We start from the raw sequence: 57,671 nt of genomic DNA, 5'->3' as shown, positions 1-57,671 counted from the left end.
TCCTCTACGCTGAGCACCGTCTGAAGCTGGTTTTCACCACTCAGCATCAGGCTGACTTTGCCCTCTTCGCCGAGCGTGGTGATCACGCCGACGCCGCGCGGACCAAAATCCACGATTAACGGCAGCCGCCACGGATCGAGCAGGTCAGGATGAAAATCATCAAAAATGACTAACAGACCGAGCTGACGGGCCATATTTTCGATCAGTTGTTCCTGAGTGACCTGGTGCAACTGCCATTCAGCTTCGCCTTTAACCCGCTCCGGGGAACCGTCCAGACGATAATGTTTTGCCACCAGCAACAGCGCTTCAAGCTAGGGCGTAAAGGATTTCTTAGTTTCCCCGGCGGAGGAAGCTTCATCCTTGCGATCGGTATTTACCATAATAGTCTTCTCTTATTCTTAATAAGGCGTATTACGAGGTGATACGCAAACCCTGGACAAGCTGGTCATTAAAATTAAATGCCTCACGGGCCATTCCTGCCAGCACAACATAATTCACTGACGAAGCCCATAAATCGCAGCGCGCATTAATCAAATCCTGTTCGGCGCGGCTGATCTCCTGCTCGGCATTGAGTAAGTCGAGTACATTACGCGTACCCAGCGATAAATATTGCTCACGATACAACGAGCGCGTTTCCATAATGGTTTTCATTCTGCGCGTCAGCAGTGAAATATTGCGCTGCAAACCACTTACGCTCTGAAAATAATTACGCTGCTGATCGGTAATTTCGAGTTTTTTACTGGCAATCGCCGATCTTGCGGCCTCCAGCGCCCGGGCGCTGGCACTTTCCTGTGCCACTAATGCACCGCCCTGATAGAGCGTACTGTTTACAGAGATATAGACGTTCTGATACTGGCTATGACGCTGACTGTTCGCAATATCGCCCATATATTTATTGGTATTCGCTTCCAGCGACACCGTTGGATAACGCTGCGCTTTATAGTTGCGTAATTCAGCCTGCGCGACCGCCGCATCCGCCTGGGCAATAAGAATTGCTGGATTGCGATTCAGATCGATATGGTTACGCTGGCGTTCAATTAACGGTAACAGCGACATCGGAGCAGAGATGCGGGTTGAGCCAACCGGCTGACCCAGCAACGACTGCAGATGATACTTCTGCTGTTGCAGTTTAATTTCGATATCCTGCTGCTGCGCCAGGGCGGCTTCAACACGCGCCTGGGCCTGCACCGGATCAACCCGCGTGCTGGCACCCGCTTCGGCCCGCATCTGCGTCAGGGCCAGAATATCCCGCAGCGCTTTCACTTCTTTTTTAGCGTTATCAAGCAGCTGAGAGTATCGATACACTTCATTCAGTGCCAGTGCGGTCTGCTGAATGATGGTGTCAACCTGTGCCAGTACGGTCGCCTGCTGGCGCAGATACTTCGCGCTTGCCTGGTCAACCGCACTGCCTGTTTTACCGAAGTCGTACAGCATCTGAGAGAGACCAACGGTTGCTATCTGCCCGTTGCCTTCGTCATCCTGACGACCCGAGGTGATTCCCGCTTTTATTGCCGGAAGATAACCGGCACTGGCAGCGTTAATCGAAAATCCGGCAGATTCCAGCGTCGCGATGCTGCTGCCAATTGAGGGAGGATAATTTACCGCAAGGTGGATAGCCTGCTGCCAGTCAGCCGGTAATGATTTATTCCCGCTGCTCTGCACATTTTCACCCGGCTCCATCTCGACCTTAACGGGTTTAATTTGTAATTTGTCAGCCAGTGCGGTACTGCCCGCTGGCGTTTTTGTGGCTTCAGGCGTATCAGAAAAAGCGCCCCAAAAACCTGCCGGTGCTTCCTTTATTTCAGACTGAGCAAAAGGATTGGCATTCTTTTCGGCGGCAAATACCGAAGGCAGCGTTATTACACAGCAAAGGGTAATAAGTAATTTTTTCATGATGTTCTGAAGCTCTCTGGTGTGAATGAATCAAACGTTACTTAAAAAATTGATAAATAGCAGGCTGAAATATATTCAGCCTGCTATGACTATCATTTACTTTTTATTAACCAATATTTACATCATCTTCAACATAGAGTTGCACGACAGAACCATCGACGGTGGCACTGGTATACTGGTGATAATTCACACCATTAACCAATATATCGCCTGCCTGTTCCCAACTCCCATTCAGCGTGACGGTATCACCGTCAGCCCCTCTGACATAAAGCGTATTATTGTCATCGGTGACTTTCAGTAAACTTTCCGCACTGATTACGAGTTTGTCGTTTTCACTATCTTTCAGCAGATCGATGGTTTCAATATTATCGACTTTCGAAGAAATATCGCTGAGGTTCAACGGTGCGCTGCCATGCCAGGCCAGCGTATCGTTACCTTCCGCACCATTAATTGAGGTGAAGCTGGTATCGTAAACCTCAAATATGTCTCCGCCTTTGGTGCCGGTGAAGAGGATCTCTCCGCCTGCACTGCCATCAACATCAATGCCCAGATTAAAACTCAGGGAAGCACTGGTGCCATCTGACAGGCTGTAGGTAAAGGTATCAGTGACACCACTTTGCGCATGATCTGCATCCGCAACATAGTTGTAATGTCCTTCACCGTCGATAACCAAAGTGCCGTAGGCGCCTTTGAAACTCACCGCGTCGTCAGCAATGGTCATCACTTCACCATTCTGGCTGACCGACACTACCGAAGGATCCGCCGCATCATCAGAAACCGATCCGGTGATACCATCAGCGACTTCGTTAAAGGTCAGCCCCTGCTGCACATAGAGCTTGATTGGCGTGCCATCAAGCGCCGTGCTGGTATAAAGGGTGTAGGCGATGTTATTGAGCGTTTCAACGCCATTAACCTGCCAGACCCCCTGCAGTGAGAGTGAGTCTTCACTGCCGCCACGCACATACAGCACATTGTTGGCGTCGGTGATCTCTTTGATATCATCTGCATTCAGCAGCAGTACCGTGGCTACCGCGTTGCTCTGCAAATCAAGGATTTCGATGTTACTTACCTTGTCTGCAATCTCGCTTAACTGCAGCTCACCTGAACCGCTCCAGACCAGCGTATCCTGACCCGATTTACCATCCACCGAGGTGAAGTGGGTATCGTGAATCGTGAAGCTGTCATTGCCTACTGTGCCGGCAAAAATCAGCGCTCCGCCTTCAGAACCGTCCACCGATACGCCCAGCGTCATCACCAGGTTTTTAACCGTCCCGTCAGCCAGCACATAGGTAAATGTGTCTTCACTGCCGGAGAGTTTAATCACCGAGTCACTGTTCAGCTGATAGGTGTAACTGCCGTCAGTGTGAATCGTCAGCGTACCGTATGCCCCGGCGATAGTGGTACCCGCCGCTGCGATCAACGTGTAGCTGGCCGCGCCGGAGACGATACCGGCAGCGATCGATTTCACCAGAACCGAGCTATCACTGGCGCTGTCACTGGTAAAGACAGATCCCGTTACGCTTGAGTTGGTGGCCACTTTGTAATCGGTGGTGCTGACGATATTCGCCGCCACCCGCACGGTCAGTACATCGTAGTTGGTTGACCATAACAGTCCTGAATAACCGGACTGTGTGCTGTCCACCACCAGACGGTAAGTGCCCGCCGGCTGCCCTTCCAGCGAAACGTCGAGCGCATTGCTGGCCGTTATCGCCTGGGTACCGGTGGTCACATCGTCCCAGCGTAAGGTCTGGCTGTTGTAGACCTGCAGTGACCAGTTCACCGACACGCTGTTACCGGCATGAATCGCCGATCCGGCTACGCTGATGCTGATATCCTGAAGGTCACTGATGCTGTTGACCGTAAAGCTCTCACTGGTAAAGCTGCTGGTGGCGGTATTCATCGTCGTGGTCTGATCGATGCTATCGCTCAGCAGAGAAACCTCACCGGTTACGTCAGCCGCATTATGTTCAGCCGGCAGAACAGTGCTGCTCTGCTTGATATCACTATCCACATAGAGATTAACGGTCTGGCCGTCATCCGTGGTACTGACGTAGTGAACATAATCGATGTTATTAAAGACTTCGTGACCGGCCAGCGTCCAGCTGCCTGACAGGGTCAGGTTGTCGGTGGCAAAGCCCTTAACAAACAGCGTGTTATTAACATCGGTGATATCCGCCACGTTCTGCGCAGTTACCACCAGATTGTTCACACTGCTGTCATTAACAAAGTCAATCTCTTCGATATTGCTGATCTTACTGGCCATATCACTCAGCGTGATGGTGCCTCTGCCGCTCCAGACCAGCGTATCCAGACCTTCACCGCCATCAATGCTGTCAAAGCCCGTGGTGTTGAGATTGAAAGTGTCATCGCTGTCGGTACCGGCCACCTCTGCCGACGCAACCACGTCATACTCGGTGCCGTTCTCGCTGTTCTGATAAACCGTTGAGGAAAGGGTCAGCCCTTTCTGCACGTATATATCAACCGCCGAACCGTCAGTCGCAGTGCTGGTGTAGTGGGTATAGTAAACACTGTCCACCACCACCGTCCCGCTGTTCACCCAGGTGCCTTCCAGCGTGACGTGATCACCGGCAACCCCTTTGATGTACAGCGCGTTGGCATCGTTAGTCACGTCTGCGACGCTTTGCGCATCCACCACCAGATTGTCGCTTCCGGTTACGGAGGTCAGCTTGATGGATTCGATATCATTGACCTTACTGGCGATGCTGCTCAGTACCAGTTGGCCATTACCGCTCCATGCCAGCGTATCGCTGCCTTCGCCGCCGTCCACAGAGGCGAAATCGGTATCGAAGATAGCGAAAACATCATCCGCTTCAGTGCCGTGGAACACCAGCGCACCGCCGTTGCTGCCATCCACTTCCACACCCAGATGGATAGTAACCGTTGCAGTGACGACTTCACCGTTAGCGCCTTTGAGGGCATAGGTAAAGACATCTTCAGAACCGGCTGGCAACGTCGTGGTACCCGGCGTATAGGTGTAAGCGCCGTTGTTGTAAACCATCAGGGTGCCGTACTGACCGGTAATGGTGACGCCGCTCTCAGTCACGTAGGTATAGCTGTCATCAATCGCCTGATCGCTGCTGCTGTCACCGGCTTTCGCATAGATTCGGGTGTAAATTGAGCTCAGTTTATCTGCGCTGCCATCCGTACCTTCATCCGTAAGAATGTTGCCTGTCGCGACATCCTTGGTGGTGATCACATACTCGGTCGTGCTGACTGTCTGAACAGCCATGTTGAGTTTCAACACGTTATCTGCACCGGTGGTACTGATTGCCACACGGTACGTGCCTTCGCCTAATCCACTGAGCAGATCGGACATCGCCACATTCTGAATAACTTCTTCATTATGTTCACCGGCAGCGACTACCGCATTCTGGGTTTTGACCGTGGTCCAGCTACCATCTTCGTTCTGCATCTGAACGTCGTAAGTGATGTTCAGATCGGTTGAGAAGCGGTTGCCCAGTAATCCCCATTCGGTAGTCAGCGTCAGCGATCCGGTTACCAGATCGTCAGCGCCGGTTTTGGTGAACGTAGAAGTATAATTCTCCGCCCCGCCTGCGGTCAGTTTAACGTCGGTGTTGCTGGCGCTGGAGGTTTCATACGTCACCGTGACGCTGGCATTCGCTTCGTTATTCGAGGCGATATCCGTTACCGCATTGGCGTCCGGATTGGTGGCATCCCAGCTGAGCTTCAGCGCATCGTTGGTGGTACCAATCTGCACATGCAACTCTGCTGACGAGGTTTTACCGGTTGCCGAATCGGTCAGGGTATAGGTAAAGGAGTCTACTTTACCGATGCTGTCCATCGACGAGGCTGGCGTGTATTCATAGCTACCATCCGCGTTGATCACCAGCGTACCGTACTGGCCCGTCAGGGTAGTCTTAGGCGAAGCCTCGCTCAGGTCAGCAGTGGATACTGATCCATCACTGTTGGTGACGCTCACCGACGTGACTGAGGTATAGGCGCTGTGCGGAATACCATCAGAACCATAGGCGCTGTCGACGTCAGTCATGACGTTACCAATTGCCGTGGTGTAGTCGGTTGGCGTGCCCTGATCGGCCAGGGTGTAAACCGTCTTCGCCGCTGAAAGATCAATGCCAACACCAAGATTGATCCCCGCCGTGGAGTAAACCAGCTGATAGGTACCCGCGGTGAGTCCGGTCAGGCTAATCGTCGACGTCGTCGCGCCCAGACCAAACATACCGAACAGGTTACTGCTGTCATCCTCGGATACCGTATACCACTCGCCAGTAGAAGAATCGTACTTCTGCAGCAATAACGTCGCGTTGCTCGCTACGTTCAGGAATGCCGATGAAGTCGCGGTAACATCAAGGGTAATGATGGTACCGTCGGCGACAACAATAGGATCGCTCGTGATGGTATTTCCAAACGAAATCAATCCACCATCGCTCAGTACGGTTCCCAGATCCTGGGTGACATCGACCGGATAATCGAAGCCTACCGCAGCCCCTGAACTGATGTTATCTGATGCCGTCAGTTCAATAGCCTGAACCTCAAGAGCCAGTGTTGCCGACGGTTCACTGCTGTTGCCAGCCGCATCGGTGACAACAAAAGTCAGTTCATGGCTTCCGTCATACAGTCCCTCTTCCGCGGTGAACTGCCAGCTTCCGTCATCTGCAACGGTGGTTTCACCCACAACCTGCCCTTTGTCGTAGATCGTGACGGTGGCACCGGCTTCGAGATCGCTGCCGCTGAAGGTCAGCTGATTATCGCTCTGCGTGTTCGCCGGGCTGACAACATCGCCTGCTTCATCGGTGATCACCAGCGCGCTGACGTTGACACCTTCAGGCGCAACCGAGTCGACGATATAGTCCACCGGAGCGGATTCACCGCTGCTGTTGCCTGCGTCATCAACCGTCTCAAAGGTAAAGCTGTGCTCGCCGTCACTCAGCGCCGCTTCCGGCGTGAAGGACCAGTTTCCACTTTCATCAACCACGGCTTCACCCAGCACGGTGCCATTATCGCGAACGATAACGGTTGATCCCGCTTCAAGACCTGCGGCGCTGAAGGTTGGTGTGGTATCCGCAATCTCGCTGCCTGCGACCAGTACGTTACCTGCATCGTCGGTCAGGGTGATCGTTGCGGGATCAACCAGATCCGGAGCGACGGTGTCAATGACCACGTTTATCGTATCGCTGCCTGAATTACCCTGATGATCTTCAATGGTTACAGTCAGCGCATGATCGCCTTCGCTCAATGCTGCTTCTGGGGTATAGCTCCAGCTACCATCTTCGCCCACTTCGACGGTTGCCAGCACGGTCTCGCCGTCGGCGATCGTTACGGTAGAGCCTGGTAACTGATCTTTGCCGCTAAAGGTTGGCGTGCTGTCGTTGATGATTTCGCCATCGGTGATGATATTGCCTTCATCATTGCTCACCACCACGCCGGTGTTGATGCCCTTATTCACCGAAATCGCCAGATCCAGCGCATCGGAAATTCCGCTGCTGTTGCCTGCCTGATCCGTGACTTCAAAGGTGAAGCTGTGGTCGCCATCGTCAAGAGTTTCTGACGGTGTAAAGCTCCAGCTTCCGTCTTCACTTACGGTGGTTTCACCCAATACCGTGTCACCATCGCGAACAATGACGGTTGCCCCTGCTTCAAGGCCTTCGCCGCTGAAGGTTGGCGTATTATCCGCGGTAGCACCGGTCGGGATTACGGCTTCGCCATTATCATCGACAAGGTTGATGCCTGCGATATCAACGCCTTCTGGCGGTGTGGTATCGACAACAACGTTAAAGCTACCCTGATTGGTCACGCCCTGCGGATCGGTCACAGTCACGTTAATCGTGTGTTCACCTTCGCTCAGCGGTGACTCTGGGGTATAGCTCCAGCTGCCATCTGCACCAACGTCTACGGTTGTCAGTTCGGTCTCGCCATCAGCGATCACAATCGTTGATCCCGGCTCAAAGCCTTTGCCGCTGATTGTCGGATCGTTGTCATTGACCGTATCGCCGTTCTGGATAACGTTACCGTTATCATCAGTGATCTCAACAACCGGTACGTCAGGCGTATCAACAATGACACTCACTTCGTCGCTGACCGCGTTGCCGTCTGCGTCAGTGCCGTCAACCACGATAGCGTGCTCGCCGTCTGCCAGCGGCGCGTCCGGCGTGAAGGTCCACTTGCCGTCGTCGTCCGCCGTCACTTCACCGATTACCGTTTCACCGTCGGTGATGGTCACGGTTGAGCCCGGCTGCATGCCTTCGCCACCGAAGGTGGGGGTATTGTCATCAGTGGTGCTGCCGTCTGCGATCGGATTACCCGCGTCGTCGGTCATCACCGGTGTGGTGGTGCCTTCGTCTGCGCCGGTGTCGGAACCTGCATCACCTTCTGCATCAACAATAATGCTGACTTCGTCGCTGACCGCGTTGCCGTCTGCGCCGGTGCCATCAACCACAATGGCGTGCTCGCCGTCTGCCAGCGGCGCGTCCGGCGTGAAGGTCCACTTACCGTCGTCGTCCGCCGTCACTTCACCGATTACCGTTTCACCGTCGGTGATGGTCACGGTTGAGCCAGGCTGCATGCCTTCGCCACCGAAGGTCGGGGTGCTGTCGTTTGTGGTGGTGCCGTCGGCGATCGGATTGCCCGCGTCGTCGGTCATCACCGGTGTGGTGGTGCCTTCGTCTGCGCCGGTGTCGGAACCTGCATTACCTTCTGCATCAACAATAATGCTGACTTCGTCGCTGACCGCGTTGCCGTCTGCGTCAGTGCCGTCAACCACGATGGCGTGCTCGCCGTCTGCCAGCGGCGCGTCCGGCGTGAAGGTCCACTTGCCGTCGTCGTCCGCCGTCACTTCACCGATTACCGTTTCACCGTCGGTGATGGTCACGGTTGAGCCAGGCTGCATGCCTTCGCCACCGAAGGTCGGCGTGCTGTCGCTTGTGGTGCTGCCGTCCGCGATTGGGTTGCCCGCGTCGTCGGTCATCACCGGTGCGGTGGTGCCTTCGTCTGCGCCGGTGTCGGAACCGGTGTCTGAACCTGCGCCGCCTTCTGAGCCGGTATCGGAGCCGTCCGCATCAACAATGATGCTGACTTCATCGCTGACCGCGTTGCCGTCTGCGCCGGTGCCGTCAACCACGATGGCGTGCTCGCCGTCCGCCAGAGGTGCGTCCGGCGTGAAGCTCCACTTGCCGTCGTCGTCCGCCGTCACTTCACCGATTACCGTTTCACCGTCGGTGATGGTCACGGTTGAGCCAGGCTGCATGCCTTCGCCACCGAAGGTCGGCGTGCTGTCGTTTGTGGTGCTGCCGTCCGCGATCGGATTACCCGCATCGTCGGTCATCACCGGTGCGGTGGTGCCTTCGTCTGCGCCGGTGTCGGAACCTGCGTCACCTTCAGAACCGGTATCTGATCCTGCGCCGCCTTCTGCATCAACAATAATGCTGACTTCGTCGCTGACCGCGTTGCCGTCTGCGTCAGTGCCGTCAACCACGATGGCGTGCTCGCCGTCTGCCAGCGCTTCGTCCGGCGTAAAGGTCCACTTGCCGTCGTCGTCTGCGGTCACTTCACCGATCACCGTGTCGCCATCCGTGATGGTCACGGTTGAGCCCGGCTGCATGCCGTCACCGCCGATTGTCGGGGTGCTGTCGTTAGTGGTGCTGCCGTCCGCGATCGGGTTGCCCGCGTCGTCGGTCATCACCGGTGTGGTGGTGCCTTCGTCTGCGCCGGTGTCGGAACCGTCATCTGAACCTGCGCCACCTTCTGAGCCGGTATCGGAGCCGTCCGCATCAACAATAATGCTGACTTCATCGCTGACCGCGTTGCCGTCTGCGCCGGTGCCGTCAACCACGATGGCGTGCTCGCCGTCCGCCAGCGCTTCGTCCGGCGTGAAGCTCCACTTGCCGTCGTCGTCCGCCGTCACTTCACCGATTACCGTTTCACCGTCGGTGATGGTCACGGTTGAGCCAGGCTGCATGCCTTCGCCACCGAAGGTCGGCGTGCTGTCGTTAGTGGTGGTGCCGTCCGCGATCGGATTGCCCGCGTCATCGGTCATCACCGGTGCGGTGGTGCCTTCGTCTGCGCCGGTGTCGGAACCTGCGCCGCCTTCTGAGCCGGTATCGGAGCCGTCCACATCAACGATGATGCTCACGTCGCCGCTGACCGCATTGCCGTCTGCGCCGGTGCCGTCAACCACGATGGCGTGCTCGCCGTCTGCCAGCGCTTCGTCCGGCGTGAAGCTCCACTTGCCGTCGTCGTCTGCGGTCACTTCACCGATTACCGTTTCACCGTCGGTGATGGTCACGGTTGAGCCCGGCTGCATGCCGTCACCGCCGATTGTCGGGGTGCTGTCGTTAGTGGTGCTGCCGTCCGCGATCGGATTGCCCGCGTCGTCGGTCATCACCGGTGCGGTGGTGCCTTCGTCTGCGCCGGTGTCTGAACCGTCATCTGAACCTGCGCCGCCTTCTGAGCCGGTATCGGAGCCGTCCGCATCAACGATGATGCTCACGTCGCCGCTGACCGCGTTGCCGTCTGCGCCGGTACCGTCAACCACAATGGCGTGCTCGCCGTCTGCCAGCGCTTCGTCCGGCGTGAAGCTCCACTTGCCGTCGTCGTCTGCGGTCACTTCACCGATTACCGTTTCACCGTCGGTGATGGTCACGGTTGAGCCCGGCTGCATGCCGTCACCGCCGAAGGTCGGGGTGCTGTCGTTTGTGGTGCTGCCGTCCGCGATCGGGTTGCCCGCGTCGTCGGTCATTACCGGTGCGGTGGTGCCTTCGTCTGCGCCGGTGTCGGAACCTGCGTCACCTTCAGAACCGGTATCTGATCCTGCGCCGCCTTCTGCATCAACAATAATGCTGACTTCGTCGCTGACCGCGTTGCCGTCTGCGTCAGTGCCGTCAACCACAATGGCGTGCTCGCCGTCTGCCAGCGCTTCGTCCGGCGTGAAGGTCCACTTGCCGTCGTCGTCCGCCGTCACTTCACCGATTACCGTTTCACCGTCGGTGATGGTCACGGTTGAGCCAGGCTGCATGCCTTCGCCACCGAAGGTCGGCGTGCTGTCGTTAGTGGTGGTGCCGTCCGCGATCGGATTGCCCGCGTCATCGGTCATCACCGGTGCGGTGGTGCCTTCGTCTGCGCCGGTGTCGGAACCTGCGCCGCCTTCAGAACCGGTGTCGGAACCTGCGCCACCTTCTGAGCCGGTATCGGAACCGTCGTCTGAACCTGTGCCGCCTTCTGAGCCGGTGTCGGAACCGTCATCTGAACCTGCGCCGCCTTCTGAGCCGGTGTCGGAACCGTCGTCTGAACCTGTGCCGCCTTCTGAGCCGGTGTCGGAACCGTCCGCATCAACAATGATGCTGACTTCATCGCTGACCGCGTTGCCGTCTGCGCCGGTGCCGTCAACCACGATGGCGTGCTCGCCGTCCGCCAGCGCTTCGCCCGGCGTGAAGCTCCACTTGCCGTCGTCGTCTGCGGTCACTTCACCGATTACCGTTTCACCGTCGGTGATGGTCACGGTTGAGCCCGGCTGCATGCCGTCACCGCCGAAGGTCGGGGTGCTGTCGTTTGTGGTGCTGCCGTCCGCGATCGGATTGCCCGCGTCGTCGGTCATTACCGGTGCGGTGGTGCCTTCGTCTGCGCCGGTGTCGGAACCGGTGTCACCTTCAGAACCGGTGTCGGAACCATCGTCTGAACCTGTGCCGCCTTCTGAGCCGGTATCAGATCCATCCGCATCAACGATGATGCTGACGTCGCCGCTGACCGCGTTGCCGTCTGCGCCGGTACCGTCAACCACGATGGCGTGCTCGCCGTCTGCCAGAGGCGCGTCCGGCGTGAAGGTCCACTTGCCGTCGTCGTCTGCGGTCACTTCACCGATCACCGTGTCGCCATCAGTGATGACCACGGTTGAGCCCGGCTGCATGCCGTCGCCGCCGATAGTCGGGGTGCTGTCGTTAGTGGTGCTGCCGTCGGCGATCGGGTTGCCCGCGTCGTCGGTCATCACCGGTGCGGTGGTGTCTTCGTCTGCGCCGGTGTCGGAACCTGTGCCGCCCTCAGAACCTGTATCTGAGCCGTCATCTGATCCTGCGCCACCTTCAGAACCGGTGTCTGAACCGTCGTCTGAACCTGCGCCGCCCTCAGAACCTGTATCTGAGCCGTCATCTGAACCTGCGCCACCTTCAGAGCCGGTATCGGAACCGTCGTCTGAACCTGTGCCGCCTTCTGAGCCGGTATCAGAACCGTCCGCATCAACGATGATGCTGACGTCGCCGCTGACCGCGTTGCCGTCTGCGCCGGTACCGTCAACCACGATGGCGTGCTCGCCGTCCGCCAGAGGTGCGTCCGGCGTGAAGCTCCACTTGCCCTCGTCGTCTGCGGTCACTTCACCGATTACCGTTTCACCGTCGGTGATGGTCACGGTTGAACCCGGCTGCATGCCGTCGCCGCCGATAGTCGGGGTGCTGTCGTTAGTGGTGCTGCCGTCGGCGATCGGGTTGCCCGCGTCGTCGGTCATCACCGGTGCGGTGGTGCCTTCGTCTGCGCCAGTGTCGGAACCGGTGTCACCTTCAGAACCGGTATCGGAACCGTCATCTGATCCTGCGCCGCCTTCAGAACCGGTGTCGGAACCGTCGTCTGAACCTGCGCCGCCTTCTGAGCCGGTGTCGGAACCGTCATCTGATCCTGCGCCGCCTTCTGAGCCGGTGTCGGAACCGTCATCTGATCCTGTGCCGCCTTCTGAGCCGGTGTCGGAACCGTCGTCTGAACCTGTGCCGCCTTCTGAGCCGGTGTCAGATCCGTCCGCATCAACGATAATGCTGACGTCGCCGCTGACCGCGTTGCCGTCTGCGCCGGTGCCGTCAACCACGATGGCGTGCTCGCCGTCCGCCAGAGGTGCGTCCGGCGTGAAGCTCCACTTACCGTCGTCGTCCGCCGTCACTTCACCGATTACCGTGTCGCCATCAGTGATGACCACGGTTGAACCCGGCTGCATGCCGTCGCCGCCGATTGTCGGGGTGCTGTCGTTAGTGGTGCCGCCGTCCGCGATCGGATTGCCCGCGTCGTCGGTCATTACCGGTGCGGTGGTGCCTCCGTCTGCGCCGGTATCTGAACCGTCTTCGGAACCTGCGTCACCTCCAGAACCGGTATCGGAACCGTCATCTGATCCTGCGCCACCTTCTGAGCCGGTGTCGGAACCGTCGTCTGAACCTGCGCCACCTTCTGAGCCGGTATCGGAACCGTCGTCTGAACCTGTGCCGCCTTCAGAACCGGTGTCGGAACCGTCATCTGAACCTGCGCCGCCTTCTGAGCCGGTGTCGGAACCGTCATCTGATCCTGTGCCGCCTTCAGAGCCGGTGTCGGAACCGTCATCTGATCCTGTGCCGCCTTCTGAGCCGGTGTCGGAACCGTCGTCTGAACCTGTGCCGCCTTCTGAGCCGGTGTCTGATCCGTCCGCATCAACGATGATGCTGACGTCGCCGCTGACCGCGTTGCCGTCTGCGCCGGTGCCGTCAACCACGATGGCGTGCTCGCCGTCCGCCAGAGGCGCGTCCGGCGTAAAGCTCCACTTGCCGTCGTCGTCTGCGGTCACTTCACCGATTACCGTGTCGCCATCAGTGATGACCACGGTTGAGCCCGGCTGCATGCCGTCGCCGCCGATTGTCGGGGTATTGTCATTAGTGGTGCTGCCGTCGGCGATCGGGTTGCCCGCGTCGTCGGTCATCACCGGTGCGGTGGTGCCTTCGTCTGCGCCGGTGTCGGAACCGGTGTCACCTTCAGAACCGTCGTCTGATCCTGCGCCGCCTTCAGAGCCGGTATCTGAACCGTCGTCTGAACCTGCGCCGCCCTCAGAACCGGTATCTGAGCCGTCATCTGATCCTGCGCCACCTTCTGAACCGTCGTCTGAACCTGTGCCGCCTTCAGAACCGGTATCTGAGCCGTCATCTGATCCTGCGCCACCTTCTGAACCGTCGTCTGAACCTGTGCCGCCTTCAGAACCGGTATCAGATCCGTCCGCCTCAACGATAATGCTGACGTCGCCGCTGACCGCGTTGCCGTCTGCGCCGGTGCCGTCAACCACGATGGCGTGCTCTCCGTCTGCCAGAGGCGCGTCCGGCGTAAAGCTCCACTTGCCGTCGTCGTCTGCGGTCACTTCGCCGATCACCGTGTCGCCATCAGTGATGACCACGGTTGAGCCCGGCTGCATGCCGTCGCCGCCGATTGTCGGGGTGCTGTCGTTAGTGGTGCTGCCGTCCGCGATCGGATTGCCCGCGTCGTCGGTCATCACCGGTGCGGTGGTGCCTTCGTCTGCGCCGGTGTCGGAACCGTCATCTGATCCTGTGCCGCCTTCAGAGCCAGTGTCGGAACCGTCGTCTGAACCTGTGCCGCCTTCAGAACCTGTATCGGAACCGTCATCTGAACCTGCACCACCTTCTGAACCGGTGTCGGAACCATCGTCTGATCCTGCGCCACCTTCAGAACCGGTGTCGGAACCGTCATCTGAACCTGCGCCGCCCTCAGAACCGGTATCGGAACCGTCATCTGATCCTGTGCCGCCTTCAGAACCGGTGTCGGAACCATCGTCTGAACCTGTGCCGCCTTCAGAGCCGGTGTCTGAACCATCGTCTGAACCTGCGCCGCCTTCTGAGCCGGTGTCTGAACCGTCATCTGATCCTGCGCCGCCTTCTGAACCGGTGTCGGAACCGTCATCTGATCCTGCACCACCTTCAGAGCCGGTGTCGGAACCGTCCGCATCAACGATGATGCTGACGTCGCCGCTGACCGCGTTGCCGTCTGCGCCGGTGCCGTCAACCACGATGGCGTGCTCGCCGTCCGCCAGCGGCGCGTCAGGCGTGAAGGTCCACTTGCCGTCGTCGTCTGCGGTCACTTCGCCGATCACCGTGTCGCCATCTGTGATGACCACGGTTGAGCCCGGCTGCATGCCGTCACCGCCGATTGTCGGGGTGCTGTCGTTAGTGGTGCTGCCGTCGGCGATCGGGTTGCCCGCGTCGTCGGTCATTACCGGTGCGGTGGTGCCTTCGTCTGCGCCGGTGTCGGAACCGGTGTCACCTTCAGAATCGGTGTCGGAACCGTCATCTGATCCTGCGTCACCTTCAGAACCGGTGTCGGAACCGTCATCTGATCCTGCGCCACCTTCTGAGCCGGTATCTGAACCGTCGTCTGAACCTGTGCCACCTTCTGAACCGGTATCTGAGCCGTCGTCTGATCCTGCACCACCTTCAGAGCCGGTATCTGAACCGTCGTCTGAACCTGTGCCGCCTTCAGACCCGGTATCAGATCCATCCGCATCAACGATGATGCTGACGTCGCCGCTGACCGCGTTGCCGTCTGCGCCGGTGCCGTCAACCACGATGGCGTGCTCGCCGTCTGCCAGAGGCGCGTCCGGCGTGAAGGTCCACTTGCCGTCGTCGTCTGCGGTCACTTCGCCGATCACCGTGTCGCCATCAGTAATGACCACGGTTGAGCCCGGCTGCATGCCGTCGCCGCCGATTGTCGGGGTATTGTCATTAGTGGTGCTGCCGTCGGCGATCGGATTGCCCGCGTCGTCGGTCATCACCGGTGCGGTGGTGCCTTCGTCTGCGCCGGTGTCGGAACCGGTGTCACCTTCGGAACCGTCGTCTGAACCTGCGCCACCTTCTGAACCGGTGTCTGAACCATTGTCAGAACCAGCGCTACCTTCAGAACCGGTATCGGAACCGTTGTCGGATCCTGCGCCGCCTTCAGAACCGGTGTCGGAACCATTGTCAGAACCTGCGCTACCTTCAGAACCGGTATCTGAACCGTTGTCTGAACCTGCGCCGCCTTCAGAACCGGTGTCGGAACCGTCATCTGATCCTGCGCTACCTTCAGAACCGGTATCTGAACCGTTGTCTGATCCGGCAACGCCTTCTGAGCCAGCCTCTGTTGCGTCTGCGTCAACAATAATGCTGACGCCGTCGCTGACCGCATTGCCGTCTGCGTCGGTACCGTCAACCACGATGGCGTGCTCGCCATCGGCCAGCGCTTCCCCTGGCGTAAAGGTCCACTTACCGTTCTCATCCGCCGTCACTTCACCGATCACTTTTTCGCCATCGCTGATGATCACGGTAGAGCCAGGCGCCATGCCTTCACCGCCGATAGTTGGCGTGTTGTCAGTGGTAGGCGCGCCGTTGCTGATTGGGTTACCCGCGCTGTCAGTCACCACGGGTAAAGAGGCAACCGGATTGCTGGTTTGATTGTCATCGGTCACAACCCCGGTTTCGGCACCGGTGCTGTTATCGGGATTGGCCGCTGATTGTGAGGAAGAAGAACGGTGATGCGAACTGCCTGAGCCAGAGGAAAAGGCAATACCGGCTATCGCAGCAGCACCCGCGAGCGCGCCGCCAGCGATCAGCCAGTTATCAACAACCGGGGTTTCGACGGTATTGGCAGTCAGCGTAAACATCCCGCCCGCTACGTCATATTCATAGGCATAAACGACGCCGTCCGGACCTGAAGCAAACATGACCGGCGGTTCTGTCTGGCTCACGTTCTCGACAATAATGTCGTAATGTTCGCCTGTGACGTCGTCCTGAAGTTCAAAATGAAGTTCATCATTGACCTTAGTGGCCTTGATCTTCTTTGGTGGCTTTCCGTCACTGCTGTGAACTTCATAGGACGCAGCCTGCTGAGGCACGTTAAGTACAAGGGGATGATGAGAATTTAAGGCATTTTTTGTGATGACATCGCCTTTGATGTCTTTGATTATTAATTGCAAGCTCATTGTTCACCAATTAAATTTGTTAGGTTCCGGCTAATAGGCGGAACAAGCTGTGTTACACCTTAAAAAGATATTAAAAAGTTTAATTAACCCTCAAGCATATAGCGCCACCTGAACTCAGGCTTATGCATACTACTTACCAGATTTATCGGAGCCAGCAATTCAGCTCGCGCCTTCCAAATAAAGTTAAAAGAAGAATTGAAGTCATACAGTTTATTGACACTGAACCCTTCCGATAAGCCGGGAAATTCAGTTGAAGCATGGGTTATCGGAAGTTATTGAGAACTTTATTACAAACCCCGCTTAAAGGGAAGGTTAATAGCCGTGTCAGCAAATCCGCCGTGGCTTTACAAAAAACCAAGAAAAACAACACACGAAAAGATAAAAAAAACTCACCATACGAAAGCCACACGTTAAGACAAAACCAATGAAAACAGACGCATAATAAAACATCCATATGTGAAAACGATCTGAAATCTGGTTATCAAATTCAACATAATCCGGAACTGGTTAACTATAAAAAGCCGAAGGGTTAGCGTTATTAAAACATACATAGTCATATGACAACAATTAAATGACCACTTAGTCTCGCAGCTCACACCTTAATTTCAGGCATGACAAAAATGCCTCAAAGGCCGATGCCTTCATCCAAAAACAATCCGGAAAAGATAATTCCAGAATGAATATGCATGTTATTTAAAATGAGCTGCTCTTATTTTATTCCAGATCTCAGTTAGAGATGGCTATATATCCTCAAAAATGCCATTGCCAAATGACAACAATTTTAATTAGCTAAACGTTGACTTTATTGATCCCTCATATGTTTCTTTGTTATCTAACACGCCTTCATTTTTTTCATAACGGCTTTGCCAATCAGTAACGCGATATTATTAACCACTCCCAGCGTGCTCCCGGATGGATGTTTACTGCTTCAGGCAGTTAAGAGTGTCTGATGCCAAAAGGACACTCGATTGCCATCCTGACAGGCTATCTGCATAACCCTGAACGCTCTGCATAAAGCGTTGTTCGTCAACAGGTAAACCATAAGGCCAGCGTGCAACCCTGCGCCGGCAACCAGCAAGCCCCAGGAATGGCGCAGCGGATAGCGTTTATCCGTGAAGGCTTAGTTCCATCACGCTAAACGCCTGAGGAGGTCAGGACCAGATGTGAGGCTGTGAGGCTGTGAGGCTGCGAGAAAGCGAGAAAGCGAGAAAGCGAGAAAATAAGGCTGCGAGAAAACGACAACGCGATAAAGGTCAGTTTTTACTCAGATAGCGCCGGTCATCTCGCGCCTGGAGCCGCGCGGCGGCCGGTGTCGGAAAGATATAGCTGAAGAGATCGCGATAAAAGTTCAGATGCTTTACCAGTCCGTCGTGAATGGTTTTGCTGATATCTTTGGTCAGGAAGTCGTGAGTGGTCGCGAAGCTGGCGGGGGTGAAAAAGGTTTTATCAAAGACGTTAACTATGCCTTCCCACTTCATCACTCGCTCTTCCTGCGAGGCGTCCCCAGAAGCAACGAAAATCGCCTTGTGCGATTTTACCCCGTGATTACTGACATAGGTTACGGATGAATCGTAGCCGCGCTTACTGCGCCAGCGGCAAAATTCATAGGGCACATCATAACGCGGCAGAACGAAGTCCGGGCAGCGGAAGTGGTCATCACAGACTAAGCCCTCCAGCGTAACCTCAACATGGAGAAAATCCTGCATAAAGTCGAACTGTCGGGTTTTGCTGCAGCTGACGTTGATGTTGAAATGACCAGACTGCACATACCAGTAGTTGGTAAATCCGGTCACCAGAATACAAAATACCTGCCAGTCACTGAGTCTGCGATCGCCCGCCAGGCCTCTGAAGCGGCTGATCATCATCCGCGATTTCGGATGCTGATACGCTTTCAGTAGCGGATCGTTCATACCTTTCAGTAACATCAGGCCTACTCCTTAATATTTTGCGTTTATCCTGCCACGCCGCCCTGACCCTGAAAAGCGCACTTCTTCTGATTGTGCAGTGCTTAACAAAGATGGACGAGCGGCTGGCACCTCACCGCCCTCAGGCTGGCTCACCGGCGCCGTTCGCCGGCGGTGTGGCTTTGGACAGGGAAACCAGCATCTGCTCAAACAGCGTCACCAGTTGCCGTACCTTGTCAGGAATGAAGCGAGCATCGGGAAAAATCGCGTAGAGATAACGATCCGGCAACCGGTAATCCGGCAAAATTCTGACCAGCCGACCGGCTGCCAGCGCATCAGCGCCCATAAGCGTCTGTATCGCGCCAATCCCCAGGCCTGCTTCAATCGCCGCTGTCAGCGAGTGACTATTATTGGAACGAAACACCGACTCCACCGCGAGCGACACCGCTTCCTCTGCTGATACCAGCCGTAACGGCGCATCGGGCTGCAGGCCGCTGAAGCGGATATGCGGATACCGCTGTAAATCAGTGGGCGTTCGTGGCTCGCCGTGACGGGCGATCCAGTCAGCCGAAGCCACCAGCACCGTTTCGACGGTGGTCAGCGTGCGAGCGGCCAGGCTGGCAGGCGGCGCTTCGCTGAGACGAATAGCAACATCAACTCCTTCTGCCACCACATCGGCCAGGCGATCGTCCAGCGCCACCTCCAGCCGCAGAGCCGGATGCTGCTGCTGGAACCGTAACAGATGCGGCATAAAGCGCTGGCCCAGACCGCTCGGCAACTGGATGTGCAGTTTTCCCTGTAGCGACGGCGATTCAGGCCTTATTTGCTGCTCCAGCTCTTCCATTGCGTACAACAGTTGTCTGACCTGACTCAGGTAACGCTGGCCCGCTTCAGTCAGCGCCATCGCGCGCGTGGTTCGGTGCAATAGCACCACGCCCAGTTCCGCTTCCAGCGCGGCGACCTGCTGACTCATCGCCGACTGCTTCATCCCGTGCTGACGTGCAGCGGCTGAAAACGATCCCGCCTCGGCGACACGGATGAAAGTCTGCATCGCATTCAGTTTGTTTTGCATTTATTGATTTTCTTAATAGGTGTCATCTGATTAAGGGGGATTTATTCAGAAAGAATAGCAGGTGACACTGCGATCTCATTCAGTGAGGAGCGTAACGATGAATAACAGGCAGAAAAATAGGGTTGCACTGGTGGCGGGCGCCACCGGCATTGTCGGTCAGCAACTTATTCGGGCGCTAATGGCGCAGCACTGGCAGGTCACAGGACTGACTCGCCAGCCACGTCCAGACAACGATTCAGGCAATCTGTTATCGGTCGATCTTCTCGATCGCTCACAGAGTCAGCAGATACTCTCATCACTGACTGAGGTCACACACATTTTCTACAGCGCATGGCTCGATGCGCCCGACTGGGCCGCGATGGTGAAACCTAACGTAACGATGCTGCAAAACCTGGTGAGTGGCGTGGAGCAGGTTGCCCCACTGCAGCACGTCAGTCTGATGCAGGGTTACAAAGTTTACGGCGCCCATCTTGGCCCGTTTAAGACGCCCGCCCGGGAGAGTGATGCCGGTGTTCCGGGCGCCGAATTTAATGCCAGCCAGCAGCGCTGGCTAAGCGCACAACAGCAGGGTAAAGCCTGGCACTGGAGCGCACTGCGTCCCGGCGTAGTGGGAAGCGACAGGCCAGGCAACAGCATGAACCTGGCACTCAGCCTGGCAATCTATGCGTCGATTTGCCATGCCGAAGCGTTGCCGCTGCGTTTTCCTGGCTCGCTGGAAACCTGGCACAGCCTGGTGGATTTTACGGATGCGGAATTACTGGCCGATGCGACGCTCTGGGCGGCAGAGGCCGCTGAGGCGCATAATCAGGCGTTTAATATTAACAACGGCGATCTGTGGCGCTGGAGCGAGCTGTGGCCGGTGATCGCGGACTGGTTCGGGCTCGACATTGCGCCGCCGGTTTCATTATCCCTGCAGCAGCTGTTTCACGATTACCGGCAAACCTGGCGTGAACTCGCCGCCGCCAGGGCGCTGGTGCAGCCCGATATTCTGGCGCTCAGTGACGGCCGCTTTGCTGATTTCGTCTTCGGCTGGCGTTACGATATGTTTGGCGACGGCAGTAAGATCCGTCAGGCGGGATTTCATCATTTCCGGGCAACTGACACGATGCTTTGCGATCTATTTGCCCGTTTTCGCGCCGCCCGAATCATTCCCTGAGCAGCCCGGCCAGCACTCTGGAGAGAGAGCGATGCCAGCCAGCCGCACTCTCCGATCCTCGCGGCATTAGCGCCCTTTTTTCTTCCGTCCCGGCTGTACAAAGCGCTTGCGTGAGGCGCTATCAGGCTCCGCTTTCCCGGCCGGTCTGGCGGGACTTTTCTGCGGTTTCTTAGCCGCAGCGGATTTTGCTGGCGCTTTCTTCGCGGGCTTATCTTCTGAAGAGGAGTTCTCCAGCAGTTTAAACAGTTCGATCAGTTCATCATCCGTCAGATCGCGCCACTCGCCCAGCGGCAGGCCTTTCAGATTGACGTTCATGATGCGGGTGCGCTCCAGCTTCGTGACTTCAAAGCCAAAGTGCTTACACATCCGGCGAATCTGGCGATTCAGCCCCTGCACCAGCGTGATGCGAAACACGAAAGGCGCTTCTTTTTTGACTTTGCACTTTTTGGTCACAGTGCCCAGCATCGGCACGCCCGCGCCCATTCCGGCAATGAACTCGTCGGTAATCGGCTTATCGACGGTGACGACATACTCTTTTTCGTGATTATTGCCGGCACGCAGAATTTTATTGACCAGATCACCGTGGTTAGTCAGGAAAATCAGCCCCTGCGAATCTTTATCCAGACGGCCAATCGGGAATACCCGCTTACTGTGGTTGACGAAATCGCTGATGTTATCGCGTTCACCCTCTTCCATGGTGGTGATAATGCCAACCGGCTTGTTCAGGGCAATCAGCACCAGATCGTCTTCGTCACGCGGTTCGATAAGCTGACCATTTACTTTCACCACATCGCCTGCAAATACCTGTGCGCCGACAGCGGCGCGCTTGCCGTTGATGAAAACGTTGCCCTGCTCGATGTAACGATCGGCGTCGCGACGAGAACAGATTCCGCTCTCACTGATGTATTTATTGAGACGAGTCGATGAATGAGTCAGCATGGTTCCTCCAAAAAACGCGGACTATACCTTACCGGCGTGGGCTTGCGAAGTGTTTGCGCATGAAACTTTGCGGCGGGTAAAGCGGCGCTGTCGATAGCGCCATCCGGCTAATCAGTCAGAGGACGGCAACAGCTCGATTGCCATCTCCATACAGCGTAATCCGCCACCGGCCAGCTTCGAAGGGTAAAGGCTTTCACCCAGCAACGTGAAGCCATGCTGCTGATAAAAGCTGGCGGCATTAGGCGTAGACAAAAGCGTCAGACGCCGGTAGCCACGGCGCAGCGCGTCCGCTTTGATGGTAGCAATGATCTCGCCAGCCAGCCCCTTGCCGGTATAGCCGGGCAGCGTGAATATCGCCTCAACGCTGCCGGCAGCCAGGTCGAGCGAACCGGTTGCTATCGGTCGTCCGTCAGGACCATCGATGACGAAAAAGGGATTCTCGCGGATCATCGCCGGGAAACTGGCAGGCATTCGGTCCGGTGTCCAGGCTGCAATCACCTCGGGCGTATAGGCTGTCTGACAGCCATGGCGGATCGCCTGATTGCGGATAGTCCACAATAGCGTCGCCTCTTCAGGTAATGCCCGTCTGACATTCATCATCCCCTCCTGCCTGAACTTTTCGGATCGTACCGCTACGTTATCACACCGCTTCCCTGCCGTGCGATTAACGCCGATCAGAAGCGGGCATTGAGCCCGATGTTCCAGGTCACCTGATGATATTGACTGTTGCCCGCCACCGCAGAAACGCCCGCAAACGCATTCACTGCGCTACCCAGCGGTACGCTGGCACCGACCGCCATATCCAGCCAGTTGTCATCGCCTGAGTCGCTGGTGCGGGTAAACGCCGTGCGGGTTGATTTCAGCCCGGCGGTTACCGCTGAATCACTGTCGCCAAACTGATGGTTGTAGCTGACCTGCGCCCACGGATTAATCAACAGCTGCCTGCTGTCGATGCGCCAGCCTACAGAACCCACCTGCGAATGCAGCGTCTGATCGCCAAAGCGCATGGCGCTACTGCGGTTACCCTGCTCCCGATAGCCGTCTACCTGACTGTAATCCAGCGCGTAGCTGGCAACCGGACCGGTGGACACATACTGCCCCAGCGGCAGATCCCAGCCGGTTTCAATCCGCATTCCCAGCAGTTTCCCTTCGGTGCTGCCCTGCTCGGTACGGGTGGCCGGTCCCAGTCTGACCTGACGTTCAATATCGTCGAAATCGAGATCGGCATAGTGCAGATCGGCATTAATCCAGCCCTGATCAAACAGCCGCAACTGACTCCACAGCGCCACCAGATTGCCGCGCAGACGGTAATCGAAACGTGATGACGGGTCCTGACGCTGGGTGGTCGCCGAAAACATTGCCCCGGCCTGCCAGCTGTCGGTCAGCTGATAACCGATACCGATCGCGCCATTGGCACTGGTGGCATCACCCTCTGCATCACTGTCGCCGCGAAAATCTCGTGACTGACCCGCATAGCCGCCGAACACCGTGAACTGTCCGGCGTCAGCAGGCTGCTGACGTTGCTGCTGTAAATGCCCATCCAGCGTATTTCTCGCGTCCCGCACCAGCATCAGGGGGGACTGATTCAGCGCCGCGACCTGCAACGGGGCATCCAGGATCGACTCGATATAGTCAGCGATCAGCGCATGTACCGCCGGGCTGGGATGCAGACGATCCGCGAACAGATACTGTTGCGCCTGCGAGAAGCCTGGGGTTGACGAGGTGCAATCCATCGCCGAGACGCCCGGCGGACAGGCCATGCCGGCGCTGTTGCTGATGCCGTACAGGCCCGGATTATCGATCACCTCGCTGAACAGTCCGTTAATATCGACCCGCGCGATATTGCCGCCGCTGGCCACCAGCCCCTGCTCCTCCAGCTGGTTATAGCGGTCGGTCAGCGTCGCCGCGGTGTCGCTCAACAGCTGCCAGGCGGCAAACAACTGCTGTGCGATCGCTTCACGCACCAGCGGAATGGCTGGGATCTGATCGGCCGCCGCTTGCAGCGCCGTTTCGATAGCCTGCTCACGCGCTGCCCGGTCAGGCGTGGTAACAGTGCTCAGCGACTGAAACAGCGCCGCCATCGCCGGTTCTGCGACCGGGCCCAGCGGTTGCAGAATCGCCTGTAACAGCGCCGGTGTCGCCCCGACGTCAGGCACCGTCGGGACAATCACCGTACCGGCCCCGGCCGCCAGCAACCGGCTGACCTGGTCGGACGCCGCACGGGCACTGTTATCAATCAACTGCACCGCATTCAGCGGATTTGCCGCGGCGGCGGCCAGGTCGTTGCCGCCGATCCAGTGAATATAGAGGCCATTGCCATCGGCACGGCCGCCATTAGCGGTGAGGTAGCGATCGACCTGATCCTGCGTGTTGAACTGCGGATTCAGCAGCGGCACGGCCACCGCACCGCCAGCGGCATAGTTGCTGCCGCCCTGGGATGAGGGCAGCAGGGTCTCATTCAGATGTTGCGCTACTCTCTCGTCATACAAAGGATGGGAAGCCGCATCGTAGGTGAAGCGGCCGACGTTACCGCCGTCGCTCAGGCTATCGCCAAAAACGGTGAGCTGGCTCCAGGCCGCTGCCGGCAACGGAGAGAGCATACCGAGACTGGTCATTGCCGCACCGGCGAGCAGGTGTCGCGCGTGAAAGGATTTCATCGTCAGCTCCGCACAAGGTCACAAGGATTAAAGAAAGGAAAAACAGGGCTCAACACCCCGAAGCAAAGTAAGCGTAGTCGGCAGCGGAGAAGGGTTGCAGAAAAGTCGCGATCGGGATCTCAAAGCGGGAAAATTTGATTTATGTATCGTCGGTAACCGGCAAGAGCTGTGCTTGCCGGTGCTGTAGTAAACCTGAAGGCTGGCGCTACTTTTTACCGGCCGGTTTCAGGCCGCGATAGAGATCCTGTAACCGTTTCATGGTTTTGACGGTGCGCTGCGGTAGCGTAGAGGCCACCGACAGGATCAGCATCTCCAGACAGACCATAATGGTGCCATGTAGCGGAATGCGGCCCTTTTCACCGCCGCGTGGCACGTCGATCACCACCTCCGCCTCGCGGGCAAAAAATGAGTCGGTCGCATGGGTCAGCAGAATAATCGGGATGCCGAGCCGTTTCGCCTCGCGGACCACCGTCGTCCCTTCCCGGTGGGCTGATTGCTGCGCCATCATCACCAGCACATCACCGCGCTGCAGCGCCAGCATCTGCTCCGCCAGCGCAATGCCGGCACGATTGAGGGAAAATGCCGGAAGTCCGATACGATTCAACAGGCGAACGCTGTAATCCGCCAGAATGCCGGAGGCGTTGATACCAAAAATCGCCACCTGACGCGCTTCACTCAGCAGCGCTACCGCATCGGCAACCGCGACACGGTTTTGCGGTTGTGACATGACCTCGCAGGCGCGCCGGTGCCCCTCCAGCACAAAGTCGATCGCGCTGTTTACATCGCTGGTCACTTCACTGACGGTGGTGATCATCTTATCTTCGGAGGTCAGCGACGGCCCAAACCCTGCCTGCAGCGTCTGCTTCAGATCGCGCAGCCCACTGAAGCCCAGCGCCTGAACCGCGCGGATCACCGTTGCATCGGAGGTCTGATTAGCCAGCGCAATCTCCATCGCGGTACTCTCCAGCACCGTTTCCCGCTGTTGGTCGATATAGCGAGCCACCGCCAGCAAGCGAGGCGACAGCTGTTTTTCCCGCGAGCGCAGACGTTCGCCGAAGACATCTACCCGATTTTTACCTGTTCTGACCTGTTTCATTAAGGGACCTGCGCTGGCTATGACGTGCCTGTCGCAACCGACGGCACGGAAAGTGCGCTGATTCTAACCTCAGGCCTGTAGTGAGCAAAAATAATTAACGCTGATTCACCTGTTTATTCTGGGGGATTAATCGTTAAACAGACCAGCACTTTTATTTTTAACGCTTATTATTCAATGATTAAATTTGATCGCAGCGCTCTGATAACCTGAAAAATCACGCCGCAAACAATGTAGTGAATATTTATATAATTATGTTTACTACTACAATCACCAATGGTTGAATGATTCTCAATTACAGATGAGAAGAATTGTCGTCAACGTGGTCTGTTGCCCTTCTGAGCCGCATCGCTGCGGCAGTCTGCTCACTGTTTACTCTCTGCACTTTGCAGAATACCGCCAGGACGGTCGGCGATAGCTGCGGCTGCGTTGAACCTTAAGCCTCTCTCGCTTCAGACACGAAAAGTAGAAATGAATAACCGTTCAGATAAAAGTAAAAATCCGACTCGCCTGTCGGCGCTGACGATGGCCACGTGTAGCGCGCTGTTAATGATGCAGGCACAGGCAGCCAGCGATGCCGACTCGCCGGATATCACCGTGACCGGCGACGGCAACCCGGAAACGGGTTACAGCCATAACCAGAGCAGCATTGGCAGCAAAATGCCTACTGCGCGCCTGGACGAAGCGCAATCGATCAGCACCGTCACTCAGCAGCAGCTGGAGGATTATCAGGTCAGTTCGCTGTCGGAGGCGATGCGCTTTGTCAGTGGCGTGTCTGAAGCCAACACGCTGGCCGGCACCGAAGATGGTTTTGTCCGGCGCGGGTTCGGTAGCAACGGGGATGGTTCGATCTATCGTGATGGCATCCGCAGCAGTCAGGGGCTGAATGTTGACGCCACCACCGAGCGGGTTGAGGTGCTGAAAGGCTCAGCCTCGCTGCTGTACGGCATTCAGAATCCGGGTGGCGTGATTAACGTGGTCAGTAAGAAACCGCAGTATCAGTGGCATAGCAAAATCAGTGGCCGTTACGCCAGCGAAGGCGGCGGCGCGGGGACGCTGGATGTGACCGGCCCGTTGGGAAACGGCTTCGCCTTTCGACTGATCGCTGAAAAACAGCACCAGGATTACTGGCGCAATTTTGGCAGCGAGCAACATACTCTGCTGGCCCCGTCTTTGCAGTGGTATGGCGAACAGGCGAGTTTTCTGATCGGTTATGCTGATTACCGCTATGACATCCCTTACGATCGCGGCACCGCGTTTATCAACAACAAGCCGATCGCCATTGGCTACAAGGATCGGCTTGACGACACCGCTAACCACGCCTGGGGCCACAATAAAACCCTGAACGCCAGCTACGAATGGCAGTTCAACGAGGCGTGGCGCACCCGCTTTACGCTGGGCTGGAACCAGCGTCGCTATGACAATAACGAAGTGCGGGTGACGGCGGTTAATACCACCACCGGCGCGGTGACCCGTCGCGCTGATGCCAATCGTGGCTTCAACCATAAGACTCACTACCTGAGCTGGGATCTGCTGGGAAACCCGGAGATCGCCGGGATGTCGCACGCGCTGGTGCTGGGTACCGATTATGAGATGAACCAGACTTATCGCGCTCATCAGTATCAGGGTAAGGCGACCAGCCGTTTTAACTTCTTCCAGCCCGAATATAATCAGCTGTCACCGCTGACCGACAGCAGCACCGAAAACAGCGCTAACGCCAACAACCTGAACCGCATTCATAGTCGTTCGATCTACGCGAAAGATAGCGTGACGTTGTCACCTGACTGGATTGTGGTCGTCGGCGGCCGCTACCAGCATTATGAGCAGCGCGCCTCAAAAGGCTTCGATCCGCAGGTTGAAACGCTCAACGACGAGGGCAATAAGTTTCTGCCGCAGGCCGGGATCATCTACAAACTCACGCCCGCTTTATCGTTTTATACCAGCGTGAGTCAATCTTTTACCCCGTCGACTAACGTGGAGGACGATGGCAGCGTTGGCAAACCTGAGCAGGGAACCAGTTGGGAGATTGGCAGCAAATGGCAGCTCACCCCCAATCTGTTTGCCTCGCTCGCCCTCTATCGTATCGATGAAAAATCGATGTCGCTCAGCATTAACGGCACGACGCGCGCGATTGATAAAGCACGCTCCAGCGGGGCTGAATTTGAACTGAATGGCGAAATTGCGCCAGGCTGGGATCTGAGTGCTAATTACAGCTACGACCAGGCGGAAATCGTTGAGGATCGGGTGAATCCGGATAACAACGGTAACCGGCTGCAAAATGCGCCGCGTCATGCTGGTGCGCTCTATCTGAGCCATGAACTGCAACTCAGCGGCCTGCCCGGCAGTGTCCGGCTCGGCGGCGGCGCGCGCTATGTTGGCAGCCGTGCCGGCGATCCGGAGAACAGTTTTACCCTGCCGGATTATGTCGTAGCCGATAGCTTTATCGCCTGGAATCATCGACTGTTCGGTGAGAAAACGCAGTTGCGGCTTAATCTCAACAACCTGTTCGATAAACACTATTACAGCTCAAGCGGCGGCAACCTGCGCGTCCGCGAAGGCGAAACCCGTAACCTGATGGTACAAGCCAGTGTTGAATTTTAAGCCATTTCGCGGTCTGCTGCGCCAGAGCCTGCTGCTGCTGAGCCTGCTCTGCGTCACGCTGCCTGCCGGCGCGCGTACCCTGATCGATATCACCGGGCAGCGCATCAGCGTGCCGGATCGTCCTCAGCGGATTGTGCTGGGTGAGAGCCGGATGCTGTATAGCATTGCGCTGCTGTCGTCCGGCAATCCGCTGCAGCATATTGTCGGCTGGCCGCAGGATCTGAAGAAATACGATCCGCAGACCTGGCAGATTTTTGCCCGCCGGTTTCCGCAGATGCTGAAGATTCCGGCGCTCGGCCTGGATGGCGTCAATGACATCAATCCCGAGCAGGTTATCGCGCTGAAACCCGATCTGGTGATATTGCCGCAGCTGGCACGCAACAGTGATAGCGGCCAGCAACTGGAAGCGATGCTCAACGCGGCGCATATTCCGGTACTCAGGGTTGATCTGCGGGTTAACCTGCTGAAAAACAGTGAGCGCAGCATGACGCTACTCGGCGAGGTATTCAGCCAGCCGCAGCGGGCGGCCGATTTTAATCGCTTTTACCGTTTCCACATGCAGCGCATTGCCAGCCGGCTGGCCAGCTATCATGGCCCGAGGCCCTCCGTACTGCTGCAGTTGCATCTGGGACGACGCAGTGAATGTTGCGTCACCTCAGTCAATGGCAGTCTCGGTGAGTTGCTGAGCTTTGCTGGCGGCGAGAACATTGCCCGCCAGCAGGTTAAAGGGGTATTCGGACGATTAAGTGAAGAGCAGGTGATCGCTGCCCAGCCAGACTATTACTTCGCCACCGGCACGGCTGGGCCGGATGAGGTGGCTGCGCTGAAGCTGGGGCCGGCCGTCTCCGCAGCGCAGACCCGCGACAGCCTGCTCACCCTGACCGAACAGCAAAACGGGTTGAAACAGCTGCGGGCGCTGCGTAACGGCCACAGCGGTGCGCTGTGGCATAACTTCTACCTCAGCCCGTGGCATGTGGTTGCCACCGAATTTTTTGCGACCACGCTCTATCCTGAGCTGTTCCACGATGTCGATCCGCAGCAGACGCTGAGGCAACTGTTCCATGACTTTTTGCCGATTCCACTGTCGGGCAGCTACCTCTACCGGCTCTCTCCGGCCGGGCCCGCATCTTCAGGCAGCGGGTCGCGACCGCCCGAGGTTCTTCACCCGGACAATGTCGGCCATCACCGATAGCGCAATCTCCGCCGGGGTTTTGCTGCCAATCGGCAGGCCAATCGGGGCATGGATGCGGTCCAGTTCGCCGCGATCCATGCCGGCGATCTGCTGGAGCCGCGCCCGCCGCTTCTCGCTGTTTTTCACCGATCCCATAATGCCGATATAGAAAGCTGGCGTGGCGATCGCTTCCATCATCGTCAGGTCGTCAATACGCGGATCGTGGGTCAGCGCCACAATCGCCACGGCCGCATGCGCCCCGTTCAGTTCCAGCCAGCGCGCCGGATGCTGCCGCACCAGCGTAACGTTATCCGCTGCGCCGTAGTGGCTCTCCAGTTCGGCAAGCATCTCGGGACGATGTTCACACACCCGCACATGAAACCCCAGCATCTGCCCCAGCCGGATGCATTCAAACGCCACGCTGGAGTAACCCGCCACCAGCAACTCCGGGATCGCGCCGACCGGCAGCACCAGTTGCTGTTCACTGACGCTCAGCGCCGGCAAACTCCGATCCGCCGCCACCTTTTCCCAGTGCGCACGTTCACCGGGCCGGATCAGCTTCACCATCGGCTGCTGACCGCTGAGCGCCCGCTGCATCGCGGTTAACAGCGCCAGGCTGGCCGCATCGGGCGGCAGAAACTCAATCACAATCTCCAGACTGCCGCCGCACGGCAGGCTGACCGTCGGGCGCATACCGCCTTCCCCATATCGCACCTGCTGGCTGCTGGCCCGATAGGCACCGCTGGCCAGCTGGGCTAAAAAATCTTCTTCTATACAACCGCCTGACAGCGAACCGCAGTAAGCGCCCGCTTCGTTCACTGTCATCAGCGTGCCCGGCGCGCGCGGCGACGAGCCGTAAGTACGCAGCACGGTACAGAGCCAGACAGCCTGCCCCGCCTGGCTGCTACTTAACGCCGCATTAATCACACGTTGGTCCAGCGTAATCATGAAAATTCCTTTATCCGCTGCAAATCGCCCGGCAGATCAATGTCATAAAGACAGCCGCGATCGCTGAGAGGCAGGCGAATCGCATCACGCTTTACGATGGCCTGCGCACCCGTATCACCCTGTAAAGCGGTTAATGACCGGTAATAGTGACGCCGAAAACCGACCGGATGGCCCGGCGTACCGTTGATCCAGGGTCTGACCACCGGCGCATCGGCCAGCGCGGCAGCAACCGCCCGATAGCTCCCGGCAGAGATAAACGGCATATCTCCCAGCGCAATCAGCCAGCCGTCATAATCCCGGCTGGCCTCAACGCCAGCGGCGATAGATTCGCCCAGCCCGTTGCTGTCGCAAAGTACGCGGGAAGCGGGCGGGATCAGCGCCTGGATAGCCGTCTGGTCCGGACGGGTTACCACGAACAGATCCAGGCCACTGGCGGCCGCCTGTTGTAGCTGGTGCTGCAACACCGGTTTGCCATTGATTAAAGCCAGCAATTTATGTTCGCCGGTCTGCTGACGGAAACGGCGGCTGAAGCCCGCCGCCATCACCACAAGCGCTATCTTCAAAGCATCCTCTCCTGCTGGTCGCGAAAACGGGCGCAGGATAGATTCTGCGCCCGACGCCTGTTGCCTGCCCGGTTCACCGCAGCAGGTAAGCTGTTCGCCCCGATCAGATGATTTTATCGAGGGTGATCGGCAGGTCGCGTACCCGCTTGCCGGTGGCATGGAACACCGCATTACTGATCGCCGCCGCCACGCCAACGATGCCCAGCTCACCCACCGCTTTACCGCCCATGGTAGTCGCCTCAAAATCCGGCTCACCGACGTTGATGGTAGTAATGCTGGGGATGTCACCGTTAACCGGCACCAGGTAATCGGCCAGATTATTGTTAATCACCCGACCGTTACGCGGATCGATAATTCCCTCTTCCATCAGCGCCTGACCGACCCCCATGATCATTCCGCCAATCCACTGGCTGCGCGCCAGTTTAGGGTTGTAGAGCCGACCGCTGTCGAGCGCCGCCACCATCCGTTTCACCCGAATGGTGCCGAAATCTTCATCGACCCGCACTTCAACAAACTGCGCGCTCCAGCTATGGGCGGAATAAGCCTCCGGCCGGCTCATATCATTCAGATTACGCACGATTTTATCGCGTTCGCTTTGCGGCATGTCATCAGGGAAAGTCCCGCCTTTTACCATCAGGTTCTCGGCAGAGACCAGCGTCGCCAGCTCGGCAAAAGAGAGAGCGGAACCGCCGTGCTGCTGAATGGCGGCATCCTTCAGGCTCAGTTGCGAAACCGGCACGCCGTTAAGTGGCGACGCTGGCAGCTCGCTGGCCAGCGCCAGCAGACGTTCGCGCATTTTCTTCGCGGTATCGTTCACCGCCGCCGTCAGGTTACCCGCCAGCTGTGATCCCCCGGCAACGCCTGCGCGCGGCAGCGTGGTGTCGCCGAGCTGAACGTCGATCGTTTCCGATGAGACGCCAAGATGATCCGCCGCCGTTTGCGCCAGGATGGTGTATGTACCGGTGCCGATATCTGCGCCAGCACACTGCACCACGAAGTGGCCCTGTGGCGTCAGCATAATTTTCGCCTCCGCCGGCAGACGATTGACCGGATAGGTGCCGGACGCCATGCCCCAGCCAATCAGCTCGCGCCCTTCGCGCATGGAGCGCGGCGTCATGATGCGTTTATCCCAGCCGAACGCTTCTGCTCCCTTCTGATACGCCTCTTTCAGACGGCGCGAACTCCACGGCAGGTCGAGCTGGTAATCCTTATCCGCCCAGTTACGCAGGCGCAGCTCCAGCGGATCGATACCCAGTTCATAGGCCATCTCATCCATCGCCACTTCAAGGCCAAATGCGCTGGGATTCTCGCCCGGCGCGCGCATCCAGCCCGGCGTAACGGTGTTAATCGGTCTGACCTGATGCCGGGCCGAGACGTTGCTGACCGCGTACATTCTGGCGGTCACTTTGCTGCAGTTCTCAGCAAAGACATCAATCAGAGAGGTTTCGCTGAAGCTGCGCTGGATAATCGCTTCGATTTTTCCGTCACGCGATGCCCCCAGCTCCAGCTGCTGTGAGGTTGCCGGACGGCCACCCAGACCGGTAAATGTCTGCGGCCGGGTCAGTGAAACTTTCACCGGACGATTCAGGGCGCGCGACGCCACGCTGGCTAACGCGACGTGGGTATAAGGCACCGGCTTGGAACCGAAACCGCCGCCGACATAAGGCGAGATAATCCGGACGTGTTCGGGCTCAATACCCAGCCATTCAGCGATCTCCACCTGCGCGCCCGTTACCCACTGGCTCGGCTCCCAGACCGTGATCTGACCGTCGTGCCAGTGCGCGATGCAGGCGTGTGGCTCCATCGGCATGTTGTATTCCCGCGGCGTGGTATAGCGCTGATTAATGCGCACCGCCGCGCTGTGCATCGCGGTCTGCGCGTCGCCTAAATCGATATCCTGGGCCGACATCGGTTGTGGCTCGACGCCGTCATCGGTGGCGAAAACCCGCGCTGGCGTGGTCTCGTATTCAATCTCAACCAGCGAGGCAGCATAAGTGGCCTGCTCGAAGGTCTCAGCAACCACCAGTCCGATGTTCTGGCCGTTATGAATAATCACATCGTCCTGAATCGGGGTGTAGGTAGACTGCGCCGCGCCGCCATCCGCAATCGCGGTCGGTTTGTTGATCTTTAACGGATTGAGATGGGTATAGACCGCCAGCACGCCTTCAGCCTGCTGCGCTTTGTCGGCGGAAAGACGGGAAATACGGCCGCTGGCCACGGTAGACTGCAGCACCACGCCATACAGCGGATTCTCCGGCTGATGTTCGATGGCATAACGCGCTTCACCCGTCACCTTAACCCGGCCGTCACCCCGCGTTCGCGCCGCGCCCAGCCCGCTGATTGGGTTGCTGGCGGGATGTTCTGCGGTCGCCGGGTCGCTGGTGGCACTGAGTAAATCTCGGCGCGCGTTGTCATTTACCTCGCTCATGCGATCTCTCCTGCTGCCATCAGCGCACGCGCAATCACGCGCGGCGCCAGTTTCACTTTGTATTGGTTATGAGCCAGCGCCTGCGTTTCCTGATTAATCAGTTCCGCGGCCTGGAAGACGGTTTCTTCGTTGAAGGGCTGTCCTTCCAGGGCCTGCTCAACCCGCGTCGCTCGCCAGGGTTTGGTGGCTACGCCGCCCAGCGCGATATGGACCTGCCGCATCACCCCATTTTCCAGCGTGAATCCGGCGGCCGCGCTGGCGGCAGCGAACTCATAGGAACTGCGATCGCGAACCTTGAGATAGTGAGAGCGTTTCAGGGAAGCGGTTTGCGGCACTTCTATCGCAACGATGATCTCGTCATCACCCAGGTCATGTTCCCGATCCGGCGTGTCGCCCGGCAGCAGGAAGAAATCATCAATCGCCACACGGCGACTCTCGCCCTGCTGATTCTGCAGCACCACCACCGCATCAAACGCCACCAGCGCGACCGCCAGATCGCCCGGATAGACGGCGATACAGCTCTCGCTGGCTCCCAGAATCGCATGGTTACTGTTAACACCATCGCGTGCGGCACAGCCAGAGCCCGGATTGCGTTTGTTACAGGCGGAAAACGTGGCCGGATCGCGGTAGTAGGCGCAGCGGGTTCGCTGACGTAAATTCCCACCCAGCGTCGCCATATTGCGGATTTGAGGCGAAGCTGCCTGCCATAAGCTGCCATAGATGGCGGGCGCATTTTGCTGGCAGGCAGGATGATCGGCCAGCTGGCTCATGGTGGTGAGCGCCCCGGCGCTGATTTTGTCTTCGTCAAAACGCAGGCTGCGAAGTTCGTTTAATCCGTTAATGCCAATCAGCTGCGGCGGATTAAATACGCCACACTTCATCAGATCGAGTTGGGTGGTGCCGCCCGCCAGTAGCTGACTACCGGACTGCTGTTTCAACCCTGCCGCTTCGGTAGCCGAATGGGCAACTTTCCAGCTGAACTCATTCATGCGGACTCCTTCGCCATCTCAGCAGCGGCCTGTTTGATCGCGTCGACGATGTGGGGATAAGCGCCGCAGCGACAGAGGTTGCCGCTCATATATTCACGAATTTCGTCGTCCGATCCGGCGTGACCCTCTTTGATACAGGCCACGGCGGACATGATCTGGCCCGGCGTGCAATAACCACACTGGAACGCATCGTTTTCGACAAAGCAGCGCTGCACCGGATGCAGTTCACCGCTGGCCGATTCCAGCCCTTCGATACTGGTCACCTCGGCACCGTCAGCCTGAACCGCCAGCGTCAGACAACTCAGGACCCGCTGACCGTTAATCAGTACCGTACAGGCACCGCACTGTCCCTGATCGCAGCCCTTTTTGGTGCCGGTGAGATTCAAGTGCTCACGTAACGCATCCAGTAAGGTTACGCGGGGATCGATCTGCATCGTCTGTGGCTGCCCATTGACCTGCAGTGTTAGCGATATTTTTTCTGACATTGTCTGCTTCCCATTGTTGGGGGCTAAAAAGTGGTTTTTTTATTAGTCTGTTTCGGACGGGATATAAATCGGGGAGAATCCTGATAACCCTAATCTTTGCACGCGTATGCACGTCTTTAGGTTTAGCAGCTTTTTAGCGGTCCGGCGGTGGAGCCGGTGAAAAGGCGTATCAGGCCGGGCCAGTCAAATCGCGACTTTTGTCTGATATCTGAACGAAAATAAACGTAATGTATTGAATTACTTCAGCTAATCTTAAATGACACTTATTAATCATTTTCACAAACTTAATGCGCAGATTTCATCAATCATCCACTGCTAAGTGAAATATTCTGTTGCGGGCTCAACGAGGTCGGACACCTCTCAGGAGATCGACCGCCAGACGCTGCGGCGACAGGTTAACGGGACAGAAAAGTATGCTTAGAGAGAATTTTAACGATTTGATGTATCTGGTGGTGGTGGCGGAAGAGCGCAGCTTTACCCGCGCGGCAGCCAAACTCGGCGTGTCGCAGTCAGCGCTCAGCCACGCCATTCGTGGACTGGAGGAGCGTCTCAGCACCCGGTTACTGACCCGAACCACCCGCAGCGTGGCCCCGACAGAGGCCGGTGAGCGGCTGATTGACACTATCGCGCCCCTGTTCAGCGAGATTGAATCTGAGCTGGTCAGCATCACTGACACTCAGGGAAAAACCGCCGGCAATATTCGCATTACGGCGGGCGAACATGCGCTGACCTCAACGCTGTGGCCGCTGGTTAAGCCCTTTCTGCAGCGTTATCCCGAGGTCAACATCGAATTTTCGGTGGATAACACCCTGACCGATATTGTCAGCGGCCGCTTTGATGCGGGCGTGCGGCTGGGTGAACAGGTTGAAAAAGATATGGTGGCGGTGCGCATCGGCCCGGACTGGAATATGTGCGTGGTGGCCTCGCCCGATTATTTTGAGCAGCACGGCGTACCGGCAACCCCTTACGATTTGCAAAACCATAACTGCATTAATCTGCGCTTACCGACGCTGGGCGGACTCTATCACTGGGAGTTTATGCGCGATAACAAGGAGGTCAGAGTCAGGGTGGAAGGTCAGCTGATTTTTAATCATCTCGCTTCACGCATCGAGGCGGCGCTCAGCGGCATGGGCATCTGCTACGTGCCGCAGGACAGTGTGGCTGCGCATATTGCGTCCGGCCGACTGGTGCAGGTGCTGGCCGACTGGTGCGACCCTTTTCCTGGCTACTACCTCTACTATCCCAGCCGTAAACAGCATACCCGCGCGTTCGCCCGTCTGATTGAGGCGGTACGCTATAGCGGCGCGTCAACGCCGCTATAGCCGCGCGGTGGCTCACGAAGCCGCAATCCGCTGGCGTTCCAGCCGCCGGGCTTTCTGCCCGGAGACGATCATCGCGACAATGAACACCAGCGCGAACAGCACCACGATGGTCGGCGCCGGTGCGCTGTCGATAAAGAAAGAGAGATAAACGCCACTCAGCGACACCAGCACGGAAACCGCAACCGCCACCAGCAACGCATGGGAAAAACGTCGGGTCAGCAACAGCGCAATGGCACCCGGCGCGATCAGTAACGAGATCGACAGGATAATGCCCACCGCTTTCAGCGTCGCGACAATGGTCAGCGAGACCATGCAGAGCAGACCATAATGCATCAGCCGCGCGGGCAAACCACACACCTGCGCCTGTTGCGGATCGAAGCTGAACAGCATCAGATCACGCCACTTCACCGCAATGACCGCGACAATCAGTGCCGCGATCAGCAGCGTCTGGATCAGATCGGCACCGGTGATGCCCAGCATGTCGCCAAACAAAATATGGTCGAGATGGACTTCAGGCTTCACGGCGATATAGAGAATCAGCCCGACCGCAAACATGCCGGAGAAGACGATGCCCAGCACCGTGTCCTGCTTGATGCGGCTGTTATCCTGTAAAAAACCACTGGCAACTGCACAAAACAGCCCGGCGGCAAAGGCCCCAATCGCCAGCGGAATGCCCAGCATCCACGCCAGCACAATGCCGGGAAAGACCGCGTGGCTCATCGCATCACCCATCAGCGCCCAGCCTTTCAGTACCAGAAATACCGACAACAAGGCGCAGGGGATCGCCACCACCAGCGCAATCAATAGCGCATTCTGCATAAACGCGAACTGGAAAGGTTCAAAAATCCACATTAACCTGGCTCCTTCTCAGCATCACGGCGGGCACGACGACGGTTCGCCAGCAGGCCATGTTTTGGCGCGAAAACAAACGCCAGCAGGAATAACAGCGTCTGCGCTACGACGATAATGCCGCCGGTCGCGCCATCGAGATAGTAACTCGCCCAGGCACCAAGGAAGCTGGTGACGCTGCCTATGGTTACCGCAATCATCAGCAGGCGCGGAAAGCGATCGGTGAGCAACCAGGCTGTCGCGCCTGGCGTCACCACCAGACAGATCACCAGAAAGGCCCCTACCGTTTGTAACGCCGCCACGGTTGACACCGCCAGCAGCGTAAAAAACAGAATCTTTAACCGTTCAGGTCGCAGACCGATGGCCCGCGCGTGATTCTCGTCGAAAAAGGTCACCATCAGGTCTTTCCACTTAAACAGCAGAATGATGATCGAAACCCCGCCAATCAGCGCCAGTTGCAGAATATCGGCAGGGGCAATCGCCAGGATGTTGCCGAGCACAATCGTCTGGATGTTCACCGCGGTCGGATTGAGCGACACCATAAACAGCCCGAGGCCAAAAAAAGAGGAGAAGATCAGACCGATGATCGCATCTTCTTTTAACCGGGTCCGCTGATTGAGCAACAGCATACTGCCCGCCGCCAGCCCGCCCGACAGAAAAGCGCCCAGCGCAAACGGCAGGCCCAGCATGTAAGCGCCCGCAACGCCGGGCACAATGGAGTGCGACAGCGCATCTCCCATCAGCGACCAGCCCTTGAGCATCAGGTAGCAGGAGAGAAACGCGCACAGTCCGCCGACCATGGCAGAAACCCACATCGCGTTGAGCATGTAATGGTATCCGAACGGCTCCAGCAGCAGATTCATGGTCAGTCTCCGTCGTGAAGTGCGCTGCGCGGTGCAATAAACGGGCGTTCATCATCGGTGATGATGTGATCGTCCAGTCCGCTGACGGCGACATGACGCAGCACACCGCTGAACGCCCGCTCAAGATTGGCGGCGGTAAAGGTAGTGCGGGTAGGACCGCTGGCGAGGATGGTGCCCTTAACCATCACGGTGTAGTCACAAAATTCGGTCACCGATCCCAGATTGTGCGTTGAGACCAGCATGGTTTTCCCTTCATCACGCAGCTCGCCCAGCAGGCTGATGATTTTCGCCTCGGTCTGAACGTCGACACCGGTAAACGGCTCATCAAGCAGGATGACGCTGCCCTGCTGCGCAATGGCGCGGGCCAGAAATACCCGTTTCTTCTGGCCGCCGGATAGTTCACCGATCTGCCGATGGCGATAAGCCAGCATATCGACCCGTGCCAGCGCATCATTCACCCTGTCGTGATCCTGCGGTTTTGGCCGCCGTAACAGCCCCATATGGCCATAGCGGCCCATCATCACCACATCCTCGACCAGCACCGGAAATGACCAGTCAACCTCTTCCGACTGCGGCACATAAGCCACCAGACTCTGGCGCAGCGCCTGACGGGTTGGCATTCCCAGCACCGAAATCGTGCCACCGGAGAGCCGGACAAACCCCATCAGAGCCTTAAATAACGTTGATTTACCAGAACCGTTTACCCCCACCAGCGCGGCGATGGAACCGCCAGGAATGCTGAAGCTGGCATCGCGCAGCGCCGTGTGACCGTTACGGTAGGTGACACTGACATTGGAAACCACAATGGTGTCGGTCATGGCGCTTTCCTCCCGGCGTTAATGCCGTTGACCAGCGTCTGCGTGGTGACACGGAGCAGATCAAGATAGGTCGGTACCGGCCCCTGAGCCTGACTTAGCGAGTCAACGTATAAGACGCCGCCATAGTGGGCGCCGGTTTCACGCGCCACCTGACGGGCAGGCTTGTCAGAGACGGTGCTTTCGCTGAACACAGCCGGAATCGCCTCTTTTCTGACCTGATCAATTACTTTTCTCACCTGCTGCGGCGTGCCTTGCTGGTCAGCATTGATCGGCCAGAGGTAAAGCTCTTTCATCCCGAGGTCACGAGCCAGATAGGAGAACGCACCTTCACTGGTCACCATCCAGCGCTGGTTTTCAGGGATGGCGGCGATTTGCTGGCGCAACGGCTCAAGCGCAGCGTTGATTTTCTGCTTATAGCTGGCGGCATTCTGACGATAGGTTTCAGCGTTGGCCGGGTCATACTTCACCAGAGCATCACGGATATTATCCACATAAATCAGCGCATTATCCGGCGACATCCAGGCATGTGGATTGGGCTTGCCGTTATAGGGCCCTTCGCCAATGCCGATCGGTTTCACCCCCTGCGACACCACCACTTCCGGCACGCCTTCCAGATGCTGATAAAAGCGCTGGAACCAGCGTTCAAGATTCAGCCCGTTGGCCATGATCAGCTGTGCGCCCTGGGCGCGTTTAATGTCGCCGGGCGTCGGCTGATACTCATGGATTTCTGCACCCGGTTTGGTGATTGAAGTGACCTCAGCGGCATCACCCGCGACGTTCTTTGCCATATCGGCAATCACCGTAAAGGTGGTGACGACCTTAAATTTTTCTGCAGCATAGCTGCTGGTTGTCATTATCGCCGTCAGCAGCAGGCTGCCCAGCAGCGTTGCGGTTTTCTTTGTCGGGACCATCGCAGGATCTCCAGAGGTGATTAAAAATAACACTAAATTAGCCAGTGCTATTTTTTATAGCACAGGCTATACCTTTGCGACAGCCCGCTTTTGTGAAGTTTCTTCAGCAGCAGCGCCGTTATGACAAGTTGTGTAAGTATTTTTATTTAGTGATTGATTCATAATGCGTTATAAAAAGTCAGGGTTCTTCGATAATCTCTTTAGCGCAGAGGCTGATACTAAAACTTCTGCTCGTCGCCCGATTTGACAGCGCGGTTGAAGGCTGATGTCTGGTGTGAAATCGGGGTAAGGCGCGGTGGAACCCATTGGCCGGCGATCGACCGTCAGACAGGATTTTCCGTCATGGTCGTTAAACTGCTCCAATCAATAAATGATTATTGATAGGCATGTTTTATTAAATTTAGTGAATTTTTTTGCTACAGTGAATGTTACTTACCGTAATAAAACCAGGGAGGATAATTTGTATTTTTCAAACGACGAAAAAGCGAATGTCATCATTGGCGAAGCAGCAATGAACCTGATCGATGCAGGTCAGGAAGTGAATGTCGAGATGCTGATGGGTGAGTTGCAGGCTATGTCTGCCTCAGAAGTGGATGAGAAACGTCTGGACCAGTTGCATCAGGTACGACAGTGGTTGATGGGTTTTAAAACCATCGGCGCTCGCAACAATAAACAGGCCGGATGGTTATCGAAACCGGTTAGCGCAGACAAAACTAGCACCACCGAATCCGCTGATGATATATTCTTTAAACGCTGACCGATTGGTTCTGCCTGACTGTCGGCCTGTGCAGCAGTTGTACAGGCCGGAAGGGCAAATCGCTTAATCCGCCATCACTCAGCCGTTTTTACCCCGCATTAAACACTTCGTAACATACTGATTATCTTTAAATAGCATTTTTTGCACAAAAAAATCTTCTCAGGAAATTCAAAATTCTGTACAAGTTTTTGAAAGATGTATAACTTGCGCATCCAGAGCGCGATACATTTAACCATCTGAGGACACTACTATGCGTCAGAACGGACATGCACCGGAAGCCATCAGCGACATTGCCCGTTACTTCAATCAAGCCAGTCAGCCTTCACAGCAGGAAACGCTGGGGGAGATTGTGGTTGAAATTCTGCGCGCAGGTCAAAATTTGAGTCGTAAAGCGATTTGCAGCAAATTGTTGCGTCGACTGGAACTTGCCTCTACGCCAGAGGATGAAAGTCATCTGCATGAACTGATCGGGCTCCTTTTCCGTCGGGAAGAGTAATACGGATCCCCGGCGTTATGGAGATGCAGTACGTCTCAGCTCACAGCAATTCTGATCGGACTATTTTTCGCATTAACGAAGCCCAGTGTTGCTGTCCCGCTTCAGGCGCCCCGTCACCGGCGCCTGTTTCTACATCAGGAGCCGCAACGTGGCCATTAATTCGTAAATCAGAGAAGCCAGTATGTACAGAAGTGATGATGAGAAACTGACAGATGTCATGATCGGCGAAGCCGTACTGACACTACTCAAGTCAGACAAACCGGTGTCGAGTCATGCCCTGATCAATCAGCTGGAGCTTATGGCCGCAGAGACGGACGAAGACGCGAAGGTGATGACGATCCGCAAAGCGATTACCGAAGTGCGCAATGGCATGGTGGCCGCCCGTAAGCGGGCTGGCAGTGCGCTTCCCGATCGTGAAAATGTGTCACACCGTCTGAATAACGATGGCCCACCTGAAGGTTCGAAAAAACACTAATCGATCCGTTTTTTGCGTGACTTCTGACAATAATTAAAGCATCTCCCGTGGTGAACGCGGCACTGAAAATGTCCCTTCACGCCGGGCAAAACGTCGCAACGAGGAGACTCGTTTCTGACCTTATTCGATGCACCTAACGAATTTTCTGCAGAGAAAGAAAAATCATGCAACGCTCTTCTTCAGATCCAACCATCATTGAGTTTTTTCGCAGTGCCGGTGATCAGCTTGCTTCAGAAACCGAACTGCTGGGCGGCATCATCCGGAACATCGTCGCCGATCAGGGACGCGTAACCAATAAAGCCATCATTCTTTATCTGATTGCGGAACTGGAGACGACCTCAGACGTGGTCAGACTGGATGTGTTACGCAAAACGCTGGAGATCGTAGTGGGCCGGACGCCGGACGACGCCGGTATCTGATCCCCACGCCTGCGCGCTCAACGGCGCGCAGGAAGCCCTCTTGTGGAATAGTTTCTTTGCCCCAGCCTTACTCCGCTTGCTTTCAATTCCTGCCTCAACGGATGCGCCTGACGGGATTAATCCAGTGAATCCCGATGCTGCTGACACTTCACCAGCACATGACCACTGAAGGTGGTGGGCATACGGTTTCTGACAACCGACGCCGAACCGATATTATTTTCCAGATTGAAATCATCGCGGGTGATGATCAACGTCGTTACTTCAGAGAAATAGTCACGTTGCGTATTGTTGTGATGTTTATTATCAATCACTTTTACCACGTAGGTATCATCATCGGTCTTGATAATGTCATATCTGACCAGCCGACTGTCCTGATTGCTGCTGATGTAGTGCGTTTCAACATCCGAGAAGATCATGTTTTTATCCTTAATGGCGCTGGCCCCGATTCATCACCCCGGCGCGGGTTAACCGGCAACAGCGGAAATGCAGCCTGTTCTGGTTTCGTGCTGTTTCTGGTCCGCGTCTTTCTGGCCTGCTTCAGGGCCTGTCAGGATGGTTTACCCCTGCGAAGGATCTTTATAGCGCGTTGCGGACGGCATTGAAACATTTTCACCGCTGCAGCCCGCTTTTGTCGCTGTTTCCGGCGGCCCGCACCTCAAAGCCCCGACCAGCGCACTGACGATGTTAACGCAACCGCTCCGTTACGGGTGATGACGAATACGCATGGCTCCACCTGAACAACAGAGCCAGCTGGCGTGAAATAGATTTCAGGTCACAGACGCCTTATCCGAACAGCTACTGTTCAATAACAGCAGGCTTATCCGAAACGGATAAAGACGCGGCAGTTTTAGGATGACGATTCCTGTCGGGATATTAACTCTGCTGGCGGCAAGAGGTCATACCCTCGCTCATCCCGCCACAATAATCAGACTCCCCTGCTTAATCAGAGTGCAAAAAAATCACGGGGAAAATATCCATTATGTCTGACAGGATTAATTAAGGGGAACCGATTTCAATGATGCTGACGTTTATTCGCAACGCCATCACTCTTAGTGCATCTTGCGGGTAAAAAAGCCGATCGCTTCATGGCACAGCGCTTTCAATCGGTTATCTCGCGTCTCTTCACTCAGGCGAAACAGCGCATTGGTAATATCATGAAAATGCACAGGCTGCCCGTTCTTAATCAGATCGCTAACTATTGCGCCAACCAGCGCGCGAATATCTTTTTCTTCGTCGTACTTCACACGACCTCCAGACGGTGTATGCATATACAGTTTAGCATCGTTGGAAGTCAAAAAACAAAAGGGCCGCGTTCAGGAAAATATAAGCGAAGCGGTAGAAAAGGTTATTATTCGAACAGCCTCAGAATAATATCTGGCACTATTTCGTCAGCGGGGCTACGCGAAAGATATAATCGCCAGATAACACGGGGTAACTAAGGTAATATATTTATCCCGACCTGAAACCCTGGCTTAATGCTATTCATATTATGATACAGATCCGATGATCTGGCGGTGTGAAACCTTCATCCGGTTTAACTTAACAGGGCCACTTTTCTGCGGCGGCGATATCGTTGAAACCGGACGGCTAAATCAGGCAAGGTTTAGCACCCGCAGTGTGATAAAACGAGGGATAACCCCTCGCCTTCAGAGTGACGCATGGCTAAATTCACCTTAAAACAGATAGCCGCTCAGTCCGGTCTGAGCCTGGCAACCATTGATCGGGCGCTGCATCAGCGCGGCAGGGTGCATCCGCAAACGCAGCATCGCATTCAGCAGGCGATAGCCGACCTGGAATTACTACAGAAAACGGCGCGGGCAAAAGGCAGAACGCTGTGGTTCGATGTGATTATGCATACGCCCGATCGCTTTCGTGAGCTGGTGCGTGAAGCATTCAGCAGTCAGATTGCCAGCTTTACCCGGTTTAAACTGCAGCTGCGATTTCACTTCAGCGAGAACTTAACCGCAGAGCAGGTCAATGCGCTTCTGAACAAAAATGCGCTCCACAGCCACGGCATTATTCTCAAAGCGGCCCACTCGGCACTGCTGAATCCGACCATCGATACCCTGCTGAAACAACGTGTGCCGGTAGTGACGGTGATGAGCGATCTGCCGGGCAGTGCGCGCCTGCGCTATATCGGCATGGATAATTACGACGCCGGAAAGGTTGCCGCGTTTTTAATGTCAAAATGGCTGCGGTCTGAGCAATCCCACATTGTGGCGATCACCGGCAGCAGAGACTTTATCGGGGAGCAGGAGCGGATTGAGGGTTTCGAACGCGCCATTCAGCAGTTTGCGCCGCAGCATCGGGTCAGCGTGGTGGCGGGTGGTTATGGCATCGATCCGTTGATGTACCAGTCACTTAAACATTTTCTGCAGGCGCACCCGGACACGGACGCGGTCTACACGGTCGGCGGCGGTAATCCGGGTATCTTACGGGCTTTTGACGAGCTTAACCGGCCGGTTAACGCCTTTATCGGACACGATCTTGATCGGGAAAACCGCGCGCTGCTGCAGGCGGGTAAAATTGATGCGCTGATCGAACATAATTTACAGCTTGATGCACAGCACGCCTTCAGAACGCTGCTGGAATTTCACGGTTTTCTGCCTGCCTCCGCACCCGCGGCGCCCTATTCAAAAATCAATATTATTACCCGCTATAACATGACGACCTGAGGCTGACAGCCGTAATGCACCTGATGATTAATGAATACTGCTCATAAACGCTTGCGGGTTATGCTGGCTAATCAGCAGGCGTCCGGGTTGCTAAACTTCGGGACATCACATGATGAGTGGAGAACAAAATGAAGATTATCGCTAACGGCTCCCTGCCTTCACGCCAGGGTCCTGCTGACTATTTCACCGGCACGGTGCGGATTGACGCCCCATTCCAGGCAGACGCACCGGCACGAGTCGGTGGCGCAACCGTCACGTTTGAACCAGGTGCGCGCACTGTCTGGCACACGCATCCGCTGGGCCAGACCCTGATTATCACCCAGGGTCAGGGCTGGATTCAGTGTGAGGGCGAAGCGATTCGGGTCATGAATACCGGCGACATCGTCTGGATACCGGAGAATGTGAAGCACTGGCATGGCGCAACCCCGGACAACGCCATGACCCATATTGCCATCGCGGAATCCGTTAACGGCAGCCCGGTGGACTGGCTGGAACCGGTCACTGACCAGCAGTATCAAAAATAAGCCCATCACGTCCGTTACGGCGGGCGTGCTGCTCTTCTTGCTACGCTGTCACAACTTTACGTGATCGATCAGCGCGCGTAGCTTGGGTGCCAGATTCTTCCGGCTGGGGAAGTAGAGGTAAAAACCGGCAAATGCGGGCAACCAGTCATCCAGCAGCGTCACCAGCTCCCCGCGCGCAATATAAGGCTGAAACGTCTCTTCCATACCGAAACTGATGCCGCCGCCGGCACAGGCGGTGCGGATCATCACCCCCATATCGTTGGTGGTCAGCTGCGGATTAACCGCCACTTCAAATTCACGCCCCTGCTCAGCAAATTCCCAGCGATAAGGCGACAGGCCCGGCCCTTTCCGCCAGCCGATACAGCAATGCTGGATCAGTTCATGCGGATGCTGCGGCGTGCCCTGGCGGGCCAGGTAAGCAGGCGATGCCACCGCCACCTGGCGCTGAGCGCGGGATACCGGTACCGCAATCATATCCTGCGCGATCACCTCACCCAGCCGGACACCCGCGTCGTAGCCCTGTTCGACAATATCAAACTCCTCATCCGTGACGGTGATATCCAGCTCAATCTGCGGATAAGCGCGGATAAAGCTCGCCAGCAGTTCACCACTCAGCATTCGCTCAGCAATGGATGAGATCGCCAGCCGTAACTGTCCACGCGGAACGGCGGCCAGTTCAGCGATATCGGTGACGGCGCGGTTCAGTTGATTGATCGCCGGTGCCACCTCGTTATAGAGCCGTTGCCCCGCTTCGGTGAGCTGAACGCTGCGGGTCGTCCGCTGCATCAGCGTCAGGTTCAGCCGGTCTTCCAGCCGCCGTAGCGTCTGGCTGATAGCCGGACGGGTAACACCCAGTTGCTCAGCCGCCAGACGAAAATTACGCGTCTGCGCCACAATGACAAACACTTCCAGCGCATTTTTATCGGTCATCATTGGTTAGTTGTAGTTACCAGTTCATGAAGCAGCAGGTGGATTATCTTTATAGCCTAACCGTCGTAGCATCTCCAGCTACACCACAACAGGAGAAACAATATGACGAAGAAAGTGATTTTAATTACCGGTGCATCAAGCGGCATTGGTGCGGGTATCGCCCGTGAACTGGCGAAAACCGGGGCGACACTGCTGCTGGGTGCCCGACGCGAAGAGCGGCTTCACGCGCTGGCTGACGCGTTGCGATTCGACGGGGCTGAAGTGGTGGTTAAAGCGCTGGATGTGACGCAGCGTGAGCAGGTGAGTCAGTTTGTTGAGTTCGCTCTGGAACAGTGGGGTCGGGTCGATGTGATGATCAACAACGCGGGCATTATGCCGCTGTCACCGATGGCTTCGTTGCGGGTAGAGGAGTGGGATCGGATGATTGATGTCAACATCAGAGGCGTGCTGTATGGCATTGCCGCTGTGCTGCCGCCGATGCTGGACCGCCACTCCGGACACATCATCAACATCGCCTCAATTGGGGCGCTGGCGGTTTCACCGACTGCGGCGGTTTATTGTGCCACTAAGTATGCGGTGCGGGCGATATCCGATGGGTTACGTCAGGAGAACAGCCAGCTTCGCGTGACCTGTGTGCATCCGGGCGTGGTTGAAAGTGAACTGGCTGACACCATCACTGACCCGACCGCCGCGCAGGCAATGGCCGACTATCGGGCGATAGCCCTGCAACCCGAGGCGATTGGGCGCGCGGTACGTTATGCCATTGAGCAGCCGGATGAAGTAGACGTGAATGAAATCGTGGTGCGGCCGACCCGCACAGTGCAGTGATCGCTGGCCCGATGCCGGCTGGCATCGGGCCGCTGTGGCGATCGATCAATAAAAGCTCCTGCGGGATCGCTGAACGGTAATGGCGATAGCGCCCAGCGCCACCACCATCAGGAATAGCCCCAATCCGATCATCGCGTTAAAACCGTAGCTTTTGAACAGCAGCAGACCGGCAATACAGCCAATAAGAAACGAAAACACCGTGGTCAGATGGGTATGCAGCACCTTCTGGAAAAAACGCCGTTCGCCACTTTCGTCATGCGACACATGCGAGGAGAGCCACGACCCAAGCGCAATACCGGCATCGGTTAATGTGCCGGTGATATGCGTCGATCGGACACGACCATTTGAGAGCTGGGTCGAAGTGGCATTATGAATCCCCATCAGGAAGCCCAGCAAAACCAGCACTTCACCGTTGAAGCGTGGCGTAAAAAACATCGTTTCAAAGATCGAGGCTGCGGTCAGCGCGACCCCTTCGGCCAGAATGATCAGACAAAAAATAGTGCGCAGCTTATGCTTCTGGCCGACGATGACCGCCAGGCGGGCAACGGTACAACCCATCACAAAGGCGGTGATCAGCGCCAGTAAAAACAGCAGCGTATGCAGATCGCTGGTGGTGACTTCAGTAGATATCTGCGAAGTGTTACCGGTCATGTGCGACGGGAAAAACCCGAAGGCACCCAGCGCCATCGCGTTAAGGATGCCAGCGGTGGTGGCGAGTACCAGCGCCAGCAGGCGATCTTCGGTATGCGATCTTACTTTCTTCTTTTTTATCAGCACAGGTTTCCCCACATCAGGTTAAGGCAGAACGGTATTTACCGTCTCAAGCATACAGCCTGATGAGAAATAATCCTGTCAGAAGCAGATTACTCCGATGAATTAAGCTATTAATTTTGCTGATTTTTATAAAGCTGCTTCAGTTTACTTTTAAAAGTGTCAACAACGTGATTATTCACCATGACAAAGGGAGGTTTAGCGCCACCCTTTATCAGACCGCCGCCCGTTAATCGACAATAAACAACCGCGCGCCCACCGGCGTCGAAGAGCGATGCGGTTCGGCATCATCTGCCACCTGATAACTGACGCCCGGCGTCAGCACAAAGCGCCGACCGTCGGCCAGTTCGGTATGCAGCTCGCCAGTGAGACACAGCAGAATGTGACCTTTGATACACCAGTGATCGGCGAGATATCCCGGTGAGTAATCCACGATCCTGACGCGAATAGCATTAAACTGCGCGGTGCGCCAGATCGCCTGGCCCTGTTCACCGGGATGAACGGTTTCATCAATCAAATCCCAATGGGTGAGTCCAAACGGCAAATTTTCAATTTTCATGGGTGCTCCGGGCAAAAGGGCAGTGAGCCTGCCGCAGTAAAGAGAAACCGCTATTTCAGCGCCTGGATGACCGCTTCTTCGGCGTGAATCAGGGTGGTATCAAATAACGGGACGCTGGCATCACTCTCATCCACCAGCAGGGTGATTTCAGTGCAACCCAGAATAATCGCCTGTGCGCCCTCCTCCACCAGCCGCTGCATAATCTGCTGAAAGCGATGGCGGGAAGCCGGATTGATAGTGCCGAGGCAGAGTTCCTGGTAGATCACCTGATGGACAAAAGCGCGGTCCTCCTCATCCGGAATGATCACCTCCAGATCACATTGCGCTTCCAGCCGCCCGCGATAAAACGCCTGTTCCATAGTGAACCGGGTCGCCAGCAAGCCTACCTTGCTGAAGCCGGCCTGACGGATACGCTGCCCGGTCGCATCCGCGATGTGTAACAGCGGCAGGGAGGTGGCCGCACTGATTTGCGCGGCCACTTTGTGCATGGTGTTGGTACAGAGCACGATAAATTCTGCCCCGGCACACTCCAGACTGCGTGCCGCCGCGGCCAGTCGTTCACCCGCCTGCTGCCATTCCCCGGCCGCCTGAAGTTGTTCAATCGGTTCAAAATCGACGCTGTACAGCACCAGCTGCGCCGAATGCAACCCGCCCAGCCGCTGTTTAACCTGCTGATTAATGATGCGATAGTAGAGCGCGGTTGACTCCCACGACATACCGCCTAACAGACCGATGACTTTCATTGCCGCTCCTGATTAATTGCCTGCTTTCCAGCATGCCAGACGGCAATCATTTTGTCGGCATCTGCTGCAGGCCCTTCAGCCCGACAGCGGTCGGAACCGCCAGGCGATCACCATCAGCACCACTACCCCGACGCTCATGATCAGCCAGGCACCGATCAGTGATGCGCCGCTGTCACGTACCCAGCCCGCCACCAGCGGCATCACGGCGGCAATCAGATAGCCGCCGCCCTGCACCCGTGATAACAGCACGCCCGCTTCTCTGGCATTTCGGGCATGATCCAGCGTGACGATCAGCGACAGCGGAAACAGCGCACCGATGCCGCTGCCGAGTAGCAGCGTCGACAGCACCGGCATCGCGCCAGGTGCCACAATCAGACTGAGCAGGCCAGCCAGCAACAGGGCCAGCACCAGCAGCAGTAACCAGCGACGATCGGGAAAACGGTGCTGAACCGCCGAGATCACCAGACCGGCCACCACTTCCGTCAGCGTCAGCCCGGCGAGCAGAAAGCCGCTGTTACGGGCGCTCCAGCCCGCCTGGATATAAAATGGCGGCAGCCATGCCAGCACCAGCGTGTAAGCCCCGGTCCCGATACCAAAGAACAGCAACAGTAAACAGGTTCGCGCCGTGGGCAGCGCAACCGCAGCGGGTGCCGGATGGTTAACCGGCCCGCGTGGATTCACTGACAACCAGAGAAGTAAGGTAAAGAGCGACAGCCCACCGGCAATCGCCAGCGCTGCGCGTAAACCGAGCAGCGAAAACAGCGGCTCAGCGCTGGCCGCCATCAATGCCGCACCAGCCATAATGCCAGTGCTGAACAGCGCCATCAGCGTGGGTGCCGCACCAGTGTAACGCTGGCGGATCAGTGCCGGCATCAGCGCCTGGATCACGCCAATTCCGGCCCCGCCAGCCAGGGCGGTGAGGATCAGCTGCGGTGGCGAAAGTGCATAACCGCGCCAGAGCGCGGCCAGCGCCAGGCAGAGCAGTCCTGCCGCAATCCCCGGTACGGTCCCGATCCGCGCCAGCAGCCAGGGTCCCGCCAGGGCTGCGAAGCCCATCATCGCCACCGGCAGGGTGGTCAGCAGGCTGAACGCCGTCGCCGACAGACCCGCCTGCTGTTGCAACGCCGGAAACAGTGGGCCGATAATCGCCAGCATCGGGCGCAGATTCAGCCCGACAATAAAGACGATCAGTGCGAATATAGCGGGAAACAACAGGGTGTTCTTCATAGCCGGCTCCGTGCAGAGGATAGACGCTGACAGCAGCAGGCTGTCACTATTTATCTTAACGTTAAGATAAAACGGGTCCGGCAGTAAGGGGCTGAGCACAACCTGACAACATAACCACACAGTAAGCAGGTGAATCATGCAGGACCATATCGATTTTGTCGTCAGCCAGTGGGACGTCGCGATGCCAGAGCTGGATGCCTCATCGATGCGCATCATGGGCCGAATGCTGCGCCTGATGAAACATCTGGCAAAAGCCCGCAGTCAGGCGCTGGAGCCATTCGATTTCCATGACGGTGAGTTTGATGTGCTGGCGACACTGCGCCGGGCCGGCACGCCGTACTGCCTGTCACCCACCCAGCTTTATACCTCGCTGCTGGTGACCTCCGGTGCCATGACCCATCGCCTGAAACGGCTGGAACAGCGCGGTTTGATTGCGCGGGTTGCGTCACCCGACGACAAGCGCAGCACGTTGGTGGGGCTGACGCCGCAGGGTCAGCGCTGTATTGAGCAGGCGCTGGCGGTGCATACAGCGACTCAGAATGCGGTGCTGGCTCCGCTGACGGCGGCAGAACGCGCGGCCCTGGAAGGAATGCTGAAAACTCTGCTGCTGGCATTTCCCGGTGAAACGCTGGCCGCCGCGGAAAATGATTAACGCTGCAGTTCGGCGACCGTCATGGTGAACACCACCGGATGTTGATCGGCGCTGGCGTAGGCGTGTGGCATATCGGTACGCGCCACCGCTGCGCAACCTGGCTGAACGACTAACGTCTGGTCGCCGACGGTTAACGCCAGCGTACCTTCTTCAACATGCAGCAGTTCCAGCGTCCCGGCGGAATGTCCCGCCGAGCTAAACCTTTCACCGGCAAACATCTGCCAGCGCCACAGTTCAATCATGTCAGGACCGCGGGTGCCAGCCAGCAGTTGCGCACTCCCGCCCTGCTCGCCGCGCCACAAGGTGGGCATTGCGCTTTTATCAATCAGCCAGGCGGCAGGCGCATGCGTGACATTGACGATATCTGCCACCGAGACGCCGAGCGCAGCGGCAATCCGGCACAAAATCGCAATGCTGGGATTGGCTTCGCCTTTCTCGATCTCCACCAGCATCCCTTTACTGACGCCCGCCCGGCGGGATAATTCATCCAGCGAGAGTTTCTGGCTTTTACGCCAGCTTTTGATGCTTTCCGAGACAGCCTGATTGACGCTGGCTACGTCAGCACCCGCATCGGTCGATATATTGACTTTTTTGGTCATCGGTCATTACTATGAAATAAATTAGTCACTGAGAGATTATCCAATGTTATCTGTTGATCCGTCAATCGACCCGGCCGTATTTGCGCTGGCACCCGGCTTTCGCGCCATGAGTATTGTGGTGGAAGCCGCGCCAATCACCCATCCTGAGATTGCGCAACAGGCGCTGCAAAAGGCGTGCCGCCAGGTGCTGGAACAGGATGTTGAATGGGCTGACGCCCATCTCGCGGCCTGGGCGACGGTATTCAAAGCCTTTGGTGCCAAAGCGAAACGGACACCCTGCTCGGCAGACGCGCTGCGCAAGCGGGTCCTGCGGGATGGCGGGATGCCAGCGATCGATCCGGTTGTCGATCTCTATAATGCCATCAGCATTCAGTACGCGCTGCCGGTCGGCGGGGAAAATATTGCCGCCTACGTTGGTGCGCCGCGCCTGGCGATCGCGGATGGCAGCGAGTCGTTTGATACGGTTAAAGAGGGCGAAGTGGTCTTTGAATCGCCGGAGCCAGGCGAAGTGATCTGGCGCGACGATCAGGGCGTCACCTGCCGTCGCTGGAACTGGCGTCAGGGCGTCAGAACCCGGCTGGATGCGCAGGCGCGTCAGATGTGGTTTATCCTTGAAAGCCTGCCGGAAATGCCGCTGACCGCGCTGCAACAGGCCAGTGATGATCTGGTTTCCGGCCTGCAACAGATGATGCCAGATGCGCAGATTAGCGCCAGGCTGATTGACGCAACGACAGCATAACCCAGCGCTAAACCGCTGCTCAACGCCAGGAAAACGAGGTTAACGACGCGCCGGAACTATGGCAGGATACGCGCCCTCTGTCCGGTGTAGATCTGACAGACCTCTTTGGCCGATAACAGGTGGCGGTGTTGATGAAAGCGAAACTTAAATGGATGATTCCTCTGCTGGCGGTGCTGGCACTGGCGGGCTGGTGGCTGATGCCACACTTCAGCAGCGAAGATAAAGCCTATTACGTTGCGGTGTTCTGCGGCATCGATCATCATGATCAGCAGCAGTTTATTCCACAGATGCAGCAGATCGTTGAGGGCAGTAACTCTGACTATGCGCTGCAGAAGATAACATTTAAACCGGCGCTGGCCCGTCAGGTGATTCACGACTGGCAACAGCTATCACCGGATGCGCAACGGCAGGCGGCCGCTGATCACCTCATCTGTCAGCAGCGGCTGACCCACTAAAGCGGACGGACGGTGCCTGCCTGCACTGACTCAGGCCTGAAGGAGAGATCATGCCGCAACCTGAACGTAAAAATTATCCGCAACTCGGCGAGGTGAAAGCGCCTTATGTCCATGCGGTGAAACATGGTGATACGCTGTACGTTTCCGGCCTCACCGCCTTTGGGACGCCGGCTCAGCACAGCGGCATAGCGCAGCAGGCAGAAGCGATCTTTTCCCAACTGGAGCTGATCGCCGCGGCTGAGCAGACGTCGCTGGCTTCACTGATTAAGGTGACCATTTTCATCACCGCATTCAGCGACATTGAGGCATTACGCGAAGTCCTGTTCCGCTACTATGGCGCTCATCTGCCTGCCAGTTCGCTGGTGCAGGTCAGTGGTCTTTTCTCGGCTGATTTACGGATTGAGATTGAGGCGATTCTCGCGCTGTGACCCTCTCATCCTGGAGAGCAACCTGTTCCGATGCAGATCGATTATAGCGGTTTCATTGTTGCCATCTTACCGATAGCGCTGTCACCGGGAGCCAGTTTTACGCTTGCCATTAACAGTGCGCTGGCCGAAGGCTGGCGCGGCGTCGCGACGATTATTCTGGGTACCGCACTGGGGATCTATTGCCACGCCCTGCTGGTTGGATTAGGCGTTTCGTCAATGCTGATGGCTTTACCCTCTCTGTTTCATATTCTGCAGATTGCCGGCACCCTTTATCTGCTGTGGCTGGGCAGCCAGTTAATCATCAGCGGAGTGCGGGCCCGCCATCAGGCTGACAGCCCCGACCCGCAGCCGGTTACGCTTTCTCAGGCTTTACTGGCGAACCTGCTCAACCCTAAAGCCATTCTGCTCTACCTGACCGTAGTATCGCGCTTCACCAGCCAGACCGGCAATGTACGCGATTTTATGCTGCTGGCCTCGGTGCATATTGTGATCATGGCGGGGTGGCTCAGCAGTGCCAGCCAGCTGTTGATGACCTCAACCCGCGCCATCAGCACCTTTGCCCTGCGTAAATATATCAATACCCTGGGCGGAATCGTGCTGCTGGCTATCGCCCTATCCGGTCTGATCCCCTGACGCCGCCGCATCGCGTGCCAGATAACCGATACGATAAACGTCCTGTTCACCGGCCGGACGCCCGGCTGACGCCGTGACGGTCACTCCCTGCCAGCGGCTCACATCCCAGGCGCAAAAGCCGGTTTCATTCGCCAGATCGGCCAGGCAACTGTGCGGAGCGATCGGCCAGCGGCGCAGGGCGATAAAGCGCGCCTGGTCAAGATTGTCCGGCACCCCATCCGCATTCAGCGCCAGCCAGCTCTCTATCACCGGCCAGCCAAAGTCATCCACCAGGCGCTGAAAGCCCGCGCTTTGCAGGAAACGCTGCATGGCTGACGCATCCTGCCAGAAATAGAGCGGCGCATAACGATTTTCTGCCACCGCCAGTTCCTCATCATCCCGCCGGGCATAGAGAAAAGCCTTGGCGATCAGACCCGGAAACCCGTTCAGCCTCGCGCCATTCAGCCGGATACGCTGCTCAATCGTCGTCATCGGGTAATCTGCCGGCAGCGTAAAGCGGTAATGCATCACGATCATGACGTCACCTCCGCTAACATTCTGCCGCCGCTGAAGCTCCAGTCTTCACTGCTGTTGAACTGGATGATGACCATCACGTCATCGGGATCGACTCCCAGCGTGGCCTGCAATGCGGCGCAAAGCTGCTGATAAAAGCGCTGCTTCTGCTGCCAGGTGCGTGGCCGACCGGCGGTAATCCGAAACAGGATGAAGGCTTCGCTGCGCCCTTTGCTCAGGTAGTGACGATCAAAAATTCGCTGGTGGGCCGGCAGCACCTCAAACAGCTGAAAACAGTCGTCAACCGGCACCGCAAATTCCGCCACCAGCGTCTGATGCAGCAGCGCGGAGATCTGCTGTAAGCTGGCCTCACTGTAAGCCTGGCCGAGGGTGATACGGGTTAAGGGCATCAGTTGTTCTCCTCAAGGTAGCTCAGCGCCGTCACCGCCGCGGGCCAGCCAGCGTAAAACGCCAGATGGGTAAAGCCTTCGATCAGCTCCTCCTGCGTCAGCCCATTTTTTCGCGCGAAATCAATATGCCAGGGCAACTGCGCGACCCGGCCCAGCGCGGTTAGCGTCGCCAGCGTCAGCAGGCTGCGTTCCCGTGCGGAGAGCACGCCGCGCTGCCAGATATCATCAAACAGCACCTGCTGCGTCAGTTCAGCCAGTTTCGGAGCCCGACGGGCCAGCGTTTCGCGATCCAGAATCTCTTTCATTTTTTCTCTCCAGTGCAGATGGACAGAGTGTCGCGCAGCGCTATAATCCTGAAAATCAAATTAATCAGCATCAACCATCCACTTATACAGGATGATTATGAACCGGGTTCCCGAGTCACTGGATATGGACGCGCTGCGTAGCTTTGTTACCGGCATTGAAGCGGGTAGCTTTGCCCTGGCAGCCCGGCATTTATGCCGTTCAACCTCAGCGGTCAGTGCGCAGCTCAAAAAGCTGGAGCAGCAATGCGGTACTGCACTGGTCAGAAAGCAAGGTCGGCACCTGCAACTCACCGATAGCGGTGAGCTGCTGATGAGTTACGCCAAACGTCTGCTGACGCTGAACGATGAGACGTTGCGCGCAGTCAGAGGTGACGGACTGAAGGGTGAAATCCGTATCGGGATGCAGGAAGATTTTGGTGAGTCATTGATGCCTGAGGTACTGGGCGCGTTTAGTCGTCAGCATCCCGGCGTCACCATTACCGCGCAGGTTGACAGAAACCAGAGGCTGCTCAGCGCAATGGCCTGTCATCAACTTGATATGGCGCTGGTGTGGCAGGCCGCGCCGCACGCCAATAGCAGGCTGATCGGTGACTGTCCGCTAGCCTGGATACATCATGCTGATTTTGATCTGGCCGCGCTGTTACACCGCGGCGATCCGCTGCCGCTGGTCGCCTTTGATGCGCCCTGCCTGATGCGATCGCGCGCCACCGCGTCGCTGGATGCTGCGGGAATACCGTGGCGGGTTGTCTTTACCAGTCACAGCCTGAGCGGCATCTGGGCAGCGCTGCAGGCTGGACTGGGCATCACGCTGCGCACCCGTGCCGGAATGCCGGAGACGCTGGTGACAGCATCACATCAGCTGCCAGCTGCCGGAGAGGTCGGCATTGCGCTGATCACCCCGGACGATACAGATGACCCGGCGCACGCTTTGCTGCAGCAGTTGATCATTGAGGCCGCCTCTCCTTTTACCCAAAGATAAGCGGCCGGGTCAGGCAAACAGCCGCTGGATCAGTGACTGACAGTAAGAGGCGGTGATCTCCCGATCGTTAAACAGGATGTGATACATCACCGGTGCCACCACGCCATCAATCACCTGCGCGACGTCAAAGCCCGGCTCACCGCGCGCCAGCGCCCGGCTGTTCAGCGTCTCAAGATGCTGCACGGTATAGCCACAGCATTTCTGGCTGGCGTCGTCGCTGTAGCTGCCGATCACGTCGGCCAGCATCTGACGCCCTACTTTCGATGACATCTCCTCGACATACTGCAGTATGAAAGCCGTCAAATCGCTGACCATCTCACCGGTATCTTCCGGTTCAGCAATCGGCCGCATCCGGTCAACCGCAACGTCTGCCAGTAGCTGCGACAGGTCACCCCAGCGGCGATAAATTGTAGAAGGGGTAACCCCAGCCTGCTCAGCAATCATCGGCACGGTGATCACCGCGCGATCGGTGGTTTTAAGTAGCTGATTGACCGTTTTATGGACTTCAGCCTGGATTCGGGCGCTGCGGCCCCCCTGACGGATCATCTCCTTTGCCATCGGCTCCTCCTAGGATCGGATAGATTAATGCAAATATATTGCATTAACTGGTTGCCGGCAGTTTACCTTATCAGGCTACGGCTGTGCAGCAGGCAGCGGCTTAGCGGCCTGAAATGGCATGCGCCAGCTTCACAATGTCAGAATCTCTGAATAACCGGCTGGCGCAGTGAGCGTCTGCACCGGCGTGCATGGAACCCACATTCGTCACTATCGCCACCGCACAGTCGGTTTGCTCAAACCACCAGGCGCAGGCGCTGTAGCCCAGCACATTGCCACCGTGACCGATAGCGGGCCCGTAAGCGGAGTCGGTTCTGAACAGGCTTAATCCCATCTGCGCTTCACCGGCGGCGCGCCAGCGTTGCATGTCGCGCAGACTTTGCCGATTGAGTAACGCGCCATTTTTCAGCGCCAGGATAAACGCCATCAACTCCCCGGCAGTAGAGACTATCCCGCCGGCTGCCCATTCAACAGAGAGACTGGCTGAAGAAACGTTGAGGATAGCGTTGTGCTCTGGTTGAAAACTCGCGGCGATGCCAGCATTGCGGATGAAATCTGCGTTGCATCGGTGGTAGCGCGCGGCCACCTTCTGCGGTTGAGTGGGCGAAAAGCCGTCGAGCCGGGTTGCATTAAGCGCCAGCGGCCGGAAGATCCGCTGATCCAGTTCATCCTGCAACCTGTGGCCGGTCACGCGTTCGATCAACATCCCCAACAGGGTGAAATGGCTGTTTGAGTAATGAAAGTTTTCATCGGGCAGAGATAACGGCGGCTGGTCGCGAATATAGTCCAGTGACGCCTCAGGCAGCCAGAAGCGGTTCGCAATGAGATGCTTACCACGCGCAGCCTGAATCCACGCGGGCTGATCTTCCCAGCTCGCTATTCCGGCATAATGCGACAACAGTTGTCTGATCGTCGCGGCCTTTGCATTGGCGATACCTGACAGCGACGTCTCTTCCAGCCAGTCAGAAAGTCGATCGTCGAGCTGAATCTGTCGCTGTTCGGTGAGCTGAAGGATGATCACCGCAATAAACACTTTGGTAATGCTGCCAATGCCAAAGGCGGTATCGGGTGAATTTTCTACCCGGTTTCTGATGTCTGCATAGCCGGCGGCGTATTGCCAGATCAGGCGGTCTCCTTTTCCTATGGCGATCGAGATCGCCGGGAACGCCTCACGGGTCAGGTCGTCGAGTAAACGGCTGAGTTGATCGGTAAATGCTGTCATCGCTACGCCTTTTAATTTATTGAACAGATCCTCACAGAGCCGGTCTGGCGGTTTACAGGCAAACTGCCTTTCTGCGCGCGGCGCGCCACAGCAAACCAGCCGCTGAAAAGCGAGATCTTTTCCCGCCCGGACAATGCCCTCCGGTTTGACCCCGATCAGGTCACGACGCCCTCTTCAGGGGTAAATTCCGCGCGATTGTCCCGGATTAGCCCGGTGGAGAGGTGACCCGATTTCCTCTGCCGCTCAGGCTTCCGGAAACCACCGTTCGGTGCTTATGCTTTTCGCCCGGCGCGCTGATCGCCACTATGATTAACAGCGTGAGCGGTAAACAAACTCTTTTCAGCTGGCCAGACGGGCCATACTTCAAGGAAAACCCATGCGTATCAACGATTCTGCTCCTTC

At 56.9% G+C, this 57,671-nt stretch carries 48 protein-coding genes (1 of these 48 cut by a window edge); 17 read left to right on the top strand and 31 right to left on the bottom strand.

Translation table 11 applies throughout. From position 1 onward, the window contains the following. The 5 genes from ACX3P5_RS21635 to ACX3P5_RS21615 all read right to left on the bottom strand — a co-directional run. Positions 1–299: the start of a type I secretion system permease/ATPase gene (locus ACX3P5_RS21635; protein WP_458969362.1), read on the bottom strand. It extends 1,825 nt beyond the left edge of the window; the window shows 299 of its 2,124 coding nt (coding positions 1–299); it begins with the start codon at positions 297–299; its stop codon lies off the left edge, out of view. Positions 300–411: 112 nt separating this feature from the next. Further along, entirely contained in the window at positions 412–1,893 is a 1,482-nt protein-coding gene (locus ACX3P5_RS21630; RefSeq protein ID WP_458969361.1) for a TolC family protein, read from the bottom strand. Between the two features lie 106 nt (positions 1,894–1,999). Then, a complete protein-coding gene (locus ACX3P5_RS21625; RefSeq protein WP_458969360.1) occupies positions 2,000–16,540 on the bottom strand; it encodes a BapA/Bap/LapF family large adhesin in 14,541 nt (4,846 codons plus the stop codon). A gap of 1,340 nt (positions 16,541–17,880) precedes the next feature. Next, positions 17,881–18,552: a hypothetical protein gene (locus ACX3P5_RS21620; protein WP_458969359.1), complete on the bottom strand. Its 672-nt coding sequence runs from the start codon at positions 18,550–18,552 to the stop codon at positions 17,881–17,883. A gap of 121 nt (positions 18,553–18,673) precedes the next feature. Beyond that, positions 18,674–19,603, bottom strand: a complete 930-nt coding sequence (locus ACX3P5_RS21615) for a LysR substrate-binding domain-containing protein (protein WP_458969358.1) — start codon at positions 19,601–19,603, stop codon at positions 18,674–18,676. Between the two features lie 97 nt (positions 19,604–19,700). Between ACX3P5_RS21615 and ACX3P5_RS21610 the strand changes: the two genes are divergently transcribed. Continuing rightward, complete coding sequence (locus ACX3P5_RS21610) at positions 19,701–20,759, top strand: SDR family oxidoreductase (protein WP_458969357.1); 1,059 nt, start codon at positions 19,701–19,703, stop codon at positions 20,757–20,759. Positions 20,760–20,825: 66 nt separating this feature from the next. Here the strand turns inward: ACX3P5_RS21610 and rluF are convergent, their stop codons facing one another. From rluF to ACX3P5_RS21590, 4 genes are all read right to left on the bottom strand, one after another. Next, entirely contained in the window at positions 20,826–21,698 is an 873-nt protein-coding gene (gene rluF, locus ACX3P5_RS21605; protein ID WP_458969356.1) for a 23S rRNA pseudouridine(2604) synthase RluF, read from the bottom strand. A gap of 111 nt (positions 21,699–21,809) precedes the next feature. Next, the gene (locus ACX3P5_RS21600; protein ID WP_336756344.1) at positions 21,810–22,295 is read right to left on the bottom strand and encodes a GNAT family N-acetyltransferase; all 486 of its coding nucleotides are present in this window, start codon (positions 22,293–22,295) and stop codon (positions 21,810–21,812) included. Positions 22,296–22,372: 77 nt separating this feature from the next. Beyond that, positions 22,373–24,355: an autotransporter outer membrane beta-barrel domain-containing protein gene (locus ACX3P5_RS21595; protein WP_458969355.1), complete on the bottom strand. Its 1,983-nt coding sequence runs from the start codon at positions 24,353–24,355 to the stop codon at positions 22,373–22,375. Between the two features lie 205 nt (positions 24,356–24,560). Continuing rightward, entirely contained in the window at positions 24,561–25,451 is an 891-nt protein-coding gene (locus ACX3P5_RS21590) for a MurR/RpiR family transcriptional regulator (protein WP_233988320.1), read from the bottom strand. A gap of 468 nt (positions 25,452–25,919) precedes the next feature. Between ACX3P5_RS21590 and ACX3P5_RS21585 the strand changes: the two genes are divergently transcribed. After that, positions 25,920–28,049, top strand: a complete 2,130-nt coding sequence (locus tag ACX3P5_RS21585) for a TonB-dependent siderophore receptor (protein ID WP_262287709.1) — start codon at positions 25,920–25,922, stop codon at positions 28,047–28,049. Further along, positions 28,036–29,241, top strand: coding sequence for an ABC transporter substrate-binding protein (locus ACX3P5_RS21580; RefSeq protein WP_458969354.1), 1,206 nt, complete (start codon positions 28,036–28,038; stop codon positions 29,239–29,241). The genes ACX3P5_RS21585 and ACX3P5_RS21580 overlap by 14 nt, the downstream gene beginning before the upstream one ends. On the opposite strand, the gene ACX3P5_RS21575 is transcribed toward ACX3P5_RS21580, so the two are convergent. The 5 genes from ACX3P5_RS21575 to ACX3P5_RS21555 all read right to left on the bottom strand — a co-directional run bounded on the left by ACX3P5_RS21575 (position 29,179) and on the right by ACX3P5_RS21555 (position 34,633). Next, the gene (locus ACX3P5_RS21575) at positions 29,179–30,168 is read right to left on the bottom strand and encodes an XdhC family protein (RefSeq protein ID WP_336756075.1); all 990 of its coding nucleotides are present in this window, start codon (positions 30,166–30,168) and stop codon (positions 29,179–29,181) included. The genes ACX3P5_RS21580 and ACX3P5_RS21575 overlap by 63 nt on opposite strands. Beyond that, a complete protein-coding gene (locus tag ACX3P5_RS21570) occupies positions 30,165–30,731 on the bottom strand; it encodes a nucleotidyltransferase family protein (RefSeq protein WP_233988324.1) in 567 nt (188 codons plus the stop codon). Before ACX3P5_RS21570 ends, ACX3P5_RS21575 begins: the two co-directional genes overlap by 4 nt. A 103-nt stretch (positions 30,732–30,834) precedes the next feature. Continuing rightward, entirely contained in the window at positions 30,835–33,159 is a 2,325-nt protein-coding gene (locus tag ACX3P5_RS21565; protein WP_458969353.1) for a xanthine dehydrogenase family protein molybdopterin-binding subunit, read from the bottom strand. Beyond that, positions 33,156–34,148 (bottom strand): FAD binding domain-containing protein, encoded by a 993-nt coding sequence (locus tag ACX3P5_RS21560; protein ID WP_458969352.1) that lies wholly within the window; start codon positions 34,146–34,148, stop codon positions 33,156–33,158. The genes ACX3P5_RS21565 and ACX3P5_RS21560 overlap by 4 nt, the downstream gene beginning before the upstream one ends. Next, positions 34,145–34,633, bottom strand: coding sequence for a (2Fe-2S)-binding protein (locus ACX3P5_RS21555; protein ID WP_233988328.1), 489 nt, complete (start codon positions 34,631–34,633; stop codon positions 34,145–34,147). The genes ACX3P5_RS21560 and ACX3P5_RS21555 overlap by 4 nt, the downstream gene beginning before the upstream one ends. 413 nt (positions 34,634–35,046) lie before the next feature. On the opposite strand from ACX3P5_RS21555, the gene ACX3P5_RS21550 reads away from it, so the two are divergent. Continuing rightward, entirely contained in the window at positions 35,047–35,955 is a 909-nt protein-coding gene (locus ACX3P5_RS21550) for a LysR family transcriptional regulator (protein ID WP_458969351.1), read from the top strand. Positions 35,956–35,967: 12 nt separating this feature from the next. On the opposite strand, the gene ACX3P5_RS21545 is transcribed toward ACX3P5_RS21550, so the two are convergent. Genes ACX3P5_RS21545 through ACX3P5_RS21530 form a run of 4 tightly spaced genes read right to left on the bottom strand, consistent with a single transcriptional unit; the run spans position 35,968 to position 39,396 of the window. Next, a complete protein-coding gene (locus ACX3P5_RS21545; protein WP_458969350.1) occupies positions 35,968–36,807 on the bottom strand; it encodes a metal ABC transporter permease in 840 nt (279 codons plus the stop codon). Next, the gene (sitC, locus tag ACX3P5_RS21540) at positions 36,807–37,667 is read right to left on the bottom strand and encodes an iron/manganese ABC transporter permease subunit SitC (protein WP_458969349.1); all 861 of its coding nucleotides are present in this window, start codon (positions 37,665–37,667) and stop codon (positions 36,807–36,809) included. Before sitC ends, ACX3P5_RS21545 begins: the two co-directional genes overlap by 1 nt. A gap of 2 nt (positions 37,668–37,669) precedes the next feature. After that, entirely contained in the window at positions 37,670–38,485 is an 816-nt protein-coding gene (locus tag ACX3P5_RS21535) for a manganese/iron ABC transporter ATP-binding protein (protein WP_233988332.1), read from the bottom strand. Beyond that, on the bottom strand, positions 38,482–39,396 hold the full coding sequence (locus ACX3P5_RS21530) for a metal ABC transporter substrate-binding protein (RefSeq protein ID WP_409520453.1): 915 nt from the start codon (positions 39,394–39,396) through the stop codon (positions 38,482–38,484). Before ACX3P5_RS21530 ends, ACX3P5_RS21535 begins: the two co-directional genes overlap by 4 nt. Positions 39,397–39,856: 460 nt before the next feature. On the opposite strand from ACX3P5_RS21530, the gene ACX3P5_RS21525 reads away from it, so the two are divergent. The 4 genes from ACX3P5_RS21525 (at position 39,857) to ACX3P5_RS21510 (ending at position 41,543) form a co-directional block, all read left to right on the top strand. Continuing rightward, positions 39,857–40,153 carry a hypothetical protein gene (locus ACX3P5_RS21525; protein ID WP_336756069.1) on the top strand — a complete coding sequence of 99 codons (297 nt, stop codon included), beginning with the start codon at positions 39,857–39,859 and terminating at the stop codon, positions 40,151–40,153. A gap of 250 nt (positions 40,154–40,403) precedes the next feature. After that, positions 40,404–40,649 (top strand): regulatory protein YcgZ, encoded by a 246-nt coding sequence (gene ycgZ, locus ACX3P5_RS21520; protein ID WP_233988334.1) that lies wholly within the window; start codon positions 40,404–40,406, stop codon positions 40,647–40,649. Between the two features lie 181 nt (positions 40,650–40,830). After that, entirely contained in the window at positions 40,831–41,124 is a 294-nt protein-coding gene (locus ACX3P5_RS21515) for a hypothetical protein (protein WP_233988335.1), read from the top strand. A 164-nt stretch (positions 41,125–41,288) separates the two neighbouring features. Next, positions 41,289–41,543, top strand: a complete 255-nt coding sequence (locus ACX3P5_RS21510) for a biofilm/acid-resistance regulator YmgB/AriR (protein ID WP_233988336.1) — start codon at positions 41,289–41,291, stop codon at positions 41,541–41,543. 116 nt (positions 41,544–41,659) lie between these two features. Here ACX3P5_RS21510 and ACX3P5_RS21505 read toward each other — a convergent pair whose 3' ends face one another. Beyond that, positions 41,660–41,959, bottom strand: coding sequence for a hypothetical protein (locus tag ACX3P5_RS21505; protein WP_233988337.1), 300 nt, complete (start codon positions 41,957–41,959; stop codon positions 41,660–41,662). A gap of 633 nt (positions 41,960–42,592) precedes the next feature. Continuing rightward, positions 42,593–42,787 carry a hypothetical protein gene (locus ACX3P5_RS21500; RefSeq protein WP_233988338.1) on the bottom strand — a complete coding sequence of 65 codons (195 nt, stop codon included), beginning with the start codon at positions 42,785–42,787 and terminating at the stop codon, positions 42,593–42,595. A 414-nt stretch (positions 42,788–43,201) separates the two neighbouring features. On the opposite strand from ACX3P5_RS21500, the gene ACX3P5_RS21495 reads away from it, so the two are divergent. Continuing rightward, entirely contained in the window at positions 43,202–44,218 is a 1,017-nt protein-coding gene (locus ACX3P5_RS21495; RefSeq protein ID WP_233988339.1) for a substrate-binding domain-containing protein, read from the top strand. Positions 44,219–44,346: 128 nt separating this feature from the next. Further along, entirely contained in the window at positions 44,347–44,742 is a 396-nt protein-coding gene (locus ACX3P5_RS21490) for a (R)-mandelonitrile lyase (RefSeq protein ID WP_233988341.1), read from the top strand. A gap of 48 nt (positions 44,743–44,790) precedes the next feature. On the opposite strand, the gene ACX3P5_RS21485 is transcribed toward ACX3P5_RS21490, so the two are convergent. Continuing rightward, on the bottom strand, positions 44,791–45,675 hold the full coding sequence (locus tag ACX3P5_RS21485; protein WP_233988342.1) for a LysR family transcriptional regulator: 885 nt from the start codon (positions 45,673–45,675) through the stop codon (positions 44,791–44,793). Positions 45,676–45,774: 99 nt separating this feature from the next. Here ACX3P5_RS21485 and ACX3P5_RS21480 point away from each other — a divergent pair, with 99 nt between their 5' ends. Then, positions 45,775–46,500 carry an SDR family oxidoreductase gene (locus tag ACX3P5_RS21480; RefSeq protein ID WP_458969348.1) on the top strand — a complete coding sequence of 242 codons (726 nt, stop codon included), beginning with the start codon at positions 45,775–45,777 and terminating at the stop codon, positions 46,498–46,500. Positions 46,501–46,545: 45 nt separating this feature from the next. Here ACX3P5_RS21480 and ACX3P5_RS21475 read toward each other — a convergent pair whose 3' ends face one another. The 4 genes from ACX3P5_RS21475 to ACX3P5_RS21460 form a co-directional block, all read right to left on the bottom strand. After that, entirely contained in the window at positions 46,546–47,277 is a 732-nt protein-coding gene (locus ACX3P5_RS21475; protein WP_336756065.1) for a YoaK family protein, read from the bottom strand. A gap of 223 nt (positions 47,278–47,500) precedes the next feature. Continuing rightward, entirely contained in the window at positions 47,501–47,830 is a 330-nt protein-coding gene (locus ACX3P5_RS21470) for a DHCW motif cupin fold protein (protein ID WP_336756064.1), read from the bottom strand. 50 nt (positions 47,831–47,880) lie between these two features. Next, the gene (locus ACX3P5_RS21465; protein ID WP_336756063.1) at positions 47,881–48,573 is read right to left on the bottom strand and encodes an aspartate/glutamate racemase family protein; all 693 of its coding nucleotides are present in this window, start codon (positions 48,571–48,573) and stop codon (positions 47,881–47,883) included. 75 nt (positions 48,574–48,648) lie between these two features. Further along, positions 48,649–49,800, bottom strand: a complete 1,152-nt coding sequence (locus tag ACX3P5_RS21460; protein WP_458969347.1) for an MFS transporter — start codon at positions 49,798–49,800, stop codon at positions 48,649–48,651. 136 nt (positions 49,801–49,936) lie between these two features. On the opposite strand from ACX3P5_RS21460, the gene ACX3P5_RS21455 reads away from it, so the two are divergent. Continuing rightward, positions 49,937–50,452 carry a MarR family winged helix-turn-helix transcriptional regulator gene (locus tag ACX3P5_RS21455; RefSeq protein ID WP_458969346.1) on the top strand — a complete coding sequence of 172 codons (516 nt, stop codon included), beginning with the start codon at positions 49,937–49,939 and terminating at the stop codon, positions 50,450–50,452. On the opposite strand, the gene ACX3P5_RS21450 is transcribed toward ACX3P5_RS21455, so the two are convergent. After that, entirely contained in the window at positions 50,449–51,051 is a 603-nt protein-coding gene (locus tag ACX3P5_RS21450) for an XRE family transcriptional regulator (protein ID WP_233988353.1), read from the bottom strand. The two genes, ACX3P5_RS21455 and ACX3P5_RS21450, sit on opposite strands and share 4 nt — an antisense overlap. 43 nt (positions 51,052–51,094) lie before the next feature. Between ACX3P5_RS21450 and ACX3P5_RS21445 the strand changes: the two genes are divergently transcribed. The 4 genes from ACX3P5_RS21445 to ACX3P5_RS21430 all read left to right on the top strand — a co-directional run bounded on the left by ACX3P5_RS21445 (position 51,095) and on the right by ACX3P5_RS21430 (position 53,306). Beyond that, positions 51,095–51,790: a B3/B4 domain-containing protein gene (locus ACX3P5_RS21445; RefSeq protein WP_458969345.1), complete on the top strand. Its 696-nt coding sequence runs from the start codon at positions 51,095–51,097 to the stop codon at positions 51,788–51,790. A 131-nt stretch (positions 51,791–51,921) separates the two neighbouring features. Then, a complete protein-coding gene (locus tag ACX3P5_RS21440; RefSeq protein WP_233988355.1) occupies positions 51,922–52,245 on the top strand; it encodes a hypothetical protein in 324 nt (107 codons plus the stop codon). A 50-nt stretch (positions 52,246–52,295) separates the two neighbouring features. Next, a complete protein-coding gene (locus ACX3P5_RS21435) occupies positions 52,296–52,673 on the top strand; it encodes a RidA family protein (RefSeq protein ID WP_233988356.1) in 378 nt (125 codons plus the stop codon). A 30-nt stretch (positions 52,674–52,703) separates the two neighbouring features. After that, positions 52,704–53,306, top strand: a complete 603-nt coding sequence (locus tag ACX3P5_RS21430; RefSeq protein WP_458969344.1) for a LysE family translocator — start codon at positions 52,704–52,706, stop codon at positions 53,304–53,306. On the opposite strand, the gene ACX3P5_RS21425 is transcribed toward ACX3P5_RS21430, so the two are convergent. The 3 genes from ACX3P5_RS21425 to ACX3P5_RS21415 are packed head-to-tail and all read right to left on the bottom strand — an operon-like array spanning position 53,286 to position 54,513. Next, positions 53,286–53,822, bottom strand: a complete 537-nt coding sequence (locus ACX3P5_RS21425) for a DUF4865 family protein (RefSeq protein ID WP_458969343.1) — start codon at positions 53,820–53,822, stop codon at positions 53,286–53,288. The two genes, ACX3P5_RS21430 and ACX3P5_RS21425, sit on opposite strands and share 21 nt — an antisense overlap. Continuing rightward, on the bottom strand, positions 53,819–54,208 hold the full coding sequence (locus tag ACX3P5_RS21420; RefSeq protein ID WP_458969342.1) for a tautomerase family protein: 390 nt from the start codon (positions 54,206–54,208) through the stop codon (positions 53,819–53,821). Before ACX3P5_RS21420 ends, ACX3P5_RS21425 begins: the two co-directional genes overlap by 4 nt. Then, entirely contained in the window at positions 54,208–54,513 is a 306-nt protein-coding gene (locus ACX3P5_RS21415; protein ID WP_233988362.1) for a carboxymuconolactone decarboxylase family protein, read from the bottom strand. The genes ACX3P5_RS21420 and ACX3P5_RS21415 overlap by 1 nt, the downstream gene beginning before the upstream one ends. A 97-nt stretch (positions 54,514–54,610) precedes the next feature. Between ACX3P5_RS21415 and ACX3P5_RS21410 the strand changes: the two genes are divergently transcribed. Then, on the top strand, positions 54,611–55,492 hold the full coding sequence (locus ACX3P5_RS21410; protein ID WP_458969341.1) for a LysR substrate-binding domain-containing protein: 882 nt from the start codon (positions 54,611–54,613) through the stop codon (positions 55,490–55,492). A 9-nt stretch (positions 55,493–55,501) separates the two neighbouring features. Here ACX3P5_RS21410 and ACX3P5_RS21405 read toward each other — a convergent pair whose 3' ends face one another. Beyond that, on the bottom strand, positions 55,502–56,050 hold the full coding sequence (locus ACX3P5_RS21405; protein WP_458969340.1) for a TetR/AcrR family transcriptional regulator: 549 nt from the start codon (positions 56,048–56,050) through the stop codon (positions 55,502–55,504). A gap of 100 nt (positions 56,051–56,150) precedes the next feature. Beyond that, complete coding sequence (locus ACX3P5_RS21400; protein WP_458969339.1) at positions 56,151–57,269, bottom strand: serine hydrolase domain-containing protein; 1,119 nt, start codon at positions 57,267–57,269, stop codon at positions 56,151–56,153. Between the last annotated feature and the right edge of the window lie 402 nt (positions 57,270–57,671).

Source organism: Pantoea sp. S-LA4, from assembly GCF_054482835.1.
Note: the sequence above shows the minus strand (reverse complement) of the source record. Positions and strands in the feature narration are given on the sequence as shown.

What these genes read in the sequence shown, in the direction of transcription:
- ACX3P5_RS21515 (WP_233988335.1), top strand. Translation starts at nt 40,831, where the DNA reads ATGTACAGAAGTGATGATGAGAAACTGACAGATGTCATGATCGGCGAA.
- ACX3P5_RS21425 (WP_458969343.1), bottom strand. Translation starts at nt 53,822, where the DNA reads ATGATCGTGATGCATTACCGCTTTACGCTGCCGGCAGATTACCCGATG.
- ACX3P5_RS21575 (WP_336756075.1), bottom strand. Translation starts at nt 30,168, where the DNA reads ATGATTACGCTGGACCAACGTGTGATTAATGCGGCGTTAAGTAGCAGC.
- ACX3P5_RS21555 (WP_233988328.1), bottom strand. Translation starts at nt 34,633, where the DNA reads ATGTCAGAAAAAATATCGCTAACACTGCAGGTCAATGGGCAGCCACAG.
- ACX3P5_RS21420 (WP_458969342.1), bottom strand. Translation starts at nt 54,208, where the DNA reads ATGCCCTTAACCCGTATCACCCTCGGCCAGGCTTACAGTGAGGCCAGC.
- ACX3P5_RS21450 (WP_233988353.1), bottom strand. Translation starts at nt 51,051, where the DNA reads ATGACCAAAAAAGTCAATATATCGACCGATGCGGGTGCTGACGTAGCC.
- ACX3P5_RS21405 (WP_458969340.1), bottom strand. Translation starts at nt 56,050, where the DNA reads ATGGCAAAGGAGATGATCCGTCAGGGGGGCCGCAGCGCCCGAATCCAG.
- ACX3P5_RS21550 (WP_458969351.1), top strand. Translation starts at nt 35,047, where the DNA reads ATGCTTAGAGAGAATTTTAACGATTTGATGTATCTGGTGGTGGTGGCG.
- ACX3P5_RS21480 (WP_458969348.1), top strand. Translation starts at nt 45,775, where the DNA reads ATGACGAAGAAAGTGATTTTAATTACCGGTGCATCAAGCGGCATTGGT.
- ACX3P5_RS21435 (WP_233988356.1), top strand. Translation starts at nt 52,296, where the DNA reads ATGCCGCAACCTGAACGTAAAAATTATCCGCAACTCGGCGAGGTGAAA.
- ACX3P5_RS21490 (WP_233988341.1), top strand. Translation starts at nt 44,347, where the DNA reads ATGAAGATTATCGCTAACGGCTCCCTGCCTTCACGCCAGGGTCCTGCT.
- ACX3P5_RS21445 (WP_458969345.1), top strand. Translation starts at nt 51,095, where the DNA reads ATGTTATCTGTTGATCCGTCAATCGACCCGGCCGTATTTGCGCTGGCA.
- ACX3P5_RS21560 (WP_458969352.1), bottom strand. Translation starts at nt 34,148, where the DNA reads ATGAATGAGTTCAGCTGGAAAGTTGCCCATTCGGCTACCGAAGCGGCA.
- ACX3P5_RS21630 (WP_458969361.1), bottom strand. Translation starts at nt 1,893, where the DNA reads ATGAAAAAATTACTTATTACCCTTTGCTGTGTAATAACGCTGCCTTCG.
- ACX3P5_RS21455 (WP_458969346.1), top strand. Translation starts at nt 49,937, where the DNA reads ATGCAGGACCATATCGATTTTGTCGTCAGCCAGTGGGACGTCGCGATG.
- ACX3P5_RS21400 (WP_458969339.1), bottom strand. Translation starts at nt 57,269, where the DNA reads ATGACAGCATTTACCGATCAACTCAGCCGTTTACTCGACGACCTGACC.
- ACX3P5_RS21470 (WP_336756064.1), bottom strand. Translation starts at nt 47,830, where the DNA reads ATGAAAATTGAAAATTTGCCGTTTGGACTCACCCATTGGGATTTGATT.
- ACX3P5_RS21495 (WP_233988339.1), top strand. Translation starts at nt 43,202, where the DNA reads ATGGCTAAATTCACCTTAAAACAGATAGCCGCTCAGTCCGGTCTGAGC.
- ACX3P5_RS21615 (WP_458969358.1), bottom strand. Translation starts at nt 19,603, where the DNA reads ATGCAAAACAAACTGAATGCGATGCAGACTTTCATCCGTGTCGCCGAG.
- ACX3P5_RS21440 (WP_233988355.1), top strand. Translation starts at nt 51,922, where the DNA reads ATGAAAGCGAAACTTAAATGGATGATTCCTCTGCTGGCGGTGCTGGCA.
- ACX3P5_RS21545 (WP_458969350.1), bottom strand. Translation starts at nt 36,807, where the DNA reads ATGTGGATTTTTGAACCTTTCCAGTTCGCGTTTATGCAGAATGCGCTA.
- ACX3P5_RS21430 (WP_458969344.1), top strand. Translation starts at nt 52,704, where the DNA reads ATGCAGATCGATTATAGCGGTTTCATTGTTGCCATCTTACCGATAGCG.
- ACX3P5_RS21535 (WP_233988332.1), bottom strand. Translation starts at nt 38,485, where the DNA reads ATGACCGACACCATTGTGGTTTCCAATGTCAGTGTCACCTACCGTAAC.
- sitC (WP_458969349.1), bottom strand. Translation starts at nt 37,667, where the DNA reads ATGAATCTGCTGCTGGAGCCGTTCGGATACCATTACATGCTCAACGCG.
- ACX3P5_RS21565 (WP_458969353.1), bottom strand. Translation starts at nt 33,159, where the DNA reads ATGAGCGAGGTAAATGACAACGCGCGCCGAGATTTACTCAGTGCCACC.
- ACX3P5_RS21485 (WP_233988342.1), bottom strand. Translation starts at nt 45,675, where the DNA reads ATGATGACCGATAAAAATGCGCTGGAAGTGTTTGTCATTGTGGCGCAG.
- ACX3P5_RS21465 (WP_336756063.1), bottom strand. Translation starts at nt 48,573, where the DNA reads ATGAAAGTCATCGGTCTGTTAGGCGGTATGTCGTGGGAGTCAACCGCG.
- ACX3P5_RS21610 (WP_458969357.1), top strand. Translation starts at nt 19,701, where the DNA reads ATGAATAACAGGCAGAAAAATAGGGTTGCACTGGTGGCGGGCGCCACC.
- ACX3P5_RS21505 (WP_233988337.1), bottom strand. Translation starts at nt 41,959, where the DNA reads ATGATCTTCTCGGATGTTGAAACGCACTACATCAGCAGCAATCAGGAC.
- ACX3P5_RS21585 (WP_262287709.1), top strand. Translation starts at nt 25,920, where the DNA reads ATGAATAACCGTTCAGATAAAAGTAAAAATCCGACTCGCCTGTCGGCG.
- ACX3P5_RS21530 (WP_409520453.1), bottom strand. Translation starts at nt 39,396, where the DNA reads ATGGTCCCGACAAAGAAAACCGCAACGCTGCTGGGCAGCCTGCTGCTG.
- ycgZ (WP_233988334.1), top strand. Translation starts at nt 40,404, where the DNA reads ATGCGTCAGAACGGACATGCACCGGAAGCCATCAGCGACATTGCCCGT.
- ACX3P5_RS21510 (WP_233988336.1), top strand. Translation starts at nt 41,289, where the DNA reads ATGCAACGCTCTTCTTCAGATCCAACCATCATTGAGTTTTTTCGCAGT.
- ACX3P5_RS21460 (WP_458969347.1), bottom strand. Translation starts at nt 49,800, where the DNA reads ATGAAGAACACCCTGTTGTTTCCCGCTATATTCGCACTGATCGTCTTT.
- ACX3P5_RS21415 (WP_233988362.1), bottom strand. Translation starts at nt 54,513, where the DNA reads ATGAAAGAGATTCTGGATCGCGAAACGCTGGCCCGTCGGGCTCCGAAA.
- ACX3P5_RS21595 (WP_458969355.1), bottom strand. Translation starts at nt 24,355, where the DNA reads ATGAAATCCTTTCACGCGCGACACCTGCTCGCCGGTGCGGCAATGACC.
- ACX3P5_RS21600 (WP_336756344.1), bottom strand. Translation starts at nt 22,295, where the DNA reads ATGAATGTCAGACGGGCATTACCTGAAGAGGCGACGCTATTGTGGACT.
- rluF (WP_458969356.1), bottom strand. Translation starts at nt 21,698, where the DNA reads ATGCTGACTCATTCATCGACTCGTCTCAATAAATACATCAGTGAGAGC.
- ACX3P5_RS21410 (WP_458969341.1), top strand. Translation starts at nt 54,611, where the DNA reads ATGAACCGGGTTCCCGAGTCACTGGATATGGACGCGCTGCGTAGCTTT.
- ACX3P5_RS21590 (WP_233988320.1), bottom strand. Translation starts at nt 25,451, where the DNA reads ATGAAACAGGTCAGAACAGGTAAAAATCGGGTAGATGTCTTCGGCGAA.
- ACX3P5_RS21620 (WP_458969359.1), bottom strand. Translation starts at nt 18,552, where the DNA reads ATGTTACTGAAAGGTATGAACGATCCGCTACTGAAAGCGTATCAGCAT.